The organism is Daejeonella rubra (assembly GCF_900103545.1).
Taxonomy (GTDB): domain Bacteria; phylum Bacteroidota; class Bacteroidia; order Sphingobacteriales; family Sphingobacteriaceae; genus Daejeonella; species Daejeonella rubra.
Genome location: NZ_FNHH01000001.1, coordinates 230,687 through 288,357 on the forward strand (window position 1 = coordinate 230,687; position 57,671 = coordinate 288,357).

Genomic DNA, 57,671 nt, shown 5'->3' on the forward strand with positions numbered 1-57,671 from the left:
TTTAAATTCATTTAACCCTGCAGCCATACATAAGGCAGCTGTAGCTATAACAGTATCTCCAGCGCCGGAAACGTCAGCAATGTCGCGTTTGTGTGCAAGGATATGCTTATTCCCATTTTCTGAACTAACATAAACTCCGTTTTCAGATAGTGTAAGCATCACTGTCTTTGCTCCGAGTTGTTTCTTTAATCTGTCTACTGCCTGCTCAACCTGCTTCATATTAGAAGGATCAACCTCCATTTTAAGCCCTTCTTTTAGTTCTTTAAGGTTGGGTTTAAAAAGCTGAACACCTTTGTAGGCATGAAAGTTTCTTTTTTTAGGATCTACAACAGTAATAATGCCCATTTCTTGAGCGAGTTGAACGGTATTACCGATCAGGTCTTCGGTTATTAGCCCCTTATCATAATCTTCAAATATAATTGCGTCAATTCTGTGGTCAGTAATGATCTGTTTTATCTTATTCAGGACTAAAAGAGTATTGGAATTTGATAGGTTACGTTCTGTTTCAGCATCAACTCTCGCTATTTGCTGATTGTGAGCAATAATTCTGGTCTTAACAGTCGTTGGCCGTGACTTTATTTTTATTATCCCCTGATCTGAAAGTCCCTGGGTTTTTAATAATGACAGAAAATTTTCGCCATCAGGATCGTTACCAATAACGGCACAGATATACGGATTTGCTCCGAGCGACTGAATATTTAAAGCTACGTTTGCGGCACCTCCTAAACGGTTTTCTTTTTTTGTTACCCTTACCACCGGGACTGGCGCTTCTGGTGAAATACGGTCTATTTTGCCCCAGATATAGCTGTCAATCATTACATCCCCAATTATAAGAACATTCAAGGAATTGAACTTTTCGAAGATGTCGGTCATTTAGCTTTGGTAGATTTAATAACCGGGTGTTTAGCCCGGTATTTAGGGCAAATTTTTATTTTAAAGCTCCTAAAGCATCTTTTATACGCTTCATGGCTTCAATCAATTTTACATTTGCAGCGGCATAGGAAATGCGGATCGAATTTGGATCACCAAATGAATCACCGCTTACAGTGGCAACATGTCCGGTATTCAATAAGTAAAGGGAAAGGTCTTCCGCATTTTTGATAACCTCACCAGCAGGTGTAGTTTTACCAAAGAATGAACTAACTTCAGGGAAGAAATAGAATGCACCACCAGGTAAATTTACTTTTAATCCCGGGATCTCTTTTAACAAACCAAAAACCAGATCACGACGTTCCTTGAAAACAGTCTTCATCTCATTGATTGTTTCTAGTCCACCTTCGTATGCAGCAATACCTGCCCTCTGTGTAATTGAACAGGTTCCTGATGTGATCTGACTCTGAAGTTTATCACATGCCGAAGCTATAGCTTTGCTGCTTGCTGAATAACCTATACGCCAGCCAGTCATTGCATAAGCCTTTGACAATCCATTGATGATGATCACACGGTCTTTTACTGAAGGAAATTGTGCAATAGACTCATGATCATTCAGGAAGTTAATATGCTCATATATTTCATCAGAAATAATATAGATATCCGGATGCTTTTCAAAAACTTTTACAAGAGATGCCAGTTCTTCACGGGTATAAACACTTCCAGTAGGGTTATTTGGAGATGAAAACATGAATAACTTAGTTTTCGGAGTGATAGCTGCTTCAAGCTCTTCAGCGGTGATTTTGAAATCGCTTTCTAAGCTGGTATTGATGAATACAGATTCTCCCTCAGCAAGCTTTACAAGTTCTGAGTATGAAACCCAATATGGTGTTGGTATGATTACCTCATCACCCGGATTTACAAGACAAAGTATTGCATTTGCCAGAGATTGTTTTGCTCCGGTAGAAACCACGATCTGATCGAAATCATAATCAAGATTGTTCTCCCGTTTCAGCTTTGCTGCAATTGCTTTGCGGAGTTCAGGATATCCCGGAACTGGTGTGTAATAAGAATAATTCTGGTCGATAGCCTGTTTGGCTGCTTCTTTAACAAAATCAGGTGTGAAAAAATCAGTTTCGCCTAAGCTTAAGCTGATTACATCTACTCCTTTTGCTGCTAATTCCCGGCCCATTTTTGCCATTTTAATGGTGGCGGACTCGGATAGGTTTTCAATGCGGTTTGATAATGTGCTCATAATTAACGCAAATATAGAAACATGACATGCCAATGCAAAAATTAAAGAGAATTCAATCTAAAATTTCCGGTTTTTTAATAAATGCTCTTAGGTATTGTCTAAATTTGCCCCGAATAAGGTTCTGATTTGCAAACTCAAAAAAAAGTTATTCTACTTTCCCTGGTTGTCGGCATTTTGCTGATGCTTGCGAAATTTACTGCCTATTTTATTACTTCCTCCAATTCCATTTTAACTGATGCTTCTGAAAGTATTGTAAATATCCTGGCAAGCCTTTTTGCCTTTTACAGTATCTATGTCGCTGCACAGCCAAAAGATCTTAATCATCCATACGGACATGGAAAAGTTGAGTTCTTTTCGGTGTTTATTGAAGGAGCCCTCATTATCATTGCTGGTATTTTAATCAGTTTTAAATCAGTTTATAATCTGTTTTACCCGCATGAGATAAGCGACCTAGTAATTGGTACAATAATCGTTGGTGTTTCAGGACTTATCAATTATGCTTTAGGATATTACCTCATTGATCAGAGTAAAAAGCATAACTCACTTACCTTATATGCAGATGGTAAGCATCTTCAAACAGACGCTTATACCAGTGCAGGTCTTGTTATTGGCCTGTTGCTGATTTATTTTACCGGTTTGAATTACCTGGATAGCATTTTGTCAATAGCTATTGGGATTTTCATAATTTATAGCGGTTATAAACTGGTTCGCAGATCGGTTTCAGGATTAATGGACGAATCTGATATAGATACAAGTGATGAAATTATTGCAATCATAAATAATCATCGTAAAGAATCATGGATTGATATGCACAATCTACGTACACAGCGTTACGGCCCTGATATTCATATTGATTGTCACTTAACTCTGCCTTATTATTTTGATCTGAATAAAGTACATGAGGAGGTTTCTGAAGTAGATAAGCTGGTTAATCATAAAGCAAATTCAAGAACTGAATTTTTTATTCATGCTGACCCATGTATGCCTGAATGCTGTCACTATTGCAGAATGCCTGAATGTCCTGTTCGGTCGGAACCTAAATCTATGGATATTGTCTGGACAACAGAAAATGTAACTAAAAATCAAAAACATTTTACTCGGGATGTATAAATTTAATATACGTGTTTATGGTCTGCTGTTTAATGAACAGAATCAGATCTTGATTAGCGATGAAGAGGAATACGGTTTTAAGTTCAGTAAATTCCCGGGTGGCGGACTTGAATACGGCGAAGGTCTTATTGATGGTTTAAAAAGAGAGTTTGTTGAAGAATGCAATGCCGAAATTGAAGTATTGGGGCACTTTTATACAACAGATTTTTTCATTCAGTCTGTATTCAATGATAGTCAGGTGATCAGTATCTATTATTTGGTGAAACCTGTTTCTGATTTAGAGCTTGATTTTCGGGAGCAGCCTTTTGATTTTCAAATGGAGGGTGATATCTTACAGGCCTTTCGCTGGAAAGGAATTCATGATTTAAACAGTGAGGATCTGACTTTTCCTACTGATCAGCGGGTTTTAGAATTGTTAAAAGAAAAATGGCCAAAAAATCTTTAGCTGAACGTGATCAGGCTCTGATCTGGCATCCTTATACGCAGATGCAAAATGCACCCGCTCCAATCCCTATAATTAGGGGAGAAGGGGTGTTTCTGATTGCTGAGGATGGTAAAAAATATATTGATGCAGTTTCTTCCTGGTGGGTGAACCTTCATGGGCATTCCCACCCTTACATTGCTAAAAAGGTTTCGGAACAGCTGAACAAGCTTGAACATGTAATATTTGCCGGTTTTACACATCCGGGTGCAATTGAACTTGCTGAGCGTTTGATAAGCATATTGCCAGATGGTCAAAAGAAGGTGTTTTACTCCGATAATGGATCTACGGCAGTTGAAGTTGCACTGAAAATGTGCTTTCAGTACTGGAGCAATCAGGGTAAGGGAAAGACTAAAGTTCTGGCATTCAATAACTCCTATCATGGTGATACGTTTGGAGCAATGGCTGTTAGTGCCAGAAATGCTTTTACCAAACCCTTTGAAAAACTACTATTCGAGGTCGAATTCATAGATCTTCCGGATCAGAATAATATAGAACAGCTTAAATTACAAATATCAGCTAGGGTATCAGACTTGTCTGCCTTTATTTTTGAACCTTTGGTTCAGGGTGCAGGTGGAATGCAGATGTATGAAGCTGCATATCTTGATGAATTAATAAAACATTGCAGGGAAAATGGTATTCTTACTATTGCAGATGAAGTAATGACAGGATTTGGTCGTACTGGAAAACTGTTTGCTTCTGATCACCTTTCTGAAAAGGCAGATCTGATGTGTTTCTCTAAGGGACTTACCGGTGGTACAATGGCTTTAGGGATTACAACCTGCACAATAGCTATTTATGAAGCTTTTCTTTCTGACAATAAATTGAAGACCTTATTTCATGGACATTCTTTTACAGCAAATCCAATCGCCTGTGCTGCTGCGCTTGCCAGTATGGATATCCTGCTTGAGAGTGAAACCCTGGGTAATATTCAACGGATTTCAGAAAGTCACCAGGCCTTCTGCGGACGAGTGAGCCAGCATCCTAAAGTTAAATGTATCAGACAAACCGGTACTATTCTGGCTTTGGAATGGGAGACTTTAGGTGAAACATCTTATTTCAATAACTTAAGGGATAACTTATATAATTTCTTTCTGGAACAAGGTATTATCCTGCGTCCTCTTGGAAATATAATTTACATTATGCCTCCTTATTGCATTACAAATGAACAACTCGATTATATTTACAAAAAAATTGAAGAGGCGCTTGAGCGATTTTAAAAATGAATTTTAGTCAATTACTTTCAGAGATAGTTTCCGATAATGATAAACATGCACGCTGGTTAAATACCCTTTCCTTAATGGAAAACTCCGGAGCCCGAAAGATCTCTGCCAGTGAACACAAAAAAGATGTTACTCTTATTATTTTAAAACATGCCGCTGAAGAACACAGGCATGCATATTACCTTAAAAAGCAGATCTCGAAACTTAATGCTGAAGCTTGTCCCACCTATGCGGACCAATATCTGCTTGCCAGTTCAGACAGCAGGTATTATCTTAATATTTTAGATGTTTTTGTTTGTAAGTACCTGAAAAGCACTCTTAATTTAAGTGGGAATGAACTGAAATTTGCAGCATACCTTTTAGTTACTTATGCTATTGAGGTACGTGCTGATGAACTTTATCCGGTCTATCAGGATGTTTTAGATCAGACTGGAAGTAAAGTGAATGTCAAGTCTATTATTCTTGAAGAAGAGGGCCATCTGGAAGAAATGCTCGTTCAATTGAAGAATTTCTCTCCCGACTGGCAGAAACATGCTGATAAAGCGGTTGAATTTGAGACCAGGTTATTTAAAGATTGGTTAAAGTCTCTGGAAAAGGAGATCTGATCAAAAATCCAGGTATTGCTGAAATACTTCCTGCATATATGCTTTGCCGTATTCAACCAATTCATTATCAATTTTAGCATTGGGAGGGTTCTTTCTGAGAATGATGTTTTTACCGACATTGTCGAAAGATACTATCTGGTCTTCTGTTGCAAAGCCGAATCCATTATCCCAGTTGAAAAAACCAAAACTGCGTGTGCCCGGATTAAGCAGATCTTTACTCCAACTGTATCGAACCGGATCGATGTTTACCTGGTTTAGTAAAGTAGCAACCAGATCTGTTTGATTTCCAGTTTTACTTATTCTGGTACCTTTAAACTCAGGTTTGATCATATCCCCAAAAAATAAAAGCGGGATCCGATACCTTTTTGGATCATATTCTGTCAGGTTTGCGGGCAATCTATGGCTGTGATCTGCAAGGATTACAAATAAAGTATTCTTATACCAGGGTTTTTGCCTGGCTTCTTTTAGATAAGCACCTAAACAAGAATCTGTATAAAAAGTAGTGCTTCTGAATTTATTTTCTATGTTATCACCTTTAAAATGTTCTTTCGCTGGAAGTTCAAAGGGCTCATGATTTGTTAAGGTTAAAATTGTTGAAAAGAAAGGCTGTTTAACAGAATCCATGTCTGTCATCTGCTTACTAAATACTTTCTCATCATAGGTGCCCCATTTTGAATTCATGTCTTTGGATGCAAATGAATGTTTGTCAACCAGAGTTTGGTATCCATGACTTAATATATAGGATTTCATATTGAAGAACTCGCTTTCACCACCATAATAAAAAGATGTTGAATATGAGTTCATTGCAAGTTCCTGAGCTATTGCAGGAAGTTTTTCCTGCTTGGAATTTTGCTTCATAATGCTCCTGATTGCCTGCGAAGGGAATCCGCTTATGGTAGCTGTTATTCCTTTGTCGGTTCGGCCTGCAGCAGCATAGATCTGTTCGAAAAGAATACCCTCAGCGGCTAATTTGTCAAGATTGGGGGTCACACCTTTCTCCCCGCCCAGACTGCCAACGAGTTCGGCAGTAAAACTTTCCAGTACAATAAGTACAATGTTCGGACGCTCTGATTTTAGAATTTTGACCGTTTGTTCAGAAGGTTTGCTGAACAAACCGGATACGATTTTTTTAGCTTCATTCCTTGTATAATATTTGTACGGATTGTCATTGCCATATTTATTATTGATAACATCCTGAATCAGGTTCCACTCAGTATTTACTGCAGCATGGTTTAATACCGGCTCGTTTGAAAAATAGGCCATACTCTGGTTGATAGGTGTAAGCTGCCATCCCCCCCTAAGTGCAAGAAATAATGTACTTATGACTAAAAAACTGATGGCCAATCTAATCCCCAATGACTTTGTATGATCGGCAATTTTATAAAGAATGACTTTTGAACTGATATAAACAGAGCAAATCATGTAAGCAAATAAAATGCTAGACATTAGAATGACCGGAGAGGATGAGGTTGAGGCAATTGCTTCTTTTGGAGAACTAATGGCCATATCAAGTGCCCTGAAATTTATTTTCGAACCCCATTCTCTGTAGAGATTGAGATTACTGATTGCAATAGTTGAAAATATTACAACAAAGAAAAGAACATACGATTTAGCTATTATTTTGGGAAACTTGACAGAAGGCAGAAAAAGAAGAATAACATAAAAAATGGCAGGAATTGCAGAAATATAGGCGGCCATTGAGAAATCAATTCTCAAAGCATGCAAAAACGTGCTGATTATTTCCTTAGTACCCAGGTATGAAATTCTTTCTGAAAAATAAATTAGAAATATAAGCCTCTCAAGAAAGAAGAAAATGATCCAGAAAAGAAAATACCGACTAAAAACAATAAAGCTTTTTAACATCAGCGCAAGTTATGAAAAACAACACTTAATGTTAAAAAGCTTTAAACTTTTGGGAATAAGTGAAATTATCTTCCTCCCTGCATTTGCATCAACTGCTCAAGACTGATCTCTTCAAAATCTTTTGATGCTGAAAATGAACCTGCCGGAACAGTACCTGCTTTAATTTCTTTTACAACAGCTTTTACACTCATTCCATTCATGTAGGAAACGAATTCAACAGGAAAACCATAGTTTTTGTCGAAGAAACGACTTAATGCATTGGGTGTAACCTCAACATCTTTTGTGAACCATGCTTCAGAATTCTGATTTGATTTTTTCTCATTAACATCATGCTTTAGAACCTTGTAACCGGCAATAGTTTTTGTTTCTGTCCCTGCTTTTAAAGCTAACTCCGGCAAATTTGCCTGTATTCTTTCCTGATCTGCAGGACTAAACAGCACAGAAAACTTTTTCCCCATCATCGGTATGTCTAAAAGAAGACGTTCATATTCTTTACTTACATTCAGAATGTTTGTACTGCTGTACATAGGTGATTCAGTTTTTAAACTTGAGGAATCTCCTTTGAAATAAACTGTCAGCTCCTTTGGAAAACTACTGGCCATTGCCTGCATTTGTTCTGGTAGTTTCCACTCAACGGTGTAAATAATAGTACCCTCGGCTATTTTACTAGTGCTTGCAGAATTGGTAGACTGAGCAAAAATGCCTGTTCCTATAAATAACAGTGCAAAACTTAAAATGATTCTTTTCATGCCTAAATAATTGGTCTGACAAATAGACGGAAAATACCGGATTTTGTTACTTACGACCGTTTAATAATTTTATTTGAGCATTGCTTGAAAGGAAGGTAATTTCAAGCATATGAGATACATCTGCCTGATTTTTATTTTGTTACAAACTGTTGTAACTGCTCAAATAAATCCCGGACCAAGGTCATTAGCCATGGGTGCGGCAGGGGTTGTTTTAAAGGATGTATGGTCATTACAGCATAATCCTGCAGGTATTGCAAGTATTAACCGACCAATATTTGCATTAGGGTACGAACGTCATTTTTCTGATCAGGAGTTAAGTACCCAAAAAGCTGTTTTCGCTATTCCCTTTAAGCAACATGTGTTTGGATTGAGCTTTCAGCGCTATGGGTTTAATGAATATTCAGAACAAACTGCAGGAATTGCTTATTCAAGGAATTTTTCAGGTGCTTTAGCTCTTTCAATTGCATTTAAGCACCATCAATTAAGTGTCTCCCAATATGGGTCGGCTAATGCTATTAGTGTGGATGCTGGTATGCATTATCGACTGAACGACAGGATCTGGATCGGTACGCATATTTCAAATCCGGGGAGGAGTACTTATAAGGAACTTTCCGGATCAATTATTCCGGTAAGTCTTGCTTTTGGTGTTTCTTTTGAATTTAGTGATAAGGTATTAATAATCAGCGACATACATAAAATTTTAAATGCTGGGATAAATACAAAACTAGGCATTGAGTATACATTGGTCAATTGGTTTGCCTTAAGAGGAGGAATATCTGCTAACCCATTTAAGCAATATGCTGGTTTTGGACTTAATTATCAGCGATTTGCATTAGATGTGGCTATCTCTTCACATCTTAATCTTGGCTATTCACCTAATCTGGCCTTCAGCTATGAATTTTAATAGCAAATGTGTGGGGTTAATACTATTGCTATTTTTTTTAAAGCCTGCTATTGCTAATTCTCAGGATGAGTCGACTGATATTATTGAAAAGATTTTGGACATGATATCCCGCGACCCAAGTGATAATCAGGATTATTCAAACATAGCAGAGAGGCTGAATTTTTACAAGAAAAACCCAATTGACCTTAATGCCGCTACCAGTGAGCAGTTGAAGGAATTAGTTTTTCTTTCACCAATTCAAATCAAAGAAATTCTTGATCACAGAGTTAAAAGTGGTTTTTTTATTGATGTTCTTGAACTGCAAAGTATCGGGAGCCTTGATTCTGAGTCTGCCAGCCTGCTCTTAAATTTTGTGAGGGTGGGACTTCCTTCTCAATTACAAGATTTAACGGTCAAAAAGCTGCTTCAGAAGGCTGAGCATGATCTTATACTCAGAGTTGGACAGGTACTTGAAGGTCAGGCAGGGTTTACAGTTTCAACCAATGCAGAAGAAGCCAACTATCAGGGTTCTGCCTTGAGAGTTCTGACCCGTTACCGTTATAATTATTCGAATACTCTGGCTGCCTCAATCAATATGGAAAAGGATGCAGGAGAGCAATTCTTTAATAAAATTTATAAAAGAGGATTTGATTTTTACTCAGGAAATATTTCTTTTCGCGGCTCCGGTCTACTTAAAAAAATCGTTGTTGGTGATTATGCCCTTCAATTTGGCCAGGGTTTGGCAATGTGGTCGGGTTCAGGTTTTGGTAAGGGCGCCGGGATAAGCACTATTGCCAAACAGGATTTTGGTCTAAAGCCTTATAGTTCAGTCAATGAGTCTATGTTTTTAAGAGGTGCTTCCGGCACTTTCAATTATAGGAAAATTTCTTTTACTCCCTTTATGTCAAGAAAAAAGATAGACGCCAGTCTGACAGAACAGGGAGAAGAGGTTAGTTCTTTAAACATCAGTGGCCTGCATCGTACGAAAAGTGAAATTGAGAATAAAGAACGGCTGTCTTCTACGATATATGGAGCTAATATTCAGTTTAATAGCAAAAATTTAAATATTGGACTGACTACTTATCAAACTCAATTCAGTCTACCTTTTAGTATTGGAAAATCACTTTATGAACAATATGATTTCAGAGGCAGTTCACTGACCAATATGGGAATTCATTATGATTATAACTTTAAGAATACCTATTTTTTTGGAGAAACGGCACACAGTTTAACTAGTGGATATGCCTTAATAAATGGTATTATGAGTAGCCTCTCTCCCCGGGTTTCTCTTGTACTTCTGCATCGCCAGTATGCTAAAAATTACCACTCATTTTTTAATCAGTCCGTTGCTGAAGCCTCAAATGCAGTTAATGAAAGTGGATTTTATTCTGCCCTGGCACTCAAGTTTGATTCCAAATGGGATCTATTTACTTATTCAGACTTTTTCAGGTTCCCATGGTTGAAATTTAGGGTTGACGGCCCTTCATCCGGATACGAAATACTTGCCCAGATGAACTATAGAATGAATAAGAAGCTGAAGTTAAGTGGTCGCTTTAAACAGCAGGTTAGAGAGGAAAATCCGGAGGACTTCAATTTAGGTTCTGGTTTGGAAACCGTGGACAAGCAAAACTATCGTTTTGAGATCAGCTATAGCATAAATGATCGCTTTAGTTTGAGAAACCGGGCAGAGATTGTCCGGTATCAAAAGGGATCTGCAAAATATGAACTTGGATTTTTAAACTATCAGGATATCATTTACAAACCATTAAGTTCAAAGCTTTCGGGGAATATGCGATTCGGAATTTTTGATACTGAAAGTTTCAATTCAAGGATATATGCTTATGAAAATGATGTGTTGTATTCCTATTCGGTTCCTGCCTACCAGGGAAGAGGGATCAGATTTTATGTGAATGGAAGATATACTTTAGTTCGCGGATTTGACATCTGGCTAAGATACTCATTAACAAGCTATTATGGACAGCAGACAGTTGGGAGTGGAGATGATCTGATCAATGGAAACAAGAGGTCGGATTTACGGCTGCAAATACGTTATCAATTTTAAAAATGTTCTTTAAAGGAGAGGTGCCATTTGTACGATTGTTGTTCCCCCTGATCATCGGGATTTTAGTTGCATATACTTTTTCTGATCCATTTATTTATTCATTGTGGTTTATCCTGTTTTTTATAATTTTCGGCTCGTATCTGGTATTATTAATTGTCTACAAAAAGCATAAATTGTATCGGCGGGGATGGCTTTTTGGTATGCTTATTCATTTTTATCTTGCCATTTTAGCCTATGGACTTACAGTTCATTTCTCAGGTCGGTTTGATCCCAGCCATTTCAGCGGATTAAAATCAAAATCTCTCTTTGTTAAAATTATCAGTGAACCAAAACTATCTTCAGGAATTGTTCGCTTTGAGTCTGAAGTTATTGCTGTTTATTCAGACAAGTTTATTCAGAATAGTAGGGGAAAATTATTGATCGCCCTTAGGATGGATACTTTAAAAGTCATTAATTTAAATTATGGAGATATATTTCTAATTCCAGCTAAGTATGAAGAAGTTGAATCATCATATAATCCCGGAGAATTTGATTACAAATCCTATCTGAAAGATAAACAGATCTATTTCCAGATATTTCTTCAGGCAGATCAGGTTAAAAATATTTTACGAAATGCAGGCAATCCTATTATATCCTTTGCACTTTCATTAAGGCAAGATCTGGTAAAAAAGTTCTACAGATATATTCCTGATCAGGAGGCTTCCTCCCTGGCATCTACCTTGATCCTCGGCTACCGTGCTGATCTTAATAAGGATCTTATTGAGGCTTATTCAAAAACCGGTACAATGCATATCCTTTCAGTATCAGGAATGCATGTTGGAATTGTATTTCTTGTTTTATCCTTTTTGCTTAAACCGATGAACAGGACCAGAAAGTTAATTCTTATAAGGGCCATCATCATTATTACATTAATTTGGTTCTATTCGCTTCTTACCGGATTTTCACCTTCTGTATGCAGGTCTGCACTGATGCTCAGTTTTGTGGTGCTTGGAAAGGCGATGAACAAAAATCAAAACACCTACAATTTAATAGCGATCTCTGCATTCTTTTTGCTTTTGTATGATCCATATTACCTGTTTGATGTCGGGTTCCAGCTTTCATACCTTGCTGTAACCGGTTTGGTATATTTTCATCCCATAATTTATAATGCGTTTTATATTAAAAATAAATTATTGGATCATGTTTGGAGTTATTGCGCTTTATCAATCGCTGCACAATTAGCTACATTTCCACTTAGCCTTTATTATTTTCATCAGTTTCCAATGTATTTTCTGATCAGTAATCTGCTTATTGTATTGCCTGTTGCGGTCATTATGTATGCAGGAATTGCATTTTCAATAATCCCATACCCTTTAATAATCCATCCTCTTGGTAAATTTTTAAACTGGCTGATCAATTTTACTAATGGCATATTATACAAAATTGAGCAGCTGCCATTTTCAGCTATGGAAGGAATTTGGATCAGTAATTTTGAATACTGGCTGATCAGTTCACTTGTTATTTCATTTGTATTCTGGCATTCATACAGAAATAAAATTAGTGTCTGGCTGGCAATATTTATTTGTTTTATTCTGGCAGGCAGTTTTTCATTAAAATCAATTCAAAATTTTAAAAGGCAGGAACTGATCTTTTTTAGCCTCCGTAAAAATACTGCAATTGCTTACTTGCATCAGGGGCGAAGTATAATTATTACAGATATAAAACCTTCGGATAAACTCTTTAATTATTCTATAAAACCTTCGATTTCAAGCAGGGGTATCAATGAGAGTATTGTTTTAGATCCCGAACAACAATTTTCAGGGATTAATTATTGGTCAGATTCTGATTTTATGCAATTCGGTAATTTCAGGATACTTCGCTGGAGAAATGAATTTAATAATCTTCTTCTCAATAGGAGAATCGAGGTTGATATGCTTCTTTTAAGCAAAGGGGCGGCACAGGAATTGCAATATATTAAGGAACGGGTTGATTTTAAAACAGTAATCATTGATTCCTCAAATCCTGAATATAAAATAAAGGCATGGCTCAGGGAAGCAAAAAACCTGGACATAAGTTGTATTTCACTAAAGAAATACCCGGCATATATCGTTAAGCTATAATAATTTGGTTTAATTTTGATTTATATGACCTGGATAGAAAGGATTGATTTTTAATATGGATCTAATAGCTTACAATAAATCAGAAAGGGTTGCGAATATTACAATTAACCGTCCCGGGAAGCGTAATGCTTTAAATCCCGAGCTTGTTACATCGCTCACAAAGGCATTTGATGCGGCTTCAGAGGATGAGGATGTTAAGGTGATAATATTGAAGTCCAATGGCGATGTTTTCAGTGCCGGCGCTGATCTTGAATATCTTCAGCAATTACAGAACAATACAAATGAAGAGAACTTCCATGATACAATTGCCCTTAAAGAGCTTTTTCTTTCAATTTACCGTTCCCCGAAGCTTGTTATTGCTCAGGTTGAAGGCCATGCGATAGCAGGAGGCTGTGGATTAGTCTCGGTTTGCGATATTGTATTTTCAGTGCCAGAAGCCAAATTTGGCTATACAGAGGTTAAAATAGGATTTATTCCAGCCCTCGTTACCTGTTTTCTGGTTAGGAAATTAGGTGAGGGGAGAGCAAAAGAAATGTTATTAAGCGGTGAACTTATTGATGCAAATACAGCTTCAGATTATGGCCTGATCAATTTTATTGTAAATAAGGAGGGTATTTCGATTTCAGTGTCGGCATATGCTCAAAAAATAGTCCAGGGTACATCAGCGAACTCCATTGCATTAAGTAAAGAATTGTTGACCTCAGTTCAGGATCTTTCCCTGGATGAAGGTTTAAATTTAGCGGTCAGCCTAAATGTCAAGACCCGTTCATCTACTGATTGCAAAAGAGGGATCGCGGCATTTTTGAACAAAGAGAAGCTGGAATGGTAATTCATGGGAATTAAGCAAATGATCTGAAATGCGATCAGAGGATATGAGGACTTACGAGATTTTTTTGATCGGCGATACAGGAAATGTGCACAGGCATGGACCTGATCCTGTTTTGGAAACATTACGTTCTCATTTTGACGAAGACCAGCATTCAGCTGTAATTTTTCTTGGTGATAATATTTATCCGCGTGGTTTGCCTCCTAAGGGAAACATTTTAAGAAAGGATGCAGAAAATAGCCTGATTGCACACAAAAATGCCTTGAAAGATTACCATGGTAAAGTGCTGTTCATTTCAGGAAATCACGATTGGAATAAGGGTAGACAGGATGGCTATGATTATGTGATCCGGCAGGAGAAATACCTGGAAAAGTTATTTGGGAAAAACGTAATGTTCCCGTCGAATGGTTGTCCGGGGCCAACCGAGATCAATGTCAATCCAAACCTTACCATAATTTTAATAAATACACAGTGGTGGCTTCAGCCAGGATACAGGCCGATTGGCAAGGATTGCGGATGCAGAGTGGAATCTGAGGAGGATTTTTTCAATCAGCTGACTTCGATTCTTGAAAACAATAAGGGAAAAAGAGTTGTCATTGCCGGCCATGCTCCGGTTTACAGTTATGCAATTCATGGTGGCAGGTATAAATTAAGACATCACCTTTTTCCACTTACAATATATCACAGGAGGGCATATGTGCCATTGCCCCTGATCGGTTCACTTTTACCTATTTACAGGAAATACTTTGGTGCTAAAGAGGATATTGCTCATCCCAGATACAGACATTTGCGGAAGCGTCTGATCGAGATCTTTAAAAGCCATCCGGGTATAATTTATGCATCGGGACATGAACATAATTTGCAGCATATTAGCAAAGACAATAATCACTATATTGTTAGTGGGGCTGGTTCAAAACTTAAATATGTTTTGAGAGAGGGAAAAAATCTAAAATTTGGAATGAAGGCTAAGGGTTTTTTTAAACTCCGGTTTGAGAATGAGGGTGCCGTATTGCTTTCATCCTGGGTTGTTGATCCGGGTTCTGATAAAGGAAAAATGGTTTATGAATATAAGATTGAACAGACTTAAGGAACCATTACCCAAAGTGCTTTTGGTAAGCTTTCCAGACGTATTTCCTTAACCCTTCCAATTATTTCTCCATCTATTTGTAAGGTTGTTTTTCTATTGCTGATAACCAATGCTTTTGTACAGCTGATAATCTCAACATAATCAGACGTATGCAAGCGCCTGGTAAACATTTTCCATGCGATGGACAAAAGTTTGATCCTGGGGAATGGCTTTACGATCACCAGTTCAAATTTACCGTCATCCAGTTTCCCTTCCGGATTTATTACTGCCCCTGTACCATATTTGGAGGCATTTGCGAATGTCATGGAGACCCCTTTTATGCGTTTAGTTTTTCCTTCATAGAATATATGGAATACATAGTTTTTAAGAAGGAACATTTCTCCAAAAAGGTGTTTAGCATAAGTAAATAGACCTCTTTTTACATCTTTTTCGAATCGCTTGACCACCCTGGCATTAAGACCAATATCTGCCAGATGGATACATGTTCTGTCATTTATTCTAATCAGGTCGATCGCTTTTGGCTTACCTTTCGTCAGAATATCTAAAGCTGCTTCAAGTTTGATCGGGATGTCCAGATCTTTGGCCATTCCATTAGCTGAGCCAAATGGAATTATTGAAAGTGGTAATTTGGTGCCTGCCAGAATGCCGGCAATTAGATTAATTGTACCGTCCCCACCGGCAACAGCAACCATATTTGGCTTGTACTTTTCTATTTCTTCTCTGATTCGATTCTCGTTAATTCCATCCAGAGTATATACGAAGTAATCAAAATGAGATGAATTTGATTTTTGATCAATAAGTTCCAGCAGTTCCTCTGAATTTCTATTACCTGATCTGCGATTTAAGATGAACAGGATCTTTAAACGCCCATTTACTGGTTTTCCAGGTTTATTCATATAATCAGAGCTTTTCTTTTACTTCCAGAAGAAAATGTTTCAGTCGTTCTAATGAGTCAATTACTTTTTGATTTTCTTTTTCTTCGCCCTTATTACTGCGAAGGTGGTCTTTTGCACCCTGAAGGGTATAACCTTTATCTTTTACAAGGCTAAAGATGATCCTTAAGTTCTCTACGTCATCAGGACTGAACAGACGGTTTCCCTTTTTGTTTTTTTTGGGTTGAAGAATCTCAAATTCCCGCTCATAATAGCGGATCTGGGATGCATTAACATCAAACATTTGGGTTACTTCACCCATGGTATAGTATAGCTTTGTAATTTCTCGGTCTTTGTACGGCATACCTTTTTTTCTACTGTAAAATTAATACTATTTGAACATTTATCAGCAGAAGTATTAGATCGGGACCAAATATCTTCATCATTCAAATTGAATTTAGCTCATCGGTCATTATTTGCCCTGTTTCCCTTTCATACATTTTGTATCCAAATATTCTCACATTCTCCACATACAAATCCGCATCTATATTTATATTTGCAGAATAGCTAATCAAGGATGACCACCAAAGAAATAAGACAAGGTTTTTTAGATTTTTTTGCCGCAAAAGGGCATCAAATAGTTCCATCGGCACCAATTGTGGTGAAAGACGATCCTACATTGATGTTTACCAATGCCGGTATGAATCAGTTTAAAGATCTTTTTCTGGGTGAAGCTGCAATTAAACATTCACGGGTAGCAGATACACAGCGTTGTTTACGAGTTTCAGGAAAGCATAATGATCTTGAAGAGGTTGGAATTGATACCTATCATCATACCATGTTCGAAATGCTGGGTAATTGGAGTTTCGGCGATTATTTTAAAAAAGAAGCCATTGCCTGGAGCTGGGAACTTCTTACTGAAGTTTATAAAATCCCCAAAGATCAGTTATATGTAAGTGTATTTGAAGGCGATGATAAAGAAGGCCTGCCTAAAGATCAGGAGGCTTTCGAAATTTGGAAGCAATATATTTCTGAGGATCGTATTCTTCTAGGTAATAAGAAGGATAATTTCTGGGAAATGGGCGAAACTGGTCCCTGCGGACCATGTTCCGAGATCCATGTAGATATGCGGCCGGAAGCTGAACGTAAAATGGTAAATGGGAGCGCACTTGTAAATCAGGATGATCCCCAGGTTATTGAGATCTGGAATAACGTGTTCATGCAGTATAACCGACTGAAGAATGGTTCTCTTGAAAAGCTGCCTAATCAGCATGTTGATACTGGTATGGGGCTTGAGCGTTTGGTTAGAGTGATCCAGAACAAAACATCCAATTATGATACGGATGTATTTCAGCCTTTGATCCAATATATTTCAGAGCAATCCCGAACTCCTTATATCGGAAGTTCAAATCCCGGAGAAGAGGGTTGGGGATCTGCAGTAGCCATGCGAGTGATGGCTGATCATATTCGTGCCATTTGTTTTTGTATTGCTGATGGAACACTTCCATCAAATAATAAGGCAGGTTATGTGGTAAGGCGAATTCTTAGAAGAGCAGTGAGGTATGCATATACCTTCCTGAATTTAAAGGAGCCCTTCCTGAATAAACTAGTTCCAATTCTTGCTGATCAGTTTGATGGCGTATTTTCTGAACTTAAAAAACAACAGGATTTTGTTCAGAAGGTCGTACTTGAAGAGGAAATGTCTTTTTTAAGAACTCTAGCGACAGGAATACAACGCTTTGAGCGTTTTGAAACTGCAGATAAATTGATCAGGGGCGATTTTGCTTTTGAGTTATATGATACTTTCGGATTTCCAATTGACCTGACCGAGCTAATGGCAAGGGAAAAGGGGTGGACTGTAGATATGGAGGGATTTGAGGCTGAACTTCAGCAACAAAAGCAACGTTCCCGTGCCGCTACAGCTATTGATACTGGCGACTGGATCATTTCAAATGAAGGAGACGAGGTTGAATTTATCGGTTATGATGACCTGGAAAGCGATTGTAAGATCCTTAAATATCGCAAGGTAACAGCTAAAGGAAAAGATCAGTTTCAGGTAGTATTGAACCGTACTCCTTTTTATGCTGAAAGTGGCGGACAAGCAGGAGATACCGGTAAGATAGAAGATCATTCCGGATTGTTTGAATACGAGGTTACTGATACTAAAAAGGAAAACGGACTAATCATTCATTACCTGGATCAAATTCCGGAAGATCCTTCAGGAACTTTCAGGGCAGTTGTAGATCCGATCAACAGAATAGCTACTGAAAATAATCACTCGGCGACACATTTGCTTCATGCAGCTCTAAAACAAGTTTTGGGAGTACATGTGAATCAGAAGGGCTCCCTGGTTAATGGAGATTATCTTCGTTTTGATTTTTCTCATTTTTCAAAAGTTACTGATCAGGAGCTGGCAGAGATAGAATCTATTGTTAACCGTAAGATCCGTGAAAATATCCATTTGAAGGAAGAAAGGAATGTTCCATATCAGGATGCCATCAATTCCGGTGTGACGGCACTTTTTGGTGAAAAGTATGGAGATTTCGTTCGTGTAATCACTTTTGATGATCATTTTTCAAAGGAATTGTGTGGAGGAACACATGTAAAAGCCAGTGGGCAGATAGGTTATTTAAAAATACTTTCAGAAAGCGCAGTTGCTGCCGGCGTTAGAAGAATTGAAGCGATCAGTGCTGATGCCGCAGAGAAATTTATTAATGGGCAAAATGAACAGATCAAGGGCCTCAAGGAATTACTAAAAAATCCTAATGATCTTTTGAAATCTGTAGAAAGTCTTTTGGAAGAAAATAATCGTCTAAAGAAGGAAATTGAAAAAAATATCCTCGAGCGATCTGCAGGTTTAAAGCATGAACTTGTAAAGGAAGCAATAAATATAAACGGTGTTAATTTTCTTGCTAAACAGGTTGATTTGCCTAATACTGATGCTGTAAAAAGTCTTGCTTATGCGGTAAAAGACCTTTTAGATGATCTTTTCCTTGTATTGGCATGTGAAATCGATGGAAAGCCAAGTCTGACTGTAATGGTATCAGAAAATCTTGTTAAAGAGAAAGGCCTGAATGCAGGAACTATTGTTCGGGAGCTTGCAAAAGAAATTCAGGGTGGAGGTGGAGGTCAGCCATTTTTCGCAACTGCTGGGGGTAAAGATAGTTCCGGAATGGAGCGTGCACTTGAAAAAGCAAAATTATTTGTAGGCTGAAAATTAACAATTGAGTTTGATATTTAGGAAACTCTAAATATCAAACTCAAATATATACTATTTAGTGTTTCCCCTTGCCATTATTTCCTTTTCCACTATTCCCATTTCCATTATTCCCTTTCTGGCCTCCATTTGAATGGGAGTTTGAATAATTGCCTTTGGATTGGCTATATTTCTGATCTTTGCTATATCTGATAATAGGTTGCCTGCCTGAATAACTCTTGTATTTCGCATATTTTACCTTATGAGATTTATAGGAGTTGTAGGGGCGTGGTGAATTCATGACCACTTTATATCCTCTGTTCAGATCATATCTTGCATAACGGCCTGGCAAGGCTGATCGATGTAGCCAAATTCCATTTTCCATGTATATAAACTGCCGCTTGGGAACATAGTAATATGTTTCGATATCAGGGAGATAATAATATTCAGCCTGATCATAACCTGTTGGTCCCCAAAGTGGCTGAGACCCAATATTAAAATTCACGCTTACCTGTGCATTCCCGGAAAGAGATATCAGGGAAAGCATGCCAGTTATCAAGGCAATTATATTTTTTTTCATGATAGGTTGTTTTAAAAAGAGATGAGTACAATTTAAGTGCCACTATTAATATTGCTTATTATCAGCCGGGAACACTCATTTGTAATCAATTGCTTATCTTTGCAGCAGAATTAATTCACCTATTGAGTTTAAATGACGATTATCCCGGACAGTTTAACTGAGAAATACGAACTGGTAGTTGGACTTGAGGTGCATGTTCAATTATCTACATCAAGCAAGATATTTTCCTCTGACTCTGCCGGTTTTGGCGGAGGACCAAATGAGCATATTAGTCCGGTTAGCTTAGGACTCCCCGGTACTTTACCAAAGCTTAATAAAAAGGTGGTAGAGTATGCTATCAAAATGGGACTTGCTACCAATTGCCACATCAATACCAGCACACACTTTGATCGCAAGAATTATTTTTATGCAGATCTTCCAAAAGGCTTTCAAACAACTCAGGATAGTGAGCCAATATGCAAATCGGGATTTATCGATGTCAAAGCCGATGATCATTCTACCAGAAGGATCAGGATACATCGTATACATATGGAAGATGATGCCGGTAAGAGTATGCACGATCAGGATGAATTGGATTCACTGATCGATCTTAACCGTGCGGGTGTTCCACTGATCGAGATCGTTTCAGAGCCTGATATTCGCTCTGCCCATGAAGCAGCAGCCTATCTGAATGAGATTCGGAAACTGGTGAGATATCTTGACATTTGCGATGGTAATATGGAAGAGGGAAGTATCCGCTGTGATGCGAATATTTCTGTAAGGCTAAAAGGCGCAACAGAATACGGCAACAGATGTGAGGTAAAGAATCTGAACTCGATAAGGAATCTGCAAAGAGCCATTGATCATGAATTTATCAGGCAGACTCAGCTTCTTGAAAAGGGAGAATACATAGAACAAAATACACTGAATTTTGATGCCGAAACTGGCAATACGAGTCCGCTAAGAAGCAAGGAAACAGCCAATGATTATCGCTATTTCCCTGAACCGGACCTTCCACCGCTGCTTATTGATGAAAAGTATATTGCAGAACTTGCTAAATCATTGCCGGAGCTTCCTGCAAAGAAGATAGAGCGATATATTTCTAAATTCGGTCTGTCAGAATATGATGCTATACTACTTTCCTCAGAAAAAGAAATTGCAGAGTATTTTGATGAGCTTATTATCTGGAATAATCATTATAAAGCAGCAGCAAACTGGGTTGCAGGTCCGTTGAGGACCTACCTTCATGAGACTGGAACACATACAAAGGATTTCAAAGTTCAACCTAAAGTTTTAGCAGAATTAATTGCGTTGATCGATAGCGGAAAATTGAATTATTCTGTAGCGGCACATCAGGTTTTTCCTGAACTGATCAAAAATCCATCGATCTCTGCTGAGCAGGCGGCAATTTCTCTGCAGGTTTTGATCGATACTGATGATGATGATTTGAATTTGCTTATAGAAGAAGTGCTGAATAGTTATCCTGATAAGGTGAAAGAATACCATAATGGTAAAAAAGGCGTTTTGGGTTTGTTTATGGGCGACCTCATGAAAAGAACTAAAGGAAAGATCAATCCTCAGACTGCCAGTAAATTAGTAATTGAAAAATTAGAAAATAAATCGTGAAAAAAATAATGTTTGTTGCCCTCCTTGGGCTTGGTTTTTTTGTCAGTTCTTGTAAAAATAATGATGAACTGAGTATTTCAGGTAAAGTTGAAAATGCAGGTGATATTAAAAAGGTTTTACTTTACGAGACTGATCAATTGGTTGATTCCGCCTTTTTGAATGAAAGTAATGAGTTTAAATTTCGCCGGGTTGCACCCGATCCAAATTTTTACACACTGGTTATTGGTGAAAAGAATTTCCTCATTGTAGGTCAAAATGGTGATGCAGTGGAGTTTAAATCTGATTATTCAGATACAACAAATACTTATGAAATTAAAGGCTCAAGTGATTCTGAAAAGATACGTGACTTTAATAAGCTGAGCAATGATTACGGAAAAATATACCAGAAGATTCAGACAGATTATGCAGCGCTTATAAATTCGAACCCTGCTGCAAAGGACTCAATTTACAACGTTCTGATGCCTCAATTTCAGGCTAATATGGATAAGTATTCTGCAGAAGCTTTTAAGTTTGTTCAGGATAATAAAGAAAACCTGGCAGGCTTTTATGCCGCAGGTACAATTGATCAGAATAAGTATGAGCAAGAGTTGATCGTTTATGCTGAAGAGGTAAAATCTAAATTCCCTAAGAATAGTGCTGTTCAATCTTTTGTTGCCAAAATGGTTGGAATAAAGCCTGTTTCTATTGGTCAGGTTGCTCCTGATTTTCAATTGCCTGATCAAACTGGTAAAGAGTTTAAATTATCTGATTTCAAAGGCAAATATATACTCCTTGATTTTTGGGCTTCCTGGTGTGCTCCCTGCCGTGAGGAAAACCCGAATATTGTTAAGCAATTTGAGAGGTTTAAAAGCAAGAACTTTACAGTGCTGGGTATTTCTCTTGATGACGACCGTGCTGCATGGCTGAAAGCAATAAAAGATGATCAGTTAAACTGGCCGCATCTCTCTGAATTAAAAAGATGGGATGGAAAGGTAACACTACAGTACAAAGTTGAAGGGATACCAGCATCATTTATTCTTGATCCTGAAGGCAAGATCATCGCAAAGAACCTGAGAGGTGCTGAATTGGAACAATTTCTTGAAAAGACATTGAAATAGCAGGCTTTATTGTAAATTCGGATAAAAAGTTTACAATTTGTTAATAAAGGCTTAACGATATGATAGAACAAAGGGGTTATTTTTACGAAAATTAATCTATTTATGAGTACGGCTAAGCATAAGATCCTGATTGTTGATGATGAACCTGATATCCGGGAGCTTATTGAGTACAACTTAAAAAAAGAGGGCTATCAGGTATATACTGCTTCCAATGGTCAGGAAGGGGTTACTGAAGCCAAACGTGTGATGCCTGATCTCATTATACTTGATATCATGATGCCCAAGATGGATGGGATCGAAGCCTGCAGGATTCTTAGAACAATGAATGAATTTAAAAACACATTCATGGTATTTCTAACTGCCAGGAGCGAAGAATACTCCGAAATTGCCGGTTTTAATGTTGGTGCAGATGATTATATAGCTAAACCGATCAAACCTCGCGCACTTACCAGCAGGATCAATGCTATTTTAAGACGTAATGTTCATTCGGAGGAAGCTGAAGTAGAAAACAAAGTTGAAATAGGTGATCTTGTTATTGATCGTGAAGCATTCCTTGTATTTCGAAAAGGTGAAAAAATTGTACTTGCTAAAAAGGAATTTGAGTTACTATATCTGCTTGCTTCAAAGCCCGGTAAAGTATATACCCGTGATGTCATCCTGAAAAACATTTGGGAAGATTCTGTTGTAGTAACCAACCGTACAATCGATGTTCATATTCGTAAACTTCGTGAAAAGCTTGGTGATAATTATGTCAGTACAGTAAAAGGGGTTGGATATAAATTTGAATTGAAGTGATTTTAAGCTTAAAGCTTAAAGCTCAAAGCGGATATCGGAGAGTGGAAATCGGTTAATAAACAGTGATTTGAATAAAATATTAACTTTATTTTAATCCTATAATCTTTAATCCTTTTATCTTTCATCCTTCAACTTTCACCTTTCATCCTTTCACCATTGATTTTTAAGCTTTTACCTTTAGGCTTTTACCTTTAGGCTTTAAGCTTTAACCTTTCCCCTTTATACTCCGCTCTGAAATTAAAAGCTTACTTTTGCATTCTAATTTTTAATGCGTGAAGTTTCCAAAATTCCAGGACCTTATTCTTTTCGAGAACGATAATCTTATCGTTGTTAACAAACCTGCATTCCTGAGTTCGCTAGACGATAGGGAAGGTGGAGATAACAACTTGCTTAGAATGGCCAAGCAATATTCTGATGATGCACAGATCTGTCACCGTTTAGACAGAGAAACGTCGGGTGTATTGATCATTGCCAAAAATCCGGAAACCTATCGTCTCATTTCCATGCAATTTGAACACAGAAAAGTGAACAAAGTGTATCATGCCATAATAAACGGAACCCATGTTTTTGAGGAACTTCATGTAGACTTGCCGATTTTGAACCTGGGAGCGAAGAACGTAGCAATAAACAGGCAGGAAGGGAAACCCGCAGAAACAGTTTTCAACTCAATTAAATATTATAAACATTATACCCTTGTTGAATGCAGACCTATAACTGGCAGGATGCACCAAATAAGGATTCATCTGGCTTCCCAAAGAGCGAACATTGCAGGTGATGAAATGTATGGTGGAAAGCCAGTGTACCTTTCGGAAATCAAGAGGGCTTACCGCATTGGGAAGGACCAGGAAGAGCTTCCTATCATGAAACGATTTGCATTACATGCACGCCGGATAACTTTTAAGATCGATGAGAATACGGAAATGACCTTTGAGGCTCCGTATCCTAAAGATTTCGCAACTTTGATCAAGTTGCTCGACAAGTTTGATTCCTAATTTTTTATTGTAACAGCTTCATAAAAAGAAGAAACTGCTTCCCATTTAGGATCTATCTCAAAAGAAATGGATTCTATACGGCTCTGTTGAGTTTTTAGTCGCTCCAGAATTTCTGTTGCATTTTTTTGATCTTCAGGTTTGATATAGAGAAGTATATCGCGATAGCCTGTCATCGTAGTAGTACCAACATAGCAATAGCTTCCAAGAACCTTGCTTAGTTCCTGTATGATCTCAGTCTGTAAATTATTGAAGAGCAGAGCTTCTTTATCTGTTGGATGTCCATCCTTATTCTTTTCCAGCGTATTTACATTGACAAAAAATGACAACGAAAAACTGGATCTATCCTTAAAATCTATATAGCGATCGTTAATAGAAGCTAAACATGGTTTCCCATTTGCCTCAAATTTGAGCGTTGTGAAGTTCTGATTAATGATGGGAGCCTCAATTTTTATTGGTTCTGACTCCACTTTTTTGTTCTGTGAACAGGAAATCAATGGAAACAGGCAAAAAAGGATGAAGTAATATTTCTGCATCATATAATTAAAATAACTCACCACCTACTTAGTCCCCCCGGACTTGATCCGGGGCGGGCCTAATAACCTAAAATCTTTAGTACCTGCTTACTGTTCTGCTCCTCGCCAAATACTTCAAAATTGAAGGTCTCATCCCGGTTACGCCGAATGATTACATGCTTAGGTGATGGAAGCAGACAATGGTGTATACCACCATAGCCACTAAGGACTTCCTGGTAAGCACCGGTATGGAAGAAGCCTAAATACTGAACCTTGCGTGTTTTAGGCATAAATACGTTGTTCATATGAGCTTCCTGGCTATAATAATCCTGCCCATCGCAGGTTATTCCCCCAAGGTTTACACGTTCATATTCAGAATCCCAATTGTTAATTGGAGCAAGAATGTACTTTTGGTTCAATGCCCATACATCCGGAAGGTTGGTGATGAATGATCCATCAAGCATTAACCATTTTTCACGGTCATTCTGTTGCTTACGTCCTAAAACTTTGTATAGGATTCCTGAAGCTTCGGCAACGGTATATTTTCCAAATTCAGTAATGATATCTGGTTCCATCACATCGTGTTCTGCACAGATTTCCTTGATCCTTTTTACAATTTCATTGACCATGTATTCATAATCAAAGTCAAAGGCTAACGAATCTTTGAATGGCATTCCTCCACCAATATCAAGGGTGTCCAGATCCGGATTTATTTTCTTGAATTTGCAATAAAGAGTGGCATATTTTTCAAGTTCATTCCAATAGTAAGGGGTATCAGAAATTCCGGAGTTAATAAAGAAATGAAGCAGTTTGACCTTGAAATTAGGGTTTTGTGCTATTTTATGATTGTAAAAATCGATGATATCTTCCATTCTTATTCCTAAGCGGGAAGTATAAAATTGAGAATCAGGCTGTTCTTCAGCAGCGATCCTCATTCCTAAGCTACATGGAATATCAAGTTCATCATCATAGATATTGAACTCCTCCTTGTTATCTAAAACAGGGATGATGTTTTTAAACCCATCGTGAAGCATATCAATGATATACTGCTTGTATTGGAAAGTTTTGAATCCATTACAAATAACGGTGATGTCTTTATTCAGTGAACCTTTCTTTTCAAGAGCATCGATCATTGGCATATCGAATGCAGATGAAGTTTCAAGGTGAATATCATTTCGAAGTGCTTCCTCAACAATATGCCTGAAGTGTGAGCTTTTAGTGCAATAACAATATTTATAACCACCTCTGTAGTTGTTTTTAACGATAGCTGCCTGAAACAAAAGTTTGGCTTGCTGTATCTTTTTACTTATTATAGGTAAATAAGTAAATCTGAGTGGAGAACCATAGGTTTCAATCATCTCCATGAGGTTTAAGTCATGAAAATACAATTCATCATCAATGATATCAAAACCATCCTGAGGGAAGCCCACGCTTAAATCAAGAAACTCCGCGTAACTCTGCATTTTTTTATAATTTTGGCAAAGATATAAAAAGCATATAGCATAGAACATATTACAATGCTTAAAAATTGTATGTTCCAAACTAAATCTATATGATAAGCGAAAAGGATTATGCGTGATCTGAAAATTATTGAGGTTAAATCTGAAATTGGGGCAGGAACACGTGGATCCAGTTTGGGAATTGATGCAATTAAAATTGCTGCACTTGATTTTGGAAGCAGGTATTTTAAGAAGTACAAAAATATTGAAATTCCGAATGAGAATCATTTATTGCTTGAATCTGCAGGTAATCAGTTCGCCAAGCGAATTTCCGGTGTACTGACTATGGTTGAACGCGTTGCTGAGGAGGTATCCAAAACATTGATGAATAATCAATTTCCTATTCTTCTTTCTGGTGATCACAGTTGCTCGGCGGGTACAATTTCCGGAATTCGTAAGGCTTTTCCAAAGGCCAGATTGGGTGTGATCTGGATAGATGCACATGCTGATATTCATTCGCCTTACACTACTCCTTCAGGGAACTTGCATGGAATGCCTTTAGCAATTGTTTTAGATGAAGATAATATTGATTCGAAGATCAATAAGCCTGATCAGGAGACTTTGAATTATTGGTATCAATTGAAGAATGTAGCTAAAATATCCCCCAAAATTAAGTACAGCGACCTTGTTTATATTGCTTTACGCGATGCGGAAACCCCAGAACTGTATTTACTCAATAAGCATAAAGTTAAAAATTTTCCTACTCTGGAGATCCGAAAGCGTGGAGTAGAGCGTGTAGCAATTGATGCCCTTAAATATTTGGATCAATGTGATATGATCTATGTTTCATTTGATGTAGATGCTCTTGATGCCTCAATTTCAAAAGGTACCGGGACACCAGTATCTAATGGAATTACTGAAAGAGAAGCAGGAAATTTAGTTTCACGTTTGATGAGTAATGAAAAAGTATGCTGTTTTGAGATGGTAGAAGTTAATCCTACACTGGATAAAGAAAACCTGATGGCAGAGAATGCATTTGAGATCTTACTTCGTGCGACAAATTCCTTAATTAACGATTAAATTTACAGGGCTTAAGGCCAATAAAAATGACAATAGAAAATACCATAGTTCAGCAAATCCAGAAGGCTGTTTCAGTGCTTTATCAAACAGAGATCGCATCAGATAGTATAGTTATTCAGGAAACGCGCAAAGAATTTGAAGGTCAGGTTACAGTAGTTACCTTTCCATTTACACGTTTTTCTAAAAAAACTCCTGAACAAACCGGAACTGAAATAGGGGAGTACCTGAAGGAGAATGTAAAAGAAGTTGAAGACTTCAACGTGATCAAGGGATTTTTGAATTTGTCAATTGCTGATTCTTACTGGATTGATGAGTTACTGAATACAGTTCATAGTAATTCATTTGGGCAATTTCCATCAAACGGAAAAAAGGTTATGGTTGAATATTCTTCTCCCAATACCAATAAACCGCTTCATTTAGGTCACGTGCGTAATAATTTATTGGGTTATTCTGTTGCTGAAATCTTGTCGGCAAATGGATATGAAGTGATAAAAGTCAATCTGGTAAATGATCGGGGCATACATATTTGTAAGTCTATGCTTGCCTGGCAATTATTTGGAAATGGCGAAACTCCTGAAAGCAGTGGATTAAAAGGGGACCATCTGGTAGGTAAATATTATGTGATCTTCGATAAGGAATATAAAAAACAGATCGAAGCTCTGACCTATGAGGGGCAGACAGAAGATGAAGCAAAAAAGAATGCTCCGATCATAAAGGAGGCCCAGGAAATGCTTTTGAAATGGGAGGCCGGCGATAAGGACGTTAAAGAGCTTTGGAGTATGATGAACGGCTGGGTCTACTCCGGTTTTGAAGTCACTTATAAAATGCTGGGAGTTGATTTCAAGAAATACTATTATGAATCAGATACTTACCTTTTAGGGAAGGATACGATTCAGGAGGGACTTGAAAAGGGTGTTTTTTTTAAAAAGGATGATGGATCAGTTTGGATAGATCTTACTGAAGATGGTTTGGATCAGAAGCTTGTTCTTCGTGCGGATGGTACTTCTGTTTACATTACTCAGGATCTCGGAACGGCGCAACTAAAATATGACGACTTTAAAATGGATAAGTCAATTTATGTAGTTGGTAATGAGCAGGACTATCACTTTAAAGTTTTATTTCTGATTCTTCAGAAATTAGGTAAAACATGGGCAAAAGGTTTATTTCATCTTTCCTATGGGATGGTTGATCTGCCTTCCGGAAAGATGAAATCCAGAGAGGGGACAGTTGTTGATGCCGATGAGCTGATGGATGATATGATCCTTACTGCCCGGGAAAGAACTGAGGAATTGGGAAAAGTTGAAGGATTCACCGAAGAAGAAAAGATAGACCTTTATAATATGATCGGATTAGGAGCTCTTAAATTTTTCCTGTTGAAGGTTGAACCTAAAAAGAGACTATTATTTGATCCGAATGAATCAATTGATTTTCAAGGTCATACAGGTCCTTTTATTCAGTACACTCATGCAAGGATACGTTCAGTGATGGCAAAAGCTGATTATAAAAATAAAATTTCCTTGAACTATTCTAATGTCCTTACTGTACTTGAAAGGGACCTGATCGTTAATTTGGCTAAATATCCTGATGTTATAGCTGCATCTGCAAGGGAATACAGTCCGGCACATATCGCAAATTATGTTTTTGAGCTGGCCAAATTATTTAATAAGTTCTATCATGAGGAAAGCATTCTGAAGGCCGAAGATCCGGATGTCAGAAATTTCAGGCTCGATCTTTCTGCTGCAACTGCGTCTACAATTAATAAAGGAATGAAATTACTGGGGATCAGGGTGCCTTCGAGGATGTAGGTCGATGAGAATTTGTTTGTGGATAATTGAATGTTGAGTTATGAGCCAGGAACCAAGAGCCAGGAACCAAGAACAAGGAACAAAGATCAAGGAATAATGACTTTGTAATGCTAATTTGAAATTTGCTGTTTTTTTCAGACCTCTGACAACAGATAACAGGAACAAAGAACAAGGAATCAAGACTGTGTAGTGCTAATTTGAAATTTACTGCTTTTTTTCGGACCTCAGACTTCAGTCCTCAGACAACTGATAACAGACCACAGACAACAGAATATCAGGCTTACTTTTTGAATTTCTTTGAAAGTTCAGGTTCTTTGATTCCATTGCTGTAATCATAAAATCCCTGACCAGACTTTATTCCCAAATTTCCTGCTGTGACCATGTTGACCAGAAGAGGGCAAGGCGCATATTTAGGATTTCCAAAACCTTGTTGTAGTACATTTAGAATTGCCAGACATACGTCGAGGCCAATAAAATCTGCTAGTTGCAATGGACCCATTGGATGGGCCATTCCCAGCTTCATTACTGTGTCGATCTCATTTACCCCTGCAACACCTTCGTGTAAAGAGTAAATAGCCTCATTGATCATTGGCATTAAAATTCGGTTGGCAACGAAGCCTGGATAATCATTTACCTCTACCGGGATTTTGTTCAGGCTGACAGCCAGATCCATTATTGTTTTAGTGACTTCATCAGAAGTTGAATATCCTCTGATCACTTCAACAAGTTTCATTACTGGAACCGGGTTCATGAAGTGCATTCCTATTATCTTATCTGCTCGCTGGGTAATTGATGCAATTTTACCAATGGAGATAGATGAGGTATTTGATGCCAGAATTGCATCTGGTTTGCAGAATGTGTCCAGATTCTTGAAAATTTCAAGTTTTATTGCCAGATTTTCGGTTGCTGCTTCGATAACAAGGTCTGACTCTGAAACCCCTGATCTGGTATCAGTATAAGTTTGAATATTCTTAAGTGCAGAAAATTTTAATTCTTCAGTAATCAGGCCTTTTACCAGTTGTCTGTCAAGATTTTTGCTGATAGCATTCATGCCCTTTTCAAGACTATCCTGCGAAATGTCAATCAAATTAACCCGATATCCTGCAATTGCGAAGGAGTGTGCAATTCCGTTGCCCATCGTGCCGGAACCTATTACTGAGATTAGTTTCATTTTTAAATTATTTAGATGATTGACGAACTAAAGGATCAAAGGTATAAAGGTTTTTATATTGTTCATTATTTAGCGTCTCCGCATTTTTTTGAATTATTTTTCAGCAACAATTTCTTTACAAAAAGGCTTGGTTAATATTTTTTTTCTGCTAACTGGGAGATTGTGATTTTTAGTTTATGACCTTTAGATGCATATTGAGGGGCTTTTATTACAGCGAAGTGGGAAAATACTATGCGTTTTTGCAACAATTTTGTTACATCAAAGTTACAAACCTAATACAAGTTTGTCGGCTTAAACTGCTATTCTTGCGCATTAAAGCCCGCACAGAGGGTTTCGTAACCAATTAATTAATTTAACATAAATCAAATGAAAAGAAAATTACTAGCTTTCTTATTGTTAAGCCTGTTTGCTATTACCAGCGCTATGGCTCAGAATAAGACAATCACTGGTAGAGTTGTTGGAGCTGATGATGGCCTCCCTCTTCCAGGTGTTTCTGTGAGAGCCGGATCCGCAGGTACTACAACCGGGTCAGACGGAAATTACTCACTAAGTGTTCCTTCAGCAACAACCAGAATAACATTTACCTATATAGGTTATGTAACTCAGAATGTTACTATTGGAGCGACAAATGTAGCTAATGCAACATTAGTCTTTGATTCTCAGCAGTTAGCAGAGGTTGTGGTACAAGTGCCTTACGGATCAATTTCGAAAAAAGCATTTACCGGAGCTGAAGCTACTGTAACAAGTGCACAGATACAAAAATCACAGGTAACATCTGTTTCCCGTGTATTAGAAGGCCTTATTCCGGGTATCCAAACATCGAATGGTGGTGGTACTCCAGGATCGAGTGCAGCTATTCGTATTAGAGGTATTGGATCGATCAATGCAAGTAGTTCTCCTTTATATGTTGTAGATGGAGTTCCTTTTGATGGTACAATTTCTTCAATATCAACTGATGATATTGAGACTGTTACCGTATTGAAGGATGCTGCTGCATCTGCTTTGTACGGTGCTCGTGCAGCCAATGGAGTGATCATGATCACAACGAAAGTTGGAAAAAAGGGTACTTCAAGAATTGCTGTAAATCTTAGATCTGGTCTTTCTGAAAGAGGAATTCCTGAATATGAAAGAGTTGGTGCAAAAGATTACATGGAATTAATGTGGGAATCAACCAGAAATGCAAATCTTGTAGCTAGAAATCCAGCTACAGGCGCCAATTTTACAAGAGCTGAAGCAGGAGTTGCCGCTTCAGCAATTCTTACTGCTCCAACTGGCTTAGGATATAATCCTTACAGTATTAAGGGTAGTGGCCTTGTTGATGCAGCTACTGGAAAATTAAATTCGTCTGCTGTATTGTTATATCAGGATAGCTGGGCTGATGCATTATTCCAGAGTGCAAATAGAAATGACCTTAACTTAAACATTTCAGGCGGTGCTGAGAAAAGCGACTATTTACTTTCTGTTGGATATATTCAGGAAGATGGTATTGCTAAATTCTCTGATTATGATCGTTTAAATGCCAGATTAAAAGTTAATTCTGAAGTCAGACCATGGTTGAACGCTGGTTTGAATATTGGTACTACTTTCTCTAATTCGACAGGTGATTTTGCTACAGGAACGGCTACTTCAAATCCGTTCTATTACTCACGTTATATGGGTCCTATTTATCCCGTATATGAGAGAGATGCTAATGGAATTATTGTAATTGATCCTGTAACTAATCAAAAGAAATTAGATTGGGGAGTTGCAACACAAATGGGCGCCAGACCATATGCAGCTAACTCTAACCTTGTAGGTACTTTAGCTCTGGATGAGAGATCAACCAGAAGAAGTGAAGGTACTGCAAACACATTTTTAGAAGTTAAATTCCTGAAGGATTTTGCATTTAAGACTTCATTGGGTGGTAATTTTTACAATGGATTAGGTACCGCTTATCAGAATTCACTATTTGGAGATGCGGTTAACGTGACAGGTAGATCAACAAAATCTGACACACGTAATATTTCCTATACTTTCAATCAGGTATTAAACTGGAATAAGAATTTTGGTGATCATGGATTCAATGCTTTAGCAGGTCATGAAAACTATTCTTTTGAAGGAAGGTTTATGTCTGCAACCCGTACTGGATTTCCTTTCCCGGGTGTTGTAGAATTAGCTCCCGCAGCAACTTTAAGTGCAGCAACTTCATTTACAGATCAACATAAAATTGAAAGTTACTTTTCTCAGTTGAATTATAACTTCAAAGGAAAATATCTGCTTTCTGGTAGTTTCAGAACCGATGGTTCTTCCAGATTCTACGTTGATAATCGTTGGGGTAACTTCTGGTCTGTAGGTGCTGGTTACCGTATCTCTGAAGAAGCATTTTTCAAGAAATTTACCTGGATCGATGAGTTAAAACTTCGTGGAAGTTATGGTCAGCAAGGTAATGAAGATACCGGTGATTATTATTCATGGCAAGGTCTTTATTCACTTGGATTTAATAACGTAAACTCTCCGGGTGCTATTCTTTCTTCAATTGCTAATCCTGAATTAGAATGGGAAAAGAATGTTTCATTCAACGTTGGTGCTGATTTTAGATTATTCAACAAATTAGATGGAACGATCGAATATTACGAACGTACTTCTCAGGATCTATTATTCTCGGTTCCTTTGCCTTTATCTACAGGATTAAGTTCAATTCTTAGAAACGTTGGTACAATGAAAAACTCTGGTGTTGAATTACAGTTGGGTTACAATGCTGTAAGAAATACCGATTTTGACTACAGAATCGATCTGAATCTTTCTAAATTCAAAAATGAGATCACTAAACTTCCACAGGCTGAAATTATCAGCGGAACTAAAAAGTTAAGTGTTGGTAATGATATTTATGCATTCTGGTTACGTGAATATGCAGGTGTTGATCCGGCAAACGGAGATGCGCTTTACTATCAGGATACAAAAGACGCAGCTGGAAATGTTACTGGCAGAACTACTGTTAATAACATCAATAACGCTACCTATTACTATAAAGGTACTGCAATCCCGGATCTGATCGGAGGTATTACAAACTCATTCAGATATAAGAATTTTGATCTTTCTGCTTTAGTTACATTCCAGTTAGGTGGTGAATTCTATGATGGTAACTATGCCAATTTAATGGCAAGAGGTACCTATGGACAGGCACTTTCTGTTAATATGTTAAGAAGATGGCAAAATCCTGGTGACATTACTGATGTTCCAAGACTTCAAAGAGGTGTTGCTAACCAGGATGGAATTTCAACCAGATTCTTATATGATGCATCTTACCTTACTCTTAAGAATGTGAATTTAGGTTATACTATTCCTAAATCAGTATTTTCGAAATACGGTATAAGCAGTTTCCGCGCGTTCGTATCTGCTGACAATGCTATTACAGCGACAAAGAGATTAGGAATGGATCCTCAGCGTACATTCAACGGAACATCTGATTTTACTTATCCGATCTTCCGTACGTTTACTTTTGGACTAAACGTTAACTTATAATCATACTTAGTATTATGAAAAAAATATTTATAAAAATCTGTTCGGTAGCAATGGTTTTAACCATATTATCGGGCTGTAAAAAGGAGTATTTAGAAACTGCTCCAACCGGATCAGTACCTTCTGAGGGTGTTTTTACCACCACCGATGGTGCATTAGTAGCCTTAAATGGTACTTACCGGTATATGTGGAATAGTCTTGGAGGTAGTCATGGTCATTTTGGTCAGAAGGCTGTTGACCTTACTATGGATGTTATGGGTAATGACATGGCTATTCATGGAACAAGTTATGGTTGGTTTAATGCGGAGAACAGATTTACTGCTCACTTAAACCCTGCACCAGGTACACGTTCTGCATTTACATGGGAGTATTATTACAGAGTTATTAATAATGCGAACATCATTATCAAAAATATAGATGCTGCCACTGGTCCTGCTGCCGACAAAGATAATATCAAAGGTCAGGCACTGGCATTAAGAGCATACAACTATTTTTACCTTGTTAACTTATTTCAGCATACCTATAAGGGTAATGAGACTAAGCCTGGTGTTCCTGTTTATACAGAGCCTATTATTACTGGTAATCCAAGAGGAACTGTTGCTGCTGTTTACACTCAGATCATTGCAGATTTAAAAGCTGCTGAGACCTTATTAGCTGGTAAAACCAAGAAACAGTTTGCTCATATTAATCAGGCAACTGTTAAGGGAATCTATGCCAGAGTAGCATTGCAAATGGAGGATTGGTCAACTGCAGCTACAAAAGCAGCAGAAGCTCGTTCAGCTTATCCTTTGATGTCAAATGCACAGTATGTTGCAGGCTTTAGTGTGAAAAATACTGAGTGGATCTGGGGATTAGAAATTCCAAATGATCAGGCTACTATTTTTGCATCTTTCTTCTCTCATTTTGATGCTAATACTTTGAGTTATGCTCAGTTGGGCATGCAGAAGAAGATCACAAAGGAGCTTTATGATCAGATTCCCGCTGCTGATGTTAGAAAATCGACTTTTAGAACTCCTGGAACCGCTACCTCAACATTCCCTGACTACAGTCAGAATAAATTCAGATTGCCAACTCCTGGTTCATGGGCAGCTGATTATATCTTGTTAAGGTCTTCAGAAATGTATTTGATCGAAGCTGAAGCTAATGCTCGTCTTGGTGATGCAGGTAAAGCTAAAACGGCTTTGGAAGCACTTATCAAGCCAAGAAATGCTGCATATGTTGCACCTGCAACAGCTCCGGATTTAATTACCGAAGCCTTATTACAAAGAAGAATTGAGCTTTGGGGAGAAGGTTTCTCATTGCTGGATCTTAAGCGTTTGAAACTTCCTTTGAACAGAGCTTCTGGTACAGGAAATCATGTTGCAGCGATCGCAGTTATTTTTACACTGCCTTCTCAAGATCCAACATGGTTATTCAGAATTCCTCAATCAGAGATTGATGCTAGTGATGCAATTAATCCTGCTGATCAGAATCCATAATCAATATAAATTTTCAAAAAAAGGTCCCTGGTGCATTTGCATCAGGGACCTTTTTTTTGATAAAATATTTGTTGGACCAGAAAGGTCACTTGTTTTTATACAAACAATACTTTAAATTAATAGATCAGTTGATCTGAGAATTCCTTGATCGAAGCTTTATTAAGTTTATTAAAAAAAGGAATACGAATAATTGGGATCCCTGTTTGTTTGAAAATAACCTCTTCTGAACTTTGATTGGTCTCTCCGCAGAATATCAGTCGGCGAATTGGTATATTTCTGGTTTTCAGAATTTCAGCTGAAAGCAAGGTATGATTTATACTTCCCAGATAGTTTTTAGAAACCAGCACTACTTCAGCATCCAGTTTTTTTATCAGATCGATCATCAGATCTTTATCATTCAATGGGACCATTAATCCTCCGGCACCTTCAATGATCAGCTGATTTTCTGTATTGGGTAAAATGATCTTATCCAAATCTATCCGTATTCCGTCCAGGGCAGCAGATTGATGGGGAGAGAGGGGCTGTGAGAGACGATAAGCTTCTTCATGGAATAAGCTTTGCTCGTTGGAAATTAAACTGCGTACTAGCATTGTATCACTGTTGTCCAATTCGCCTGATTGTACAGGTTTCCAATAATCAGCCTTTAATTTTTCCACCAGAATAGCAGAAACTATAGTTTTGCCTACTCCTGTTCCTATACCTGTTATAAATATGGGCCGCTTTGTCAAAGTATTTGATTTAAAATAGTACAGAGGTTATTTATTTCATTCATTGAATTATGATTGTGCAGACATATTCTAAGGCGTTCTGTGCCAATTGCAACAGTCGGACTTAGTATTGCCCTGACATCAAAACCGGCTTGTTGAATTTTTATAGCTGCCTCTCTTGCCTGGCTGTTTCCCGGAACCAGGATGATCTGTATAGCCGATCTGCTTTGTAATAGATTGATTACCGGATTAATATTCTGTTTGAATTGTCTGATTCGTTCATGAATCATTGTTTGATGATCACGAATTTTGAGAAGGTCATAGGAGACCTTTATGGCTAAATGACTTAGAAATGAGGAGGCTGTAGTAAAAATGAAAGATCTGGAAAAATTGATCAGGTAATTGCGGAGCTGATCGCTACCCAAAACTGCAGCGCCATGTGCGCCCATACCTTTTCCAAAGGTGATAATTCTTGCGAAAACCTTGTCGCATAATCCCAGTTCATGCACCAGCCCTCTTCCTGAATTTCCAAATATTCCAATAGCATGTGCCTCATCTACAATCAGAGCAGCATCATGTTTTTTTGCAATTTTTGCAATTTCCGTAAGTGGTGCCTCATCTCCATCCATAGAATAGATGCTTTCAACAACAATAAATATTCTGCCTTTTGCAAGTTTTAATTTTTGTTCGAGGTTTTGCAGGTCATTATGCCTGAATACGAAGCGTGATGCATGGCTTAGCCGGATACCATCAATAATAGAAGCATGAATATACTCATCTGAAATAATGGTGTCGCCGCGTTGCGGGATGCAGGAGAACAGACCAATATTGGCATTATATCCTGAATTAAAGAGAAGGGAGCTCTCTGCCTTATGGAATTTTGCAATTTCATTTTCAAGATTTTCAGTAAAGCGATCATTGCCTGCCAGCAAGCGTGAACCTCCGGAACCCATGCGGTAATGAGGGTACTTTTTCATTTCAGTCTCAAACATTGCCCTGAACTCCATTGAATGAGCAAAGCCCAGGTAGTCGTTTGAGCAGAAATCAATCAGATTGTTTTCTGGCTTTAAAGTACGTAGTGAGTCGTTACTTCTGCGATACTCTAAACTTTCCGAAATGAATTTATTAATGCCTTCCAAGTTTTATTTTTGTTAAAAATAAGAAAAGCGGTCTAATTAGACCGCTTTTCTTAGGAATGCAGTATAAGATTATTTAACCTTTTCTTGGGCCATGCATTGGACGTCTATGTTCCTGCATACGTTCTTTCCCCTTTGCTTTCATCTCCTCCAAGGTTTTTTGCTGCTCTTCTGTAAGGATCTTATTCATTTTTTTCTCACCTTCATCCATTAACTCCTTACGTTTTTCCATTTGGTTTTTTCTGGTTGCAGCATCAGCTTCCTGCATTTTTCCCATTTTATTTGCACGTTCCAGTTGAAGTGCATATACTTTTTCTTTCTGCTCAGGAGTTAAATTTAATTTTTTCTCAAGTGCATCTGTACTCATTTTTGCACGTTCTTCAGGAGATTTCATCTCACGATGAGGCTGACCCGCTTCATGACCTTTTCTCTGTGGAGTATCTTGTGAATAACCAGCGCCTACTAATCCTATTAATAAACCTGCAGTAATCAATATTTTTTTCATATCTATTTGTGTTTGTATATACAGATAGATGATTTTTAGGTAATAAGGTTTAAAATCTTAATTGTTAAATAATGTTAAGATTTATTTCTATCGAGATTAGAGATTGATTTTTGCATCTGTGATACCATAGTAGTGAGCGTTTCTAAGGTTGGTTCAGGGGCAGGATCAGGAAAGTCTGTACTAATATATGCTTTTGCCTTCCAGATCTCTAAAACGTCTTCACCAGCAATAGAGTAGGGCTCATAAACCGGATTGTCTGAGATAAGTTTTAAAGCTTTGTTTTCCTTGAATTTATTGCCAATTCTTTTATAAACGATCCCGTCACTTTTGCTGATCACCACATAGGTATCGCCAGGTTTAAGTTCATTCCAGTTGGAAAGATACTCTCCGACAACCACAGTTCCGGATTGTAGTGGGAGCATTGAATCACCTTTTATTTCAAATGCACGATAGGTTCCCTGACGAAACATGGGCAAGTGGAATTTTGGAAGCTCTGAAATGTATTCCGGATCTCCATAGCCATTCAGATAGCCTGCGCTGGCCTTTACAGGAACCAGTTCAATATTCTCTCTGTCCTGACTATCAACTGAAATGCTTAATACTCTGATATTCGCAGGATCGCCTTTTGGTTTCGGTTTCCATTTGTCGTCAATGCGATCATTGATGAGTTCGTCCATGGAAAGCTCGTAAAACTCTGCGAATTTTTTTAGTAATTCATATTTAGGCTCTGCCCGGTCCTCTTCATATGCTCCAACAAGAGAGCGTTTAATATCAAGAGTGTCTGCAAATTGCTGTTGTGTAAGCCCTTTTTTCTTGCGGAGGTACTTCAGATTGGAAGAAATGTTTGCCATTTGAAAATAAATTTGGAAATACTAAAATTGTTAGTAAATTTATGCTCATAAAATTAGCAATTATTCTTGGAACAAAAAATTTAAATTTTAATATATGCCGATCCTAACTAAACCAGCCATGAGAACTAAAAAATTTGTTTATTTAGTAACTGACCGTAACCGTACTTGCATACATGTAGGGATGAGTACTGACCTGATGAAGACCATGAGTTTCTACAGACAGATGCCCAATTTATTTTTTGATGCAGGGCAGCAATTAACAAGGCTTGTTTATTTTGAAGAACTAAGTTCTGAATCAGCTGCTCTTGAACGTTTTAATTTAATTAACAAGTTTGCGCGTATACAAAAAGACAGGCTGATCAGATCTGTTAATCCTGACTGGATCGACCTGACCATTGGCTTAGATTTTGAGCAGGTATTGATCTCTGGAATTCAGCCAATGCGTGCTTCTTTCAGCAGTTTATCCTGATTACTTTTTTATAAATTTCAGGGCAGCTGAATTCATGCAGTAGCGTTTGCCGCCTTTATCTTTAGGACCGTCATCAAATACATGGCCCAGGTGCAATCCGGTTTTAGTTTCGATCACTTCATCACGGATCATTCCGTGGCTGTCATCGGTTACAACGGTGATCACTCCGGCTTTAATTGCTTTGGTAAAGCTTGGCCAGCCACTACCTGATTCATATTTGTCTTCCGAACTGAATAATGGTTCGCCAGTAGCAGCACTTACATAAATGCCCTTTTGATGATTGTTATTATATGGATTTTTAAATGGAGGTTCGGTACCTCTTTTTACCATAATTTCAAAGGAAATGGGACTTAATATCTTTCTCCATTCTGCTTCTGATTTTTGGATCGGGAAACTTAGTGCTTTAGTATTTTCTTGTTTGGTTTTGGCTTTGTTTTGTCCGCAGCTGCTGCTTGTAATTAGAAAAACTAACATGGCAACACTTAATATGACTTTCATTGGATTATCTTTAATTGTACATGGAAGGTAGATCATAAATATTTTTATGCATGCGATGACTGAAAGTAATCACATGTATAAGTTACGAAATAGTTAAATGTTTGGTTTTATTTAGATGAACAATAAAAAAAGCGATCCTGAGATCGCTTTTTCTTTTTACCATCCCGGTGCAAAGGTTAACCCAAATACTCCGAGGTTCACATCTTTTCTTTGGAAAGGTATCGCATAATATGGTTCAAGAACAAAATATCCGAATACATTTACTCTTAAGGATACACCGGCACTCATGGCAGGTATTCGTTCCAGATATCCCGTGGCACCGCCAACCTGGCGTGGCTCAGATCTGAAGGCCACTTTTGAATCATTATCGTAAGCAAGCCCCATATCAAAAAATAAATTCAGGTCTGAGAATAAGAATTTGGATTCAACTGCAGCCAATTTTTTGGGGCCTGTAAATGGAAGTCGTAATTCGAAATTAGCAACAGCAATTCTTGAACCCACTAACTGATTAATATCAAATCCATCTGTAGTAGCTGATCCGTTCTTGTAAAAAGAGTTGGCCTCATATCCGCGTATCAAATATCCATATCCGGCATACATCTGATATAGTCTGTTTTCATCACGCCCGAAACGAGTGTAGGTATAAAGTCTGGCTGCGATGGTTACTGGTTTTACCCGTACATATCTTCTTCCATCAACCGTCAGTGCATTCAATTTATAATCGCCCTGGTAGTTTTCAATTCCCACACGGTAACGAAATCCGGAAAGGGGAGAAGTAACACCTGAGAATGAATTGTCTCCAACAAATGCTGCATTCAACTGCACTGTTGTGAAAGGATTAAAGTAAACACCATAGGTTTGAAATGCTTCATCCTTTGATAGTTTTTCTCTGTCAGTACCGATCTGATATCCCTGATTATAATCGTAATAATTATTATATCTGTCTATTCGGTAGCTATAACGGGAAATTCCACTTCCTGCTTCAAAGCGATGATTTTTCGAAAAAGGATAAGATCCAAAAACTGAAAACTGATCTTCAAATGTGCGGATGATATCGTATCGTTCGATATAAGTTTGTCCGATACCCGGAATATTTTCAACTGCAGCAGAAAACTGACCTGAAACATAAGGAATATGTGATCCTACTACGCCCCAATTGATTCTGCTTTGTTGGTTAACATAAGCTACCTGACCTCCAAAATCATAGATCTCCCCATTTACCGCTGCTGTAGCGTAGATCTGATTTCTTCCAAGAATATCACTGAAAACGCCTTGTATACCACTTGAAAGTCCTGTTCCAAATCTTCCAACTGAGGCACCAACACCATTACTCGATAGATAATCCAGCTTAAATTTAGGTTGATAAGCAATAGTGCGGATTGAATCTTTTGGAATTCTTTCGAATCTTTCAAAGTTATCCAGGTTGGCATTTACAATGTTCACCCCAACAGACCTAGAAGGGGGAAGTTCTGCAGCATCAAAATTGATCTCGTCGTTACCTACAGGTACCGGTTTGAAATCAGAGGCTTTAGCATTATAGATGGTATATTTCTGAGCTCTGTAATAAGAGTACAATATATCATCTTTGGTAGATACACTTAAAGCTGGAGAATATTCTGTGATACCACTTATACCTGTGAAATAATCAGTTAACTGTTCAACTGATTGTTTCTCAAGAGAGTAGCGGTACAAATTTCTGAAACCATCCCTGTTAGACAGGAAGTAAATACTTTTATTATCTCCTGAATATTGAGGATTCAGGTTGTTGGCTCCATCAAATACAGGAATGTCAGTGATCTTTTTACTAGCCAGATCAATGATAGCCATGTTTAGCGTGATATCTACGCTGGTTGAAGACTGATCGAAGGTTTTACGGTCGGTACTGAATACTATTGCACTTCCGTCTCTGGAATAACTGGGATGATAATCTGAATATTTGTCATTGGTCAACTGGGTCAGTAATCTCGTGCGAAGGTTAAATTGGTAAAGGTCATTTTGGCCTTCTTTTAATCCTGAAAAGGCAACATCGTTTCCATTTGGCGACCAGGTAATATTGCTGAACTCTTCAACTTTCCCCATTGCCTCAGTAGTCACAATCTTTCCGTTAGATACGTCAATGATCATTAGTTTATTTACACCTGCACTGAATACGCTGAATGCAAATTTTCTGCTATCAGGCGACCATGCACCGGCAGATTCAATAAAGTTGTATTCATCTATATCACCACTTTTGGCTTTACTTGATAATTTCCGGATGATCTTTCCTGTTCGTGCATCAGCAAGGAAGAGGTCAATGCTGAGGAGATCCCTTTCTGAAAGAAATGCAACATAATTTCCATCGGGTGAAATAGCGGGAGCAACGTTGTAGTTGGCACCACCATTTTTTTCGTCGATGATCTTTTTCCCGATCGGTACCTGTGCTGTATCCTTAAGATAAGGGCGGTAAGTATTTTCTATACTTGTTTTCCACAGGCTTGATAAGGTTCGGTCATCGTATCCAAAAGTACGGCGAATGGCCATTTCATAGCCGTATTTAGCAGTCTCTTTAAAGAATGGAACAATAACTGTGTCTCCATAGGTTGAACCAATATAAGACCAGAACGCCTGCCCATAGCGATAAGGGAAATATTTGTTTGATTCGGTCAGATCCTTTAAGGTAGGGATATCTTTATTCAAAAATGCATCACGCATCCACATAGAAGTATAAGCATCCTGTTTACCGACAGAAAGGTATTCAGCCATACCTTCTACCATCCATAAAGGCAGGTTTGCAATATTCTCAAGGTTTGTTGAATCACCTTCAATTAATGAATGATATTGAAAAGCATGAACAAGTTCGTGTCCAAGAACGTGTCTTGTTTGATGATTTACCTGCGAAATAGGCATGATCACCCTGTTTTTGAGACCTTCAGTAACACCACCTGTACCTACTCCAATTTCACCGCTTAATGCCGTAGTTTGTTGAAAGTCGGGATGATTTGAGTAAAGTATAAATGGATTTTTCTTTAAAAAAGTATCCCTGAATACCTGCTGATGTAATTCATACCAAACTTCAGCTTCTTTAGCAAAGCGCTGAACAAGGCTGTCATTTTTCAGGTAATAATACAGGTCGAAGTGGGGGGTTTCATATACCTTGAATTTCAGGTTTTTGTACCTCACTTTATTCTGACCAAAATATTGAGCCTGAACGTCGATGCTATTGCCGACAAGTGTTATTAAAAAAAAGGACAATATCAGCCAAAATGATGGCTTTCTTCGGGCAACTGTATTTTCTCTCATTGAATATCTTGAAATGATCTAAACTAAATTACGTAAAAATATTGATTTTGATTTTTGAGGAATTTTAAAAAAATTAATGAAAAGTAAAATCAATTAACAGGCTTTGGTTTATTTTGTTTACGTTCTTCCCTGATTTCTTTACGCGTTTTCTTGACCTCTACTGGCGGCTCTGTTTTTGGATTTACAGGGGGCTTATTATCTGCAGGCAGATTGGTTTTATTTTCCTGTATTTTTGGAGTTATAGTTTGCCGGGGATTTAAATTCGTGCTTTCTGATGTATCAGGAAGATCTACCGGTGAGTACAATGAATCGGTAAATAAGGAGTCTACAGTTGTTGTGTCCGAAGAATACCTCGGAGTTTCGCATTGGTATTCTCTCGTGATTTTAACTCCGGGTTTAGGAAAAGGTCCTTGACTTATTCCAAGGGTTTTATCTTTATAAACTTTCTCCATGAATTTCCCAAAGATCGGTAATGCAGTTCTGGATCCTTCACCGGTTTGGGATGATTTGAAGTGTACACTTCGTTCATCACATCCAACCCAAACACCTGTAACCAGATCTTTGGTTACACCCATGTACCAGCCATCTACATAATCAGAAGATGTTCCTGTTTTACCGCCGATCTGGTTATTGTTTTTCCAAAGATCCCATTCCCATAAAGCCTGTGAAGTGCCTTCAGGTTCCTCCATACCACCACGAAGCATATAGATCATCAACCAGGCTATTTCTTCACTGAGCGTTCTCTTTTGTTCCGATTTGAATTCTTCAATCAGGTTTCCATCCAGATCCATGATCTTCTCGACCAGAATAGGTTCAGATCTAACTCCTTTATTCAGGAAGGTTCCATACGCTTTGACCATTTCAAAAACACTGACATCATTCGGACCTAAACTAACAGAAGGAACAGCTTTTAGGTCGCTTTCAATACCACATTCATGTGCATATTTAACTACATTTTCAGCTCCAACTTTTTCAGTGATCTGTGCTGTAATAGAGTTTACAGATTTGCCCATTGCCCAGCGCATAGACATTTCCCTTCCTGAGAAGCTGTAATTTGAGTTTTTAGGTTCCCAATATTCAGTTTTGCCTTTTATGGTATATGGAATCCGTACAGCCTGATCAATAAATTTATCACAAGGATTCATCCCCGCTTCAAGAGCTGCCAGGTAGGCAAATGGCTTAAAGGTTGAGCCTGCCTGTCTTTTTGCCTGATTAACATGATCGTATTTGAAATAGTTATGATTTATTCCGCCAACCCAAACTTTAATATGGCCATTGAACGGATCAAGGGTCATCATTCCTGTGTTCAGGATCTTTGCATAGTACTTAATGGAATCGATCGTAGAATAAATAACCTCCTTTTCGCCATTCCAGCTGAAAACTTTCATTTTCTTAGGAAGGTTCAGATAATGATCAATGGAATCGCGGTTTCCTTTAAACCGTTTTTTCAGGAAGTCATAGTAAGGTAGTCGCTGAGCCGCCTTTTCAGGGAAGTCAATAATTTCTTTTCCATCTGAAGTTCTCCATGGATTTTCATTTCCCCAAACATTTTCAAATCGCTTTTGCAGGATCTTCATCTGGCCTGTTACCGCTTCCTCAGCATATTGCTGCATTCTGGAATCGATTGTGGTATATATTTTCAATCCGTCAGCATAAAGGTCATAGCCATTGTCTTCGCACCATTTTTCCAGGTACCGTGAAACAGCTGATCTAAGATAGGAGCCACCATCACTTCCTTCATCCAGGCTTCCGGGATTTAATTTAAGAGGCCTTTGGCTGTATTTTTTATATTCTTTATCAGTCAGGAATTCATATTTCTGCATCTGGGATAATACCGTATTACGCCGTTCAAGTGATTTTTCGGGATTCCGGATTGGATTATAGGTTGTTGTTGCTTTTAGCATTCCAACCAGAAGTGCGGCCTCTTCAACCTGAAGTTTAGCTACACTTTTATTGAAATATCGTTTTGAGGCTGTTTTTATGCCGAAGGTATTATTACCAAAAGGTACCGTGTTCAGGTAGAGTGTTAGAATTTCGTTTTTTGAATAGTAATTTTCCAGTTTGTATGCAGTTACCCATTCCTTTAATTTAAAAACTACTGTTCTAACCAATGGAATATATTTGATCAATCCCTGAGATTTTCTGTTTCTGGTGCTGTAAAGGTTTTTTGCAAGCTGTTGGGTGATCGTACTCGCGCCACGTCTGTCACCACTGGCTGTTGATACGATACTGGAAATAAGTGATCTGACATCAATTCCACTGTGCTTATAAAATCGAACATCTTCAGTCGCAACCAGGGCATCAATGATCGAAGGAGATATACTGTCATATTCAACAGGAGTTCTGTTTTCTTTATAATATTTTCCAATGAGCTTGCCATCGGAGGTATATAGCTCAGAAACGACATTAATATTGGGGGTTTTTATATCCCTAATGGTTGGAGAGTATCCAAACAACCATAAAAAGTTTAGTTCAAGGGCACAAAAAAAGATAACAATAAAGTATAAAGCTATTATAGCATAGCGAAGACGCTTATTTTTAATTCTTCTGAACATGTGGTAAATATGAGGAAATCATGATTAATATGGTGTAAATTTCTTGGATTTTCAGAATGCAGCATTTTTCGCACAATGTGCGTACCAAAATCAATAAATTATTAAAATTATTTTATGGATAATCTGATTAAAAAATTCAAAATAAGCAGTAAAAAACCCTTTAGTATTAAAGAACATGATCCTGAATTTTCAGGCAAGTTTAAAAAGGATGAAGCCGTTGATCTGCTGAATGAGTTAAGTGCTGAAATGAGTGAACTTCAGGAGCAGATGTATGCCCAGAATAAACACTCCCTTCTTATTATTTTTCAGGCAATGGATGCTGCCGGAAAGGATAGTGCGATAAAATATACTATGAGTGGTTTAAATCCTCAGGGTTGTCAGGTTTATAGTTTCAAACAGCCTAGTCCGGAAGAACTGGATCATGATTTTATCTGGCGACATTACAAGGCCTTACCTGAGCGGGGAAGAATCGGGATACATAATCGTTCGCATTATGAAAATGTATTGGTCTGTAAGGTTCACCCTGAATATGTTTTAAATGAAGGGTATGTTGCAGCCGAATCTATCAATAAAGATTTCTGGGAAGAACGTTATGAGAGCATTCGTAATTTCGAAAAGCATATCTCTGATAACGGAACAGTGATCATCAAGTTTTTTCTGAATGTTTCAAAAAATGAACAAAAGAAACGGTTTCTGGAAAGAATAGATCTTCCAAATAAGAATTGGAAGTTTTCTTCCGCAGATATTGATGAGCGGGCATTATGGGATGATTATATGAAAGTATATGAAGAAGCCATCAATGCGACCAGTGTAGATAATTCTCCCTGGTATATTATCCCTGCAGATAAGAAATGGTTTACCAGGATCGCCATCAGCAGGATCATTATTGATACATTTAAATCGATGGAACTGAAACATCCTGAACTTTCTGATTCTGAAAAATTAAAGCTTGAAGAATGCAGGAAAAACTTATTAAATGAAAAATAAATCAGGTGCTTTTATTTCAAAAGCACGTCCTGATAGGCAGGATTTTTTTCGAAAACTGTTTTTGCAAAAGGACATAAGGGTATAACTTTAATGGATTTGTCCCTTGAATAGGAAACAGCAGCTTCAACCAGCATATTGCCAATTCCCATACCTTTCAGGGGTTTACAAACGATGGTATGGTCCAATATTAATTTATCAGAACCAGCGAAGCTGTAGGTTATTTCTGCAAGTAAAATATTGTCCTCTTCTACATAGAAAGAGCCTTTATGCGTGTTTTCCCGATGTTTAATTTCCATTATGATGCAGATGATGGTTCTTATAAATCACAAGATTTGAATTATTTATCAGTCAGTTTAAAGGAGTCCCCATCTTTAAGGAATGGGAAAGAGGCTCGTGCTTCTGTGAGATCATCCTTATTGATCGAGAAAGTATAAAGGTCTTCATCATTGGGTTTATAGTAAATTACTTTTCCATTCGGATCTATACACATAGAATCACCGGAATGATAAACTTCATTTCCATCATGCCCAACCCGGTTTACAGCAACTACGAAAGCCTGATTTTCTATAGCCCTTGCCGGTATAAGTGAGCGCCAGTGTAAAGAGCGGCGTTCCGGCCAGTTGGCAACGATCAATAACATGTCGTATTCCTGATTGGTATTTCTAAGCCAAACTGGAAAACGAAGATCATAACAGATCACAGGACAAATTTTCCAGTCGTTCAGCTCAACAAAAAGCTTTTTATTGCCTGCCGTATAATGCTGATCCTCTTCGCCTAAACCAAAAAGATGCCTCTTGTCATAATATTCATATGTGCCGTCAGGACGCATCCAGATCAGGCGATTGTAATTCTTATTATCTTCCTTTATAATGATACTTCCGGTAACTACACTATCGAATTTTCGAGCCTGCTCAAGCATCCACTTCATGGATTTACCATCCATTTCTTCAGCAAGTTTGGAAGGGTTCATCGAAAAGCCTGTGCTGAACATTTCAGGAAGAACAATAAGATCAGTCTTTTCACGAATGGAAGACAGCCTTAAACCCAGATTCTGAAGGTTTTTGTCAATGTTTTCCCAAAACAGGTAAGTTTGAAACGTGGTTATTTTTAGTATGCTCATCAGAAATTATTCATACGTGATAATTTAGTAAATGTTGCTATTAAACTTTAACTAAGTATTGAACGGCTTTTTCAAGTGTTTCTTTCTTTTTTGCAAAACAAAATCGAAGTACATGGTGGTCTGTGCCCTTAGAATAAAATGCAGAAACCGGTATTCCTGCAACTCCAAATTCTTTTATTAGCCTCATCGCCAGGTCTGTATCTTTTTCATTGCTGATCCTGCTATATTGGACGGATTGAAAATATGAACCATGGCATGGTAAGAGGTCGAAGCGTGTTTCTTTCATCAAGTTAGAAAAAAAATCCTTTTTAACCTGAAAAAAATTGCTGATTTCCAGATAATTACGTTCATTTCTTAAAAAATCTGATATTGCATGCTGAACAAATGAATTTACACTGAATACTTCAAACTGATGAACTTTTCGGAATTCTTTCATCATCCATTCTGGCGCAAGGCAATACCCAACCTTCCAGCCTGTAGCATGTAAAAGTTTTCCAAATGATGCTGTAATAAAACTTCGTTCCCTTAATTCCGGATAACGGGATATGCTTAGATGCTGTTTTCCGTCGTAAATAAGATGCTCATATACTTCGTCGCTAAGTATTAATATGTTGGTGTCTCTGGTTAAATTGATCAGGCATTTTATATCATTATCATCCAGAGTTCTTCCAGTAGGGTTGTTGGGATAGTTTAGAATGATCATTCTGGTCTTATCATTGATAAGCTTTCCAACCTCTTCCCAGTCGATGGTATAGTTTGGAGCACTTAATTCAACCGACCGTATACGGCCTCCAAAAAGCGTTACTGCAGGGCCATATGAATCATAAGCAGGTTCAAATATGATCACCTCATCTTCAGGTCTGATCACGCAGGCAATGGATGCAAATAATGCCTGTGTTCCACCGGCTGTGATGGTAATTTCAGTTTCAGGATCATAAATAGCATGGTGGAGCTTTTCTTGTTTTTCAGCTATACGCTCCCTGAGAGAGAGGAGTCCGGCCATAGGTGCATATTGGTTATAACCTGATCTCATATAATGACCTACTAGTCCGACGAGTTCCGGAGAACATTCATAATCCGGGAAACCCTGCGATAAATTAATAGCCTTGTGCTGAACAGCCAGCTGCGACATGACGGTGAAAATAGTAGTGCCTACATCCGGCAATTTGGAATTTATATGCATAGTGGAGCTAAATTAGGAAATTCTGCTTTCCTGTTTTGGAATGTTCCGTTAAAATCCGGATTAAATTATTATTTTGAACTGTTCTTATATCTTAAATAAATGACTTATAAAACCAAAGAAAGTCGTCTTTTTCTTGTTTTGGGCTCTTTTTTAATTGCTAATGCAATTCTTGCAGAATTTATCGGAGTGAAAATTTTTACCGTTGAAGGCTCATTAGGAATTCAAAAATTCAATATCAATATGTTTGGTGTTCCCGATCTTTCATTTAATATGTCAGCAGGTGTAGTTACCTGGCCATTGATCTTTATTATGACGGATATTATAAACGAATATTTTGGGATAAAACAGGTTCGGTTTTTATCAATCCTCGCTGCTATTCTGATCAGCTATGCTTTTTTTGTGGTCGGCTTTGCAATGGATCTGGTCCCTTCTGATTTCTGGATCAATCAAACCGTTAATGGAGAGGCAATTAATATGAATAATGCCTTCAGTGGAATCTTTGGTCAGGGAATGTGGATCATCGTCGGATCGATCATTGCATTTCTAATCGGACAGATGGTTGATGTGATTATTTTTCACCGGATCAAGAAAAGTACCGGAGAGCGTTTACTCTGGTTGAGGGCTACCGGATCAACCCTGGCTTCCCAGTTTATCGATAGCTTCGTTGTGATTTTTATTGCCTTTTATATTAATCCTCAGTATAACTGGAGCTGGCAGATGGTTGCGGCCATCGGTATTGTAAATTATAGCTATAAGTTTGTGGTTGCCATTCTCATGACACCATTGTTGTATGGAGTCCACAGTATTATTGATAAATACCTTGGAAAAGAACTTTCATCAAAGCTAATTGCTGAAGCAAGGAAAGCATAATTACTCAATTAATGTATTTAAATATCTGATTAATAAGTATTTAATTAAAATGTAAATGAAAAAATATATTTATCTCTGTGTACTTGTCTGTATGTTTTTAGCTGGCAATTTTTCTATTTCAGCACAGGAAGTACTTTGGAAAGAACAGACTGCATGGAAGGGTGTTCCTGAGTATTATCAGAAATGGGATTATCCTGATTTTAAATTCCCTTCTGATCTGTCGTCATGGAAAAAGGAGAGGGTACAAGTTACTGAAACACTGCAAAAATTATTAGGAGACATTCCACCGCGCCCAAAAAAGCTGAATGTTCAGACAGTCTTTAAGAAACAAATGAATGGATACATTCTGGAAAAGTTTCTGATCGACAATGGGGTAGACGGGTGGATTCCGGGTTATCTTGCCATACCTACCAATGTGAAGGGAAAGGTGCCTCTGGTTCTGGGATTACATGGACATAGCAGCAGCAAGGACAATATCATTGGTTCCAACTCATCAACAGCTCAGGATGTTTTAGCCCTTTTGATATCCAAAGGCTATGCTGTGATGGCTATTGACAGTTATTTTAATGGTGAACGCAAAGGCACAGGCCCTGCCGGAGAGCTCGAAACCCAGGCTAAGGGTGCAGATCAGGAAGCATCTCAATTCAAGATCAATTTATGGTTTGGCCGCTCGCTTTGGGGCATGCAGATCCGTGATGAGCAGATCGCACTGGATTATTTGAATACTCGTCCGGAAATTGATATGGAAAGAATTGGAGTAGAAGGAATGAGCATGGGAAGTACCCGCGCATGGTGGCTTGCTGCACTGGATTCCAGGATCAAGGTTGTGGTTGGTGTAGCCTGCTTTACCCGATATAAAGAACTCATCGAGCAACGTGAACTTCAATCGCATGGGATCTATTATTTTGTTCCGGGGATGCTTCAGCATTTTGATACCGAGGCAGTAATGGGACTTATTGCACCCAGGCCATTTCTTGCATTAACCGGGGATAGTGATAGTGGTTCTCCGCTTAGCGGGATGAAAGTCCTGGAGAAAAAGCTGGATACTGTTTATTCATTATATAAAGAGAATGATAAGTTTAAAAGTATCATTTATCAAAATACGGGTCATGTATATACCGATGACATGAAGATCGAAATGCTCGACTGGTTTGAAAAATATCTTAAATGATCTCAGCAGCTAAAATATTTTTAATGGTGCTCGGATGTGTTTCTTTGGGAGGCAATGTCCTTGCACAAAGGCCGAACCTGAAAGGAAATCCATTGCCTGAAAAAATAGCTCCTTTTTTTATAAGTCCGCCTGAATTTAAAGACCAATTGGGAGAATATCGTTCTCCCTTAAAGTTTTACAATGGAAAGGCTGTAAATACTAAACGGGACTGGGAAAAAAGACGAAAGGAGATTCTTGTAAAATGGAATGGACTGATGGGGGCATGGCCTGCATTAATAACAAACCAGAATTTTGAGATCAGAGATTCAACCCGCATGGACGGCTTTACTCAATACAGGGTCAGATTTTACTGGCTTCCTGGTCAAAAGACAGATGCTTATCTGATGATACCGGACGGTGAAGGTAAAAAACCTGCAGTGATCACTGTTTATTACGAGCCTGAAACCTCTGCGGGATTGGGAAGGGCTGATCTTCCTGACCGAGATTTTGCCTATCAGCTTGCCAAACGGGGCTTTGTTACCCTTTCCCTTGGAACAACAGAAACGACAAACAATAAAACCTACTCACTGTATTATCCAGATATAAAAAATGCCCAAGTACAGCCTCTTTCGATCTTAGCTTATGCTGCGGCCAATGCATGGAATGTTTTGGCAAAAGTTAAGGAGGTTGACAGCAAGCGAATTGGCATTATGGGCCATTCATATGGTGGTAAGTGGAGTATGTTTGCTTCCTGCCTTTATGAGAAATTTGCCTGTGCTGTTTGGTCAGACCCTGGAATTGTTTTTGACGAAAGCAGAGAATCAGTTAATTACTGGGAGCCCTGGTATTTAGGTTATCATCCGCAACCATGGCGTAAAAGAGGACTTATAACTGAGCAAAATCCAGCGAAAGGCTTGTACCCGAAAATGGTTGAAGAAGGGTTAAACCTGCATGAACTTCATGCCTTAATGGCTCCGCGTCCATTTCTTGTTTCCGGTGGCTCAGAAGATCCTGTAAGGCGCTGGATTCCATTAAATCATAGCATTGCAGTAAATCATCTCCTGGGATATGAAAACAGAGTGGCTATGACTAACCGACCTGAACATACTCCGAACCCTGATTCGAATGAGAAAGCATTTTTGTTTCTTGAATATTTTTTGAAATGAACAGACTGGCTGACAAATAAAACATCCTTTATGTTTTTTTGAATTAATATTTGGTTGCCCAAGCAATAAATAGCTTTCGGCTTTAATCTTTCAGCTTTTTTGAAAAACTACTGTTTTTTCAGCTGAAATATTGAACTGAAAAGGAATTTAAATATTTGATAATTAACTACTTACCGATCTTGATCAATTCAACTTCAAAAATAAGCGTGCTGTAAGGAGGAATATCTTTTCCAGCGCCTCGTTCTCCATAACCCAGAGAATAAGGGATAAAGAAACGGTATTTTGATCCGACAGACATTTGCTGAAGACCTTCAGTCCATCCCGGGATAACCTGATTTAAAGTAAATGTGGTTGGTTCACCACGGTCAATTGAACTGTCAAATTGTTTCCCATCCGTAAGTGTACCTTTATAATGTACAGTAACTTCATCTGTCGCTACCGGTTTAGCTCCTGTTGCCGGGCTAATAACTTCAAATTGCAAACCGCTTGGCAGTGTTGTAACTCCTGGTTTTTTCTGGTTTTCTGCTAAAAATTTCGCAGCTGCAGCAATCGATCCTTCAAATTTCTTCTTTTCAAGTCCGCTTAGATAGGCATAAATAATTTCCTGAGATTTTTCAGGGCTAATAATTATAGTTCCACCAGATAAAACATCATTCATGGCTTTTGAGATCAATGAATAATTCAAACTTGTTACTCCTCTTGATTTAAGATCATTGGCAATACTGGCTCCGAAGGCATAGCTGGCAGAATCAGTCTGGGTTTTGAATAATGGTGCTGGAGCAGCAGCAGGTTTGGTCTGTGCAAAACTTAACGTTGAAAGTGCCGATGCGGCAAAAAATAGAAGAAAGCGTTTCATTTTTGTTATTATTTGTGATTTTAATGTGCCGGCATCCGCAGGGTCAATCGGGACTGCTAAGATAGATAGCCGGCAGGAGAAATGAACAATATTCATCCGGATTTTTTGTCTTCAGGTTAAAAGCCTAAATTGGATAAATGAAAGTAGATTATATAGCCCTTTCGATTCCTGTTTTCTTTATTCTGATAGCTGTAGAGCTCGTATATGCTTTTTACAAGAAGCTTAACTACTACAGATTAAATGACTCACTTGCTAACCTGAGTCAGGGAATTGGTTCACAATTGGTCGGAATATTTTTAAAAACAATTACTTTTTTTGGATATATATTCATTTACGAACATTGGCGGTTCTATTCTTTTCCGAATACGATCTGGACCTGGTTGTTTCTGTTCATTGGCGTAGATTTTTTTTATTATTGGTTTCATCGTTTAAGTCATCAGGTCAACGCTTTATGGGCTGCTCATATTGTTCACCACCAGTCGGAAGAGTATAATTTAACCGTTGCCCTGCGGCAATCCTGGTTTCAGTCGGGTTTTGCATGGGTATTTTATCTGCCCTTAGCCTTTGTTGGATTTGAACCGGTCATGTTCCTTACAGTCAGTGCATTTAATACACTTTATCAGTTCTGGATCCATACCCGTGCCATTGGTGATATGGGACCACTGGAATGGTTCCTTAATACACCGTCCCATCATCGGGTACATCATGGATCGAATCCAAAATATATTGATAAAAATCATGCTGGAACATTAATTATATGGGACAGGTTATTCGGTACTTTTCAAAAGGAGGAGGAGGAAGTTGTTTATGGAATTACTACACCCCTTGCCAGCTGGAATCCTGTATGGGCTAATTTTCATTACTGGATTGAATTATTTAATACTTCCAGGAAAGCGAATGGTATCAAAGAAAAGGTATATGTGTTTACAAAATCGCCGGGCTGGTTTCCTGAAAATATGGGAGGGAGGCAGTTTCCAAAGGAGATCAACTTAGATTCATATGTTAAGTATAGTCCTGAATATGACCGAAAGTTTAATGTGTATATCCTTTTTCAATTTGTTTTTTCATTGATCATTGCAAGTATTTTAATTTTTACTGCAGCAAAACTTAATTTATTGCAGCTGAGTGCTTGCATGATCCTTGTCATTATGAGCCTGACATCTTACGGTTCTTTGATGGAACAGAAGAAATGGGGAATAGTTCTGGAATATTTTCGCTTTTTATGTTGGGTTCTTACGCCTTTGGTATTCAATTCTGAATTATTTTTTGTTCAATTACTAATCGGGAATACCATGTTGGTTATCCTTTCATTTATTTGGTTTAAACGACTCCTGAGAGCTTAATGTATGTTAAAAAATCATAAAAATTTCACATTTATTTTTAGTTTGATCATCATTTTGAACCTGCTCGTACAATCTACTTTCTTTCAGGATTATGTCCTTTTTATAAAACCGCTTATCTGTATTTCATTAGGTGTTTATCTGTATACCCAGACCAATATGAATGCTGGTTTTAATAGAATGGTTTTGGCAGGGCTGATCTTTTCGCTTTTTGGGGATAGTTTTTTAATGTTTGCAGGTAGCGATGTTTATTTTTTCCTCTACGGACTGGTCTCATTTCTGTTAGCGCATATTGTTTACTCTATGGCATTCTTCAGAGATTTTAAAAATAATCCGCAAGCCTCAAAGTACTATGGACACCTCATGTTATTTGTGATGGGGGTATTTTCTTTAAGCTATTATTCATGGATTCGCGATTATCTGAATGATTTCAGGATCCCGGTAATGGCATATATGTTCGTGATATCTATTATGGCAATCTTGGCCGGTTATCGTTTTAAAAGAGTAAATCTTCTTAGTTTCAGGCTGATATACTGGGGTGCTATATTTTTTGTGATCTCTGATTCTGCACTTGCTTACAATAAATTTGTTGAACCATTTTCCTTTGCCGGTATCCTGATCATGGCAACGTATATGATTGCACAATACCTGATCACTATTGGAGCCATTGAAAGAAATGTGGAGATTTTTAAATAAGATCTGATACCATTATCTGATGAAAAAATTAGAAAACAAAGTTTCTCTGATCACCGGCGCAGGTTCCGGTATGGGGAAGGCCATTGCACTATTATTTGCATCTGAAGGCAGTAAAATTGTTGCTACTGATATAGATCAGGCGCGACTGGATGCTTTAAAAGCTGAGATCATTCAAAATGGAGGACAGGTTTTCACACTTATCTCAGATATGGCAAAGGAAGAGGATATTGAAAATATGATCCGTGGAGCAGTATCGACCTATGGAACATTGGATATTCTTGTGAATAATGCCGGGATAATGGACAATTTTGCTCCTGTAGCTGAGGTTGACAATTCTATTTGGGAAAAGGTAATGAAGGTAAACCTTGACGGGCCTTTTAAAGCAATGCGTGCTGCTGTTAAAATTTTCCTGGCAAAGGGCTCTGGAATTATAATCAATATCTCATCTATCGGTGGAATAAATGGGGCAAGAGCAGGCGCTGCTTATACTGCCAGTAAACATGCGCTGATCGGTCTGACCCAAAATACAGGGTATATGTATTCGAAGTCAGGTATTCGTTGCAATGCCATTGCTCCGGGAGCAGTTAATACCAATATTGGTGAAACCATTGATTTTAGTAAGGTCACTGCCCTGGTGAATGATCGTATCATGCCAGGGATGGCTTTAAACCCGAGAACCGGCGAGCCTTCTGAAATTGCCAAGGCAGCCTTGTTTTTGGCCTCTGAAGATTCAAGTTTTGTGAATGGGGAAGTTTTAGTGGTTGATGGCGGATGGAACGCCTATTAAGAATGCCGGCAGACATTAAACTCTTGAATTTCTGGTTAGTTGGATAGATAAATCTATCAATATGAATTATAATAATTCATATTAATCCGTGTCATGCATATTAAGAACTATGCCTTAGCCATAATTAAAAATAATGTATATATTCGGTTCAGTTTCTGGACATAATTCTCAAATGACCTGAGAATGTGTACTTAAAAAACTAATCTAATTTAATATATGTTCAGAACTGTTACCTTGATTTTTGCGATCGTTTTTCTATGTTTCAGTCATGAAGTATCGTTTGGTCAAATTCAAACAGAAAAAGATTCTCAGCAGCTAACAATAAAAAATACGGTCTCTCTGTATTATAAATCCTTAGGCGAACAATCAGGAATTTACCGTGGAACCGGATATATCGGTTATCCATATCAGGTAAGTAATGGTCATCAGTTTTTTGAATCACCAGACTTTTCAAAAGGAACGATCTTTTACGATGGAATGCTTTATCAGGATATACCTATGTGGTATGATCTGGTTAAGGATCAGATAGTTGTGCAGAGTTTGGATAGTTTATCCATGATCAGTCTTCATAATGAAAGAATTGATTATTTTTCTCTGTTTGGCCATGATTTCAAAAAGATAAGTCAGGATTCTTCCAATTCCAATTCATTGACCACAGGTTTCTATGACCATATTTACAGCGGAAAAACGGAGGTTCTGGTAAGGCGTTACAAAGGCACTTTGGAAGATGTGTCCCCGGAAGGGATCTTTACCAAGATCTTAAAACAAAAGAATGAGATCTACCTTAAAAAGGAAGGAAAATACTATTCAGTGGCAAGCTCCGGATCGGTAGTGAAGGCATTGGGAAATCATCAGAAAGAGGTACTGTCTCAGCTCAAAAAAAATAATGTCAAATTCAAAAAAGATCCTGAAAAAGCAACAGTTATGATGGTAATGTATTATGATCAGTTAAGCAATTGATCGATGAACTATAAAAGTCCTTTGTTATTTGCTTTTTTTCTGCTTTTTGTGATCAATGTATCAGCACAGGTAAGGACGGGCCTTATCAACGTGGATTTTAAAAACGCTACTATTTCCGAGCTTGTCGCTGATATTGAATCCAAAACGGACTATCATTTTTATTATAAAGCAGCAGAATTTGACAGTTTGAGAGTGAATCTCAGCACAAATGCTGTTTCTGTGCAGTTCATATTGAATAAGGCATTCAACAATACCGCCTTCAAGTTCTCTATTGATCAGCAGAATAATATTTTTTTAACCAAAGAAGCAATTATTATTGCGGCATTGCCTTATGGAATATTTGCAACAGAAAGAGATTCCTTAAAATGGATCAATCAAAAAGATCCCGCAATTGTTGCAGAGCTTTCAGGTTCACAAGAGCAGGTATCCTCACTAGATAATAAAATTGTTCAGATTGGAACAAAATCGTCACAGAACAAGCCCGGAAATGTATCGCTTGCAGGGTATCTCAAAGATTCTAAAACAGGAGAACCTGTGATCGGAGCATCGGTTTTTGTTGAAAATCCGCGTATCGGAACTTATACGGATCAGTTTGGGTATTATTCGCTTGTATTACCCAAAGGCCCTCATACACTCAATATTAAAGCATTAGGAATTATAGATACCAAACGCCGTATTGTACTTTATTCAGAGGGGAAACTTGATATTGAGATCCAGACGCAGGTTCTTTCCCTAAGAGAGGTTGTTATTTCAGCAGAAAACTCGAAGAATGTGCGTAATGTGCAGATGGGAGTTGAAAAGCTTAATATCAGTTCTATAAAACAGGTACCGGTGGCCTTCGGTGAAGCAGATATTATTAAGGTAATGCTGACACTACCGGGAGTGAAATCGGTTGGTGAAGCAGGTAATGGTTTTAATGTCAGGGGTGGTGCTGTCGATCAAAATCTGATCCTGTTCGATGACCTGACCATATATAATCCTTCTCATTTTTTCGGATTCTTTTCTGCGTTTAATCCCGATGTGGTTAAAGATGTTGAATTGTATAAAAGCAGTATCCCTTCCCGTTTTGGTGGACGATTATCATCCGTTCTTGATGTCAACAGCAGGGATGGTAATACTAAAAAGCTAACTGGTAAGGCTGGAATAGGTCTTTTGACCGGAAGGATGAGTGTTGAAGGTCCAATAATTAAAGACAAGACCTCATTTATTCTTGGTGGTAGAACCACCTATTCAAACTGGCTGTTAAAAATGTTGCCGGATGATTCAGGATATAAAAATAGTAAAGCTTCATTTTATGACGTGAATCTTAGGCTAAGCCATCAG

General features: G+C 38.0%; 49 protein-coding genes (2 of these 49 running past the window's edge). 28 read left to right on the forward strand and 21 right to left on the reverse strand.

Going from position 1 to position 57,671, the window contains the following annotated elements; genetic code table 11:
- On the reverse strand, positions 1-873 hold the 5' portion of the coding sequence (locus BLR27_RS01075) for a bifunctional heptose 7-phosphate kinase/heptose 1-phosphate adenyltransferase (RefSeq protein WP_090698000.1). The gene continues 102 nt to the left of window position 1, outside the view; only the first 873 of its 975 coding nucleotides appear in the window; it begins with the start codon at positions 871-873; its stop codon lies beyond the left edge, outside the window.
- A gap of 55 nt (positions 874-928) precedes the next feature.
- A complete protein-coding gene (locus BLR27_RS01080; RefSeq protein WP_176767570.1) occupies positions 929-2,125 on the reverse strand; it encodes a pyridoxal phosphate-dependent aminotransferase in 1,197 nt (398 codons plus the stop codon).
- 126 nt (positions 2,126-2,251) lie between these two features.
- Here BLR27_RS01080 and BLR27_RS01085 point away from each other — a divergent pair, with 126 nt between their 5' ends.
- Genes BLR27_RS01085 through BLR27_RS01100 form a run of 4 tightly spaced genes read left to right on the forward strand, consistent with a single transcriptional unit; the run spans position 2,252 to position 5,544 of the window.
- Positions 2,252-3,235, forward strand: coding sequence for a cation diffusion facilitator family transporter (locus BLR27_RS01085; protein WP_090698004.1), 984 nt, complete (start codon positions 2,252-2,254; stop codon positions 3,233-3,235).
- Positions 3,228-3,680, forward strand: a complete 453-nt coding sequence (locus BLR27_RS01090) for an NUDIX domain-containing protein (RefSeq protein ID WP_090698007.1) — start codon at positions 3,228-3,230, stop codon at positions 3,678-3,680. Before BLR27_RS01085 ends, BLR27_RS01090 begins: the two co-directional genes overlap by 8 nt.
- Complete coding sequence (gene bioA / locus BLR27_RS01095) at positions 3,662-4,936, forward strand: adenosylmethionine--8-amino-7-oxononanoate transaminase (RefSeq protein ID WP_090698011.1); 1,275 nt, start codon at positions 3,662-3,664, stop codon at positions 4,934-4,936. Before BLR27_RS01090 ends, bioA begins: the two co-directional genes overlap by 19 nt.
- 2 nt (positions 4,937-4,938) lie before the next feature.
- Positions 4,939-5,544 (forward strand): hypothetical protein, encoded by a 606-nt coding sequence (locus tag BLR27_RS01100; protein WP_090698015.1) that lies wholly within the window; start codon positions 4,939-4,941, stop codon positions 5,542-5,544.
- On the opposite strand, the gene BLR27_RS01105 is transcribed toward BLR27_RS01100, so the two are convergent.
- Positions 5,545-7,407, reverse strand: coding sequence for an LTA synthase family protein (locus BLR27_RS01105; RefSeq protein WP_090698019.1), 1,863 nt, complete (start codon positions 7,405-7,407; stop codon positions 5,545-5,547).
- Positions 7,408-7,472: 65 nt separating this feature from the next.
- Positions 7,473-8,156, reverse strand: a complete 684-nt coding sequence (locus BLR27_RS01110; RefSeq protein ID WP_090698023.1) for a hypothetical protein — start codon at positions 8,154-8,156, stop codon at positions 7,473-7,475.
- A gap of 109 nt (positions 8,157-8,265) precedes the next feature.
- On the opposite strand from BLR27_RS01110, the gene BLR27_RS01115 reads away from it, so the two are divergent.
- Genes BLR27_RS01115 through BLR27_RS01135 form a run of 5 tightly spaced genes read left to right on the forward strand, consistent with a single transcriptional unit; the run spans position 8,266 to position 15,113 of the window.
- Positions 8,266-9,060, forward strand: coding sequence for a PorV/PorQ family protein (locus BLR27_RS01115; RefSeq protein ID WP_090698027.1), 795 nt, complete (start codon positions 8,266-8,268; stop codon positions 9,058-9,060).
- Between the two features lie 10 nt (positions 9,061-9,070).
- Positions 9,071-11,101, forward strand: a complete 2,031-nt coding sequence (locus BLR27_RS01120; protein ID WP_176767571.1) for a ComEA family DNA-binding protein — start codon at positions 9,071-9,073, stop codon at positions 11,099-11,101.
- A 2-nt stretch (positions 11,102-11,103) separates the two neighbouring features.
- Positions 11,104-13,200: a ComEC/Rec2 family competence protein gene (locus tag BLR27_RS01125; protein WP_090698034.1), complete on the forward strand. Its 2,097-nt coding sequence runs from the start codon at positions 11,104-11,106 to the stop codon at positions 13,198-13,200.
- 55 nt (positions 13,201-13,255) lie between these two features.
- Complete coding sequence (locus tag BLR27_RS01130; protein WP_090698039.1) at positions 13,256-14,029, forward strand: enoyl-CoA hydratase/isomerase family protein; 774 nt, start codon at positions 13,256-13,258, stop codon at positions 14,027-14,029.
- Between the two features lie 28 nt (positions 14,030-14,057).
- Entirely contained in the window at positions 14,058-15,113 is a 1,056-nt protein-coding gene (locus BLR27_RS01135) for a metallophosphoesterase (RefSeq protein ID WP_245704384.1), read from the forward strand.
- On the opposite strand, the gene BLR27_RS01140 is transcribed toward BLR27_RS01135, so the two are convergent.
- Both BLR27_RS01140 and BLR27_RS01145 read right to left on the reverse strand, forming a co-directional pair.
- Complete coding sequence (locus BLR27_RS01140; protein ID WP_090698046.1) at positions 15,110-16,009, reverse strand: diacylglycerol/lipid kinase family protein; 900 nt, start codon at positions 16,007-16,009, stop codon at positions 15,110-15,112. The two genes, BLR27_RS01135 and BLR27_RS01140, sit on opposite strands and share 4 nt — an antisense overlap.
- A gap of 4 nt (positions 16,010-16,013) precedes the next feature.
- On the reverse strand, positions 16,014-16,349 hold the full coding sequence (locus tag BLR27_RS01145) for a MerR family transcriptional regulator (protein WP_090698048.1): 336 nt from the start codon (positions 16,347-16,349) through the stop codon (positions 16,014-16,016).
- Between the two features lie 213 nt (positions 16,350-16,562).
- On the opposite strand from BLR27_RS01145, the gene alaS reads away from it, so the two are divergent.
- Positions 16,563-19,199 carry an alanine--tRNA ligase gene (gene alaS / locus BLR27_RS01150; protein WP_090698052.1) on the forward strand — a complete coding sequence of 879 codons (2,637 nt, stop codon included), beginning with the start codon at positions 16,563-16,565 and terminating at the stop codon, positions 19,197-19,199.
- A gap of 61 nt (positions 19,200-19,260) precedes the next feature.
- On the opposite strand, the gene BLR27_RS01155 is transcribed toward alaS, so the two are convergent.
- Positions 19,261-19,761, reverse strand: coding sequence for a hypothetical protein (locus BLR27_RS01155; RefSeq protein WP_221406284.1), 501 nt, complete (start codon positions 19,759-19,761; stop codon positions 19,261-19,263).
- A 132-nt stretch (positions 19,762-19,893) separates the two neighbouring features.
- On the opposite strand from BLR27_RS01155, the gene gatB reads away from it, so the two are divergent.
- The 4 genes from gatB to BLR27_RS01175 all read left to right on the forward strand — a co-directional run bounded on the left by gatB (position 19,894) and on the right by BLR27_RS01175 (position 24,250).
- Complete coding sequence (gene gatB / locus BLR27_RS01160) at positions 19,894-21,366, forward strand: Asp-tRNA(Asn)/Glu-tRNA(Gln) amidotransferase subunit GatB (RefSeq protein WP_176767572.1); 1,473 nt, start codon at positions 19,894-19,896, stop codon at positions 21,364-21,366.
- The gene (locus BLR27_RS01165) at positions 21,363-22,463 is read left to right on the forward strand and encodes a peroxiredoxin family protein (RefSeq protein ID WP_245704386.1); all 1,101 of its coding nucleotides are present in this window, start codon (positions 21,363-21,365) and stop codon (positions 22,461-22,463) included. Before gatB ends, BLR27_RS01165 begins: the two co-directional genes overlap by 4 nt.
- Positions 22,464-22,565: 102 nt before the next feature.
- The gene (locus BLR27_RS01170) at positions 22,566-23,258 is read left to right on the forward strand and encodes a response regulator transcription factor (protein ID WP_090698060.1); all 693 of its coding nucleotides are present in this window, start codon (positions 22,566-22,568) and stop codon (positions 23,256-23,258) included.
- 272 nt (positions 23,259-23,530) lie between these two features.
- Positions 23,531-24,250: an RluA family pseudouridine synthase gene (locus BLR27_RS01175; RefSeq protein ID WP_090698064.1), complete on the forward strand. Its 720-nt coding sequence runs from the start codon at positions 23,531-23,533 to the stop codon at positions 24,248-24,250.
- On the opposite strand, the gene BLR27_RS01180 is transcribed toward BLR27_RS01175, so the two are convergent.
- Positions 24,247-24,786, reverse strand: a complete 540-nt coding sequence (locus BLR27_RS01180) for a DUF695 domain-containing protein (protein ID WP_090698069.1) — start codon at positions 24,784-24,786, stop codon at positions 24,247-24,249. The genes BLR27_RS01175 and BLR27_RS01180 overlap by 4 nt on opposite strands.
- 56 nt (positions 24,787-24,842) lie before the next feature.
- On the reverse strand, positions 24,843-26,225 hold the full coding sequence (locus BLR27_RS01185; protein ID WP_090698073.1) for an arginine decarboxylase: 1,383 nt from the start codon (positions 26,223-26,225) through the stop codon (positions 24,843-24,845).
- A gap of 108 nt (positions 26,226-26,333) precedes the next feature.
- Between BLR27_RS01185 and rocF the strand changes: the two genes are divergently transcribed.
- The gene (gene rocF / locus BLR27_RS01190) at positions 26,334-27,281 is read left to right on the forward strand and encodes an arginase (RefSeq protein ID WP_176767573.1); all 948 of its coding nucleotides are present in this window, start codon (positions 26,334-26,336) and stop codon (positions 27,279-27,281) included.
- Between the two features lie 26 nt (positions 27,282-27,307).
- Positions 27,308-29,086 (forward strand): arginine--tRNA ligase, encoded by a 1,779-nt coding sequence (gene argS, locus BLR27_RS01195; protein ID WP_090698080.1) that lies wholly within the window; start codon positions 27,308-27,310, stop codon positions 29,084-29,086.
- Between the two features lie 280 nt (positions 29,087-29,366).
- Here the strand turns inward: argS and BLR27_RS01200 are convergent, their stop codons facing one another.
- Complete coding sequence (locus BLR27_RS01200) at positions 29,367-30,257, reverse strand: 3-hydroxyacyl-CoA dehydrogenase family protein (protein ID WP_090698083.1); 891 nt, start codon at positions 30,255-30,257, stop codon at positions 29,367-29,369.
- Positions 30,258-30,623: 366 nt separating this feature from the next.
- Between BLR27_RS01200 and BLR27_RS01205 the strand changes: the two genes are divergently transcribed.
- Positions 30,624-33,758 (forward strand): SusC/RagA family TonB-linked outer membrane protein, encoded by a 3,135-nt coding sequence (locus BLR27_RS01205; protein WP_090698086.1) that lies wholly within the window; start codon positions 30,624-30,626, stop codon positions 33,756-33,758.
- A gap of 14 nt (positions 33,759-33,772) precedes the next feature.
- Positions 33,773-35,233: a RagB/SusD family nutrient uptake outer membrane protein gene (locus BLR27_RS01210; RefSeq protein ID WP_090698090.1), complete on the forward strand. Its 1,461-nt coding sequence runs from the start codon at positions 33,773-33,775 to the stop codon at positions 35,231-35,233.
- 116 nt (positions 35,234-35,349) lie between these two features.
- Here BLR27_RS01210 and bioD read toward each other — a convergent pair whose 3' ends face one another.
- From bioD to BLR27_RS01230, 4 genes are all read right to left on the reverse strand, one after another.
- On the reverse strand, positions 35,350-35,961 hold the full coding sequence (bioD, locus tag BLR27_RS01215) for a dethiobiotin synthase (protein WP_090698094.1): 612 nt from the start codon (positions 35,959-35,961) through the stop codon (positions 35,350-35,352).
- Entirely contained in the window at positions 35,958-37,079 is a 1,122-nt protein-coding gene (locus BLR27_RS01220) for an aminotransferase class I/II-fold pyridoxal phosphate-dependent enzyme (protein WP_090698097.1), read from the reverse strand. The genes bioD and BLR27_RS01220 overlap by 4 nt, the downstream gene beginning before the upstream one ends.
- Positions 37,080-37,152: 73 nt before the next feature.
- The gene (locus BLR27_RS01225) at positions 37,153-37,581 is read right to left on the reverse strand and encodes a hypothetical protein (protein WP_090698099.1); all 429 of its coding nucleotides are present in this window, start codon (positions 37,579-37,581) and stop codon (positions 37,153-37,155) included.
- 74 nt (positions 37,582-37,655) lie between these two features.
- Positions 37,656-38,432: an XRE family transcriptional regulator gene (locus BLR27_RS01230; protein WP_090698102.1), complete on the reverse strand. Its 777-nt coding sequence runs from the start codon at positions 38,430-38,432 to the stop codon at positions 37,656-37,658.
- A 118-nt stretch (positions 38,433-38,550) separates the two neighbouring features.
- Here BLR27_RS01230 and BLR27_RS01235 point away from each other — a divergent pair, with 118 nt between their 5' ends.
- Entirely contained in the window at positions 38,551-38,901 is a 351-nt protein-coding gene (locus BLR27_RS01235) for a GIY-YIG nuclease family protein (protein WP_090698358.1), read from the forward strand.
- On the opposite strand, the gene msrB is transcribed toward BLR27_RS01235, so the two are convergent.
- From msrB to BLR27_RS01250, 3 genes are all read right to left on the reverse strand, one after another.
- On the reverse strand, positions 38,902-39,399 hold the full coding sequence (msrB, locus tag BLR27_RS01240; protein ID WP_090698363.1) for a peptide-methionine (R)-S-oxide reductase MsrB: 498 nt from the start codon (positions 39,397-39,399) through the stop codon (positions 38,902-38,904). It abuts the gene before it with no gap.
- A 156-nt stretch (positions 39,400-39,555) separates the two neighbouring features.
- Positions 39,556-42,678 (reverse strand): basic secretory protein-like protein, encoded by a 3,123-nt coding sequence (locus BLR27_RS01245; RefSeq protein ID WP_090698106.1) that lies wholly within the window; start codon positions 42,676-42,678, stop codon positions 39,556-39,558.
- An 89-nt stretch (positions 42,679-42,767) separates the two neighbouring features.
- Positions 42,768-45,233, reverse strand: a complete 2,466-nt coding sequence (locus BLR27_RS01250; protein WP_090698109.1) for a transglycosylase domain-containing protein — start codon at positions 45,231-45,233, stop codon at positions 42,768-42,770.
- A gap of 114 nt (positions 45,234-45,347) precedes the next feature.
- On the opposite strand from BLR27_RS01250, the gene BLR27_RS01255 reads away from it, so the two are divergent.
- Positions 45,348-46,220, forward strand: a complete 873-nt coding sequence (locus BLR27_RS01255) for a polyphosphate kinase 2 family protein (RefSeq protein ID WP_090698113.1) — start codon at positions 45,348-45,350, stop codon at positions 46,218-46,220.
- Positions 46,221-46,231: 11 nt separating this feature from the next.
- On the opposite strand, the gene BLR27_RS01260 is transcribed toward BLR27_RS01255, so the two are convergent.
- The 3 genes from BLR27_RS01260 to BLR27_RS01270 are packed head-to-tail and all read right to left on the reverse strand — an operon-like array spanning position 46,232 to position 48,523.
- Positions 46,232-46,516 (reverse strand): GNAT family N-acetyltransferase, encoded by a 285-nt coding sequence (locus tag BLR27_RS01260; RefSeq protein WP_090698117.1) that lies wholly within the window; start codon positions 46,514-46,516, stop codon positions 46,232-46,234.
- A gap of 41 nt (positions 46,517-46,557) precedes the next feature.
- Positions 46,558-47,340, reverse strand: a complete 783-nt coding sequence (locus BLR27_RS01265) for an amidohydrolase (protein ID WP_090698121.1) — start codon at positions 47,338-47,340, stop codon at positions 46,558-46,560.
- Between the two features lie 40 nt (positions 47,341-47,380).
- Positions 47,381-48,523 (reverse strand): methionine aminotransferase, encoded by a 1,143-nt coding sequence (locus BLR27_RS01270; RefSeq protein WP_090698125.1) that lies wholly within the window; start codon positions 48,521-48,523, stop codon positions 47,381-47,383.
- Positions 48,524-48,622: 99 nt separating this feature from the next.
- On the opposite strand from BLR27_RS01270, the gene BLR27_RS01275 reads away from it, so the two are divergent.
- From BLR27_RS01275 to BLR27_RS01285, 3 genes are read left to right on the forward strand one after another with little or no spacing between them, the layout of a single operon-like run.
- Positions 48,623-49,393 carry a queuosine precursor transporter gene (locus tag BLR27_RS01275; RefSeq protein WP_090698128.1) on the forward strand — a complete coding sequence of 257 codons (771 nt, stop codon included), beginning with the start codon at positions 48,623-48,625 and terminating at the stop codon, positions 49,391-49,393.
- Positions 49,394-49,448: 55 nt separating this feature from the next.
- Positions 49,449-50,564: a dienelactone hydrolase family protein gene (locus BLR27_RS01280; RefSeq protein ID WP_090698132.1), complete on the forward strand. Its 1,116-nt coding sequence runs from the start codon at positions 49,449-49,451 to the stop codon at positions 50,562-50,564.
- On the forward strand, positions 50,561-51,709 hold the full coding sequence (locus tag BLR27_RS01285; protein ID WP_143007675.1) for an alpha/beta hydrolase family protein: 1,149 nt from the start codon (positions 50,561-50,563) through the stop codon (positions 51,707-51,709). Before BLR27_RS01280 ends, BLR27_RS01285 begins: the two co-directional genes overlap by 4 nt.
- 166 nt (positions 51,710-51,875) lie before the next feature.
- On the opposite strand, the gene BLR27_RS01290 is transcribed toward BLR27_RS01285, so the two are convergent.
- Complete coding sequence (locus BLR27_RS01290) at positions 51,876-52,565, reverse strand: FKBP-type peptidyl-prolyl cis-trans isomerase (RefSeq protein WP_090698370.1); 690 nt, start codon at positions 52,563-52,565, stop codon at positions 51,876-51,878.
- A gap of 137 nt (positions 52,566-52,702) precedes the next feature.
- Between BLR27_RS01290 and BLR27_RS01295 the strand changes: the two genes are divergently transcribed.
- The 5 genes from BLR27_RS01295 to BLR27_RS01315 all read left to right on the forward strand — a co-directional run.
- Entirely contained in the window at positions 52,703-53,908 is a 1,206-nt protein-coding gene (locus tag BLR27_RS01295) for a sterol desaturase family protein (protein ID WP_090698135.1), read from the forward strand.
- A 3-nt stretch (positions 53,909-53,911) separates the two neighbouring features.
- Complete coding sequence (locus tag BLR27_RS01300) at positions 53,912-54,601, forward strand: lysoplasmalogenase (RefSeq protein WP_090698139.1); 690 nt, start codon at positions 53,912-53,914, stop codon at positions 54,599-54,601.
- Positions 54,602-54,620: 19 nt separating this feature from the next.
- Positions 54,621-55,388, forward strand: a complete 768-nt coding sequence (locus BLR27_RS01305) for a glucose 1-dehydrogenase (RefSeq protein ID WP_090698142.1) — start codon at positions 54,621-54,623, stop codon at positions 55,386-55,388.
- 216 nt (positions 55,389-55,604) lie between these two features.
- Positions 55,605-56,348, forward strand: a complete 744-nt coding sequence (locus tag BLR27_RS01310; RefSeq protein ID WP_090698146.1) for a hypothetical protein — start codon at positions 55,605-55,607, stop codon at positions 56,346-56,348.
- Positions 56,349-56,351: 3 nt separating this feature from the next.
- Positions 56,352-57,671 carry the beginning of a TonB-dependent receptor gene (locus BLR27_RS01315; protein ID WP_090698150.1) on the forward strand. Its footprint extends 1,458 nt past the window's final position, so 1,320 of the gene's 2,778 nt are visible here — the first part of the coding sequence; its start codon is at positions 56,352-56,354; the stop codon falls past the right edge of the window.

What these genes read in the sequence shown, in the direction of transcription:
- BLR27_RS01080 (WP_176767570.1), bottom strand. Translation starts at nt 2,125, where the DNA reads ATGAGCACATTATCAAACCGCATTGAAAACCTATCCGAGTCCGCCACC.
- BLR27_RS01090 (WP_090698007.1), top strand. Translation starts at nt 3,228, where the DNA reads ATGTATAAATTTAATATACGTGTTTATGGTCTGCTGTTTAATGAACAG.
- bioA (WP_090698011.1), top strand. Translation starts at nt 3,662, where the DNA reads ATGGCCAAAAAATCTTTAGCTGAACGTGATCAGGCTCTGATCTGGCAT.
- BLR27_RS01100 (WP_090698015.1), top strand. Translation starts at nt 4,939, where the DNA reads ATGAATTTTAGTCAATTACTTTCAGAGATAGTTTCCGATAATGATAAA.
- BLR27_RS01105 (WP_090698019.1), bottom strand. Translation starts at nt 7,407, where the DNA reads ATGTTAAAAAGCTTTATTGTTTTTAGTCGGTATTTTCTTTTCTGGATC.
- BLR27_RS01110 (WP_090698023.1), bottom strand. Translation starts at nt 8,156, where the DNA reads ATGAAAAGAATCATTTTAAGTTTTGCACTGTTATTTATAGGAACAGGC.
- BLR27_RS01115 (WP_090698027.1), top strand. Translation starts at nt 8,266, where the DNA reads ATGAGATACATCTGCCTGATTTTTATTTTGTTACAAACTGTTGTAACT.
- BLR27_RS01125 (WP_090698034.1), top strand. Translation starts at nt 11,104, where the DNA reads ATGTTCTTTAAAGGAGAGGTGCCATTTGTACGATTGTTGTTCCCCCTG.
- BLR27_RS01130 (WP_090698039.1), top strand. Translation starts at nt 13,256, where the DNA reads ATGGATCTAATAGCTTACAATAAATCAGAAAGGGTTGCGAATATTACA.
- BLR27_RS01135 (WP_245704384.1), top strand. Translation starts at nt 14,058, where the DNA reads ATGCGATCAGAGGATATGAGGACTTACGAGATTTTTTTGATCGGCGAT.
- BLR27_RS01140 (WP_090698046.1), bottom strand. Translation starts at nt 16,009, where the DNA reads ATGAATAAACCTGGAAAACCAGTAAATGGGCGTTTAAAGATCCTGTTC.
- BLR27_RS01145 (WP_090698048.1), bottom strand. Translation starts at nt 16,349, where the DNA reads ATGCCGTACAAAGACCGAGAAATTACAAAGCTATACTATACCATGGGT.
- alaS (WP_090698052.1), top strand. Translation starts at nt 16,563, where the DNA reads ATGACCACCAAAGAAATAAGACAAGGTTTTTTAGATTTTTTTGCCGCA.
- BLR27_RS01155 (WP_221406284.1), bottom strand. Translation starts at nt 19,761, where the DNA reads ATGAAAAAAAATATAATTGCCTTGATAACTGGCATGCTTTCCCTGATA.
- gatB (WP_176767572.1), top strand. Translation starts at nt 19,894, where the DNA reads ATGACGATTATCCCGGACAGTTTAACTGAGAAATACGAACTGGTAGTT.
- BLR27_RS01170 (WP_090698060.1), top strand. Translation starts at nt 22,566, where the DNA reads ATGAGTACGGCTAAGCATAAGATCCTGATTGTTGATGATGAACCTGAT.
- BLR27_RS01180 (WP_090698069.1), bottom strand. Translation starts at nt 24,786, where the DNA reads ATGATGCAGAAATATTACTTCATCCTTTTTTGCCTGTTTCCATTGATT.
- BLR27_RS01185 (WP_090698073.1), bottom strand. Translation starts at nt 26,225, where the DNA reads ATGCAGAGTTACGCGGAGTTTCTTGATTTAAGCGTGGGCTTCCCTCAG.
- rocF (WP_176767573.1), top strand. Translation starts at nt 26,334, where the DNA reads ATGCGTGATCTGAAAATTATTGAGGTTAAATCTGAAATTGGGGCAGGA.
- argS (WP_090698080.1), top strand. Translation starts at nt 27,308, where the DNA reads ATGACAATAGAAAATACCATAGTTCAGCAAATCCAGAAGGCTGTTTCA.
- BLR27_RS01200 (WP_090698083.1), bottom strand. Translation starts at nt 30,257, where the DNA reads ATGAAACTAATCTCAGTAATAGGTTCCGGCACGATGGGCAACGGAATT.
- BLR27_RS01205 (WP_090698086.1), top strand. Translation starts at nt 30,624, where the DNA reads ATGAAAAGAAAATTACTAGCTTTCTTATTGTTAAGCCTGTTTGCTATT.
- BLR27_RS01210 (WP_090698090.1), top strand. Translation starts at nt 33,773, where the DNA reads ATGAAAAAAATATTTATAAAAATCTGTTCGGTAGCAATGGTTTTAACC.
- BLR27_RS01225 (WP_090698099.1), bottom strand. Translation starts at nt 37,581, where the DNA reads ATGAAAAAAATATTGATTACTGCAGGTTTATTAATAGGATTAGTAGGC.
- BLR27_RS01230 (WP_090698102.1), bottom strand. Translation starts at nt 38,432, where the DNA reads ATGGCAAACATTTCTTCCAATCTGAAGTACCTCCGCAAGAAAAAAGGG.
- BLR27_RS01235 (WP_090698358.1), top strand. Translation starts at nt 38,551, where the DNA reads ATGAGAACTAAAAAATTTGTTTATTTAGTAACTGACCGTAACCGTACT.
- msrB (WP_090698363.1), bottom strand. Translation starts at nt 39,399, where the DNA reads ATGAAAGTCATATTAAGTGTTGCCATGTTAGTTTTTCTAATTACAAGC.
- BLR27_RS01245 (WP_090698106.1), bottom strand. Translation starts at nt 42,678, where the DNA reads ATGAGAGAAAATACAGTTGCCCGAAGAAAGCCATCATTTTGGCTGATA.
- BLR27_RS01250 (WP_090698109.1), bottom strand. Translation starts at nt 45,233, where the DNA reads ATGTTCAGAAGAATTAAAAATAAGCGTCTTCGCTATGCTATAATAGCT.
- BLR27_RS01255 (WP_090698113.1), top strand. Translation starts at nt 45,348, where the DNA reads ATGGATAATCTGATTAAAAAATTCAAAATAAGCAGTAAAAAACCCTTT.
- BLR27_RS01260 (WP_090698117.1), bottom strand. Translation starts at nt 46,516, where the DNA reads ATGGAAATTAAACATCGGGAAAACACGCATAAAGGCTCTTTCTATGTA.
- BLR27_RS01265 (WP_090698121.1), bottom strand. Translation starts at nt 47,340, where the DNA reads ATGAGCATACTAAAAATAACCACGTTTCAAACTTACCTGTTTTGGGAA.
- BLR27_RS01270 (WP_090698125.1), bottom strand. Translation starts at nt 48,523, where the DNA reads ATGCATATAAATTCCAAATTGCCGGATGTAGGCACTACTATTTTCACC.
- BLR27_RS01275 (WP_090698128.1), top strand. Translation starts at nt 48,623, where the DNA reads ATGACTTATAAAACCAAAGAAAGTCGTCTTTTTCTTGTTTTGGGCTCT.
- BLR27_RS01280 (WP_090698132.1), top strand. Translation starts at nt 49,449, where the DNA reads ATGAAAAAATATATTTATCTCTGTGTACTTGTCTGTATGTTTTTAGCT.
- BLR27_RS01285 (WP_143007675.1), top strand. Translation starts at nt 50,561, where the DNA reads ATGATCTCAGCAGCTAAAATATTTTTAATGGTGCTCGGATGTGTTTCT.
- BLR27_RS01290 (WP_090698370.1), bottom strand. Translation starts at nt 52,565, where the DNA reads ATGAAACGCTTTCTTCTATTTTTTGCCGCATCGGCACTTTCAACGTTA.
- BLR27_RS01295 (WP_090698135.1), top strand. Translation starts at nt 52,703, where the DNA reads ATGAAAGTAGATTATATAGCCCTTTCGATTCCTGTTTTCTTTATTCTG.
- BLR27_RS01300 (WP_090698139.1), top strand. Translation starts at nt 53,912, where the DNA reads ATGTTAAAAAATCATAAAAATTTCACATTTATTTTTAGTTTGATCATC.
- BLR27_RS01305 (WP_090698142.1), top strand. Translation starts at nt 54,621, where the DNA reads ATGAAAAAATTAGAAAACAAAGTTTCTCTGATCACCGGCGCAGGTTCC.
- BLR27_RS01310 (WP_090698146.1), top strand. Translation starts at nt 55,605, where the DNA reads ATGTTCAGAACTGTTACCTTGATTTTTGCGATCGTTTTTCTATGTTTC.